The organism is Paenibacillus sp. FSL E2-0190 (assembly GCF_037992965.1).
Lineage (GTDB): Bacteria > Bacillota > Bacilli > Paenibacillales > Paenibacillaceae > Paenibacillus_AQ > Paenibacillus_AQ odorifer.
This window is the reverse complement of record NZ_CP150306.1, coordinates 519,044-576,714: the sequence shown is the minus strand read 5'-3', so window position 1 is coordinate 576,714 and position 57,671 is coordinate 519,044. Positions and strand designations below refer to the sequence as shown.

Sequence of the window (57,671 nt, the reverse complement as noted above, 5' to 3'; positions counted from 1 at the left end):
CCCAGTCTGAATTCCTCACGATGACCCAGCAGCAAGGATGGCCGAAACAAATGCAGCCCTTGAAAACCGATTTTGCTTAACGCTTCCTCTGCTCTCCCCTTAGTCCGACTGTAGAAATTGCGCGATTTGGCATCTGCCCCCATGGATGAAACAACCAAGAACTGTTTAACACCGTGATCTCTCGCAATAGCAGCAGCTGCAAGCGGATAATCCAGATCGACACGTTCGAACTGCTCTTGTGAACCTGCCTTCTTGATCGTAGTCCCGAGGCAACAGAAGATGGAATGAACGCCTTCGAACGAATCGCTATACTCCGCCAGGCTCTCCCAATCCACAACGATTTGCTTAAGCTTAGGATGTTCTAAAGCTAATGGAGTCCGTACAAGCACTCTCACCTCACCCCATCCTTCACGATTCAGCAATTCCTCCGTAACCGCTTTCCCTACTAATCCAGTAGCCCCTAATACCAACGCAATCCTTAACATGGAATAGTCCCCTTTACTTCTATTCGTCCTTTAGAATACGACGGCCCAGCAGGAAGGCAAGAGCGATCATAAGCGTTCCCACTACCAACTGCATACCGTATACTTGGGTCCATTGCGGCCAGTGGGCAATTTTTTCATACAGCTGTCCCCCAATAAGCGGACCAAAAAAGGATGATAAACCCGTAAGCGCCGCATAGGTCGCCATATACATAGGCCGTTCTTTTTTCGGCGTGTCTCCAATAATAAAATTAAAGGCCAGCTGGTTGAAACCGCCTACACCTACACCAAAAACAATATGAGCGGCAAACAACACCAACAGCATCGGCAACACAGACAAGAGTCCCCACATCAACGAGGACAAGGCAATAATCGGCAACGTAAAGAACAACAGACGTTTATTGCTATATTTTGCATTTAGATTACCCCAAACGTAGAAACTAGCCATCATAAAAAGAGTCTGGGACACATTAAGCAGTGATAACGTTTCATAATTTATATGAAGTAACTGCAACATGACATACGAGTATAGCGGAACAGTTAAATTCTGCAGCAGCAACCAGGCGGCCAGAAACAAAGTAGACTTCATAAATAAAGTATCTTTAAGCGGTTTCTTAAACATCGGTAAAAATTTATGTTCTTCCGATTTCTCGAAAGGCACGTCGGGATAAAAAAAGAATACAACGACGTTAGAGATCGCGAAGATCCACACAACAATATAAAGAATCAAAAAGCCATGGCTCCCGGGATAACGATCCAAAACGATACCCCCACCATACATTACCAGACTACCGAGTGCATTCAGGAACGTATTACGAATCCCAAAATAGCGTCCACGCACACGTGCCGGAACAAGATCGCTGATCACAGAGCTCCACAGCACACCACCCGCCGTATTGGCAATAAAAGCAGTAGTATATAAGGCTATAAAAGCCATGACCCAATACTCTTTAGGAAAAATAAACGGAATTAGCCCCGTAGAACTCCAAAGTATCCTATGCAGGCCGATAAAAGTAACCATAGCCCATTTGCGGCTTGGCAGCTTCTGAATCAAAAAAGCTACCCCGATCTGCATCACGTTAACCAAAGTGGTAAGCGCTAGCACAAATCCAATTTGACTTGAAGTGGCTCCTAAATATAGCAGGAATCCTGTTAGAAACTGCCCTTGCAGCAGGACCTGGAAAATGGTCGATGGCACACCTTCCCAGGTAGCAATGCGCAAATTCCTGCGATGTACTGAGGTTTTACGGACACGCTTTGAACTAGTAACTGTGTGCTTAGTTTCCATGTTGTTCATAGAAAGGGGTAACACTCCTTTGATGCGGCATTTGCTTCATTCTACTCCGCATCAATCTACTGTCAATACGCCAAATTAACAAATAATATTGGAGCTTACTCTTCTATGAATTCGAGGGGTAAATAAAGCGAAAAACGACTCCCTTTACCCTCCTCACTTTCTAAAGTAATGAACCCTCCGAGCAGTCTGGCCAAATCATTACTAATAGAAAGTCCTAATCCTGTTCCGCCATATTTTCGACTAATTGTTCTATCCGCCTGTTGGAAGGCTTCAAAGATCATGGCATGCTTCTCTGGTGCAATACCTATCCCACTATCTTCTACCTCAAATACAATCCAATGCTTCACAATAGCTCTTTCCCCACGTTCCTCTTGACGAATACGGAGTGCGACATGGCCAGACTTTGTAAATTTAAAAGCATTAGAGAGCAAATTACGCAGGATCTGCTGAATCCGCTGTGGATCGGAATGAATCATTTGCGGGATATTTTCTTCCATAGCAATAGTAAATTCCAGTTCCTTTTGTTTAGCCGTGACAGCGAATTGCATAGCCAGGATCTCTGGGATCTCAATAACACTTAAATCTTCATTTATAATATCTAATCGACCTGCTTCCACTTTGGAGAGATCTAATATATCGCCAATTATCATCAATAATTCTTCACCAGAACGGCGGATAATGGCTGCATACTCACTCATTTCTGCTTCCGTAAGAGAATTATCATTGTCTTCAATTAATTGCGATAAATTAATGATGCTATTCAGTGGTGTTCGAAGCTCATGAGACATATTGGCCAGAAATTCGGATTTAAATTGCGAAGCCATCATTAACTGATCGGCACGTTCTTCAAGCGCTATCTTATTCTTATGCAGCTCCTCCGTCTGGGCAGACAGTTGTTCATTAGCACGCTGAATCTGCACATTCCGTAAGAGTCCTAATTGAAAGTCACGAATAATTAAGGAGAATAGAACACTTAGAATCAACCCTGCAGGGAAAGTAATCGGCATAATCTCTCTTATGTACTCTGGGGCGGGAATCACACCAAACACCATAATGTTGATTGCATTCATTACATTTACGACTAGAATCACGATCAAACCTTTGTTCACTATGCATAAGCTAGATCGTCTGACCCAGTAGCTAAGCGCAGCACAAACAAATCCTAGAATGGACAAATTAATTGTACCAGCCATTGCTGCCTCATTTACTCCAAAAGTTAACCGTGTAAGACCTGTTCCTATACCAATCAAAACAAGAATGAAAGGATGCGGATAAGCCAGCGTTGAAATAATAAGTGGCACAAAACGTAAATCAAAAATCACATGCTCATCCAGCCTATATCCAAAAAGAGTACTAATCCACCCGGCAAAGATGGCCAGTAATACCCAGCTTACTTTCTTTATTCTTACACTTGCATTTGAAATGGTGCTTTTATATATAAGATTAGCCAAATAGGCTACAGCTATTAGCATCGCGGTGTTTCCAAAAAATATTTTAAGATAACCCATAGATTCACTCCCACCTTGGCAAAATAAATTACAACTTTCATCTCATAATACTACCATACTAAAGCCCTATTCGATAACTAACCGCCCACGGACGCAGAAGAAGAGCGCAAATCAGATGCGATTTGCGCTCTTCTTCTGGAATTTTATTATAGACGTCATTAGTAACGAATTAATCGCGGTAGGAACGTCCCCAAGTTTGGTACTCTTTTTCCGCGTCTTCTTTCGTGTGTCCATAACGTTCTTGTAGTTTACCTACTAATTTATCCTTTTCACCATCAATTACGTCAAGATCATCATCTGTAAGCTTGCCCCATTGCTTCTTGGCCTCGCCTTTGAGCTGTTTCCATTTCCCTTTAAATACATTGTTGTCCATTATAAGCTCATCTCCTTAGCTGAATTAATTAGGGTAGGATCGTTATCCCGTGTTACCTTTACTTACCCTTCCCCATTCGCTATGAATCTTTCCGCCATTCATGGCATTAGCAAATTAAGTCGTATTCTGTCACATATATTTTTTAATTTATGTATTCAAATCTTTTAAAATTTGATATAATCCAGATATAAATTAAATATTTAATTTTTTAAGTGATTTATTTCACAAATGTTTTCCTACTCCATATGCTAGAATGCCATCGGAGATAAAACAACATCATTAAATTTTTTTCTAATCTATGCCGATATAAGTCATGATACTGTTACAAAAGGGTAATAAGGTATGAGATTAAAGTGACAAATATCATTTATAAAGTGATTTTTATCACTTCGCTCGAATATTAAAATGTTTTACATTTTAATATATATATTTTAAACTATATTTTTGGAGGTCATTTGAAATGAAAAAAGCTTCTGTTATCTTGTCGAGCGCACTTATCCTTGGATTGCTCGCAGGTTGTGGTAACAACACAGACAACGCCGCAGCCCCTACTAACGCACCAGCTGAAACAACTGCTCCTGCAACAAATTCCGGTAACGCTGGAACTGAAGCTGGACAGTACAAAGACGGAGTTTACTACGGTACTGCTGACGTTGATGCTAAAACTGGCTGGCAATATTTTGCACTCTTAACTGTAGAAGGTGGAAAGATCACTAAAGCTGACTGGGATGCCTTTAACGTTAACACTGCAGGCGACCTGAAGAAAAAGGTTTCTGAAGATGGTAAATATGGCATGAAAGCTGGCGGTGCTTCTTCTGAATGGCACGAGCAAGCAGCTAAAGCTGAAGAATTCCTGATCGAAAAACAAGATCCAGCAGCTATAACTTTTGATGCTGAGGGGAAAACTGATGCCATCTCTGGTGTATCCGTACACGTATCTGACTTTGTAAAAGCTGCTCAAGCTGCTCTTGCTGCTGGTCCAGTAGAAGCTGGTCAATATAAAGACGGAGGCTACCATGCTGAAGGCGAAATGGACGCTGAATCCGGTTGGAAATCCACTGTTGACCTGACTGTTGCTAACGGTAATGTTGTAGCTGTTAAATTCAGTGGTTTGAATGCTGCTGGCGATGACAAGAAGCAATTCTCCGTTGATGGTAAATATGGTATGAAAGCTGGCGGCGCTTCTGCTGAATGGCATGAAGAAATCGCTTTGGCTGAAAAATACTTCCTTGAAAACAAAGGTACTGCTCCAACGCTTGATGCTGAAGGCAAAACTGATGCAATTTCCGGCGTGAGTATTCATGTTGGTGAATATTTTACACTTGCAGAAAAAGCACTCGAAGGCGCGAAATAATTTCGCAGGACCTTCTGCAGCTAATCAGACGAATGAGGTGAATTTCTCTTGAAGAAAATAGTCATTTTGGGCGGCGGCTACGGCGGCGTACTCACGGCTAAGAAACTGGCAAAGAAATTTAAGAAAAACAAAGATGTTGAAATTACACTGATCGACCGGAATCCATATCACACTCTATTGACTGAGCTGCATGAGGTTGCCGCGAACCGTGCTCCAGAGGATTCAATCAAGATCGATCTTAAGAAAATTTTTGCGGGCCTTAAAGTAGATGTTGTTCTTGATGAGATCAGCAATATCGATTTCAAAAGCAGAAAACTTAAGTCCGATAAAGCTACCTACGCTTACGATTACCTTGTAATCGGCACAGGTAGCAAACCAACCTTCTTCGGCATTCCAGGCGCAGAAGAAAACACCTTCTCCTTCTGGTCTTACGATGATGCGGTAGCATTGAAACGCCAAATCCGCGATATGTATACCAAAGCGGCTATGGAGAAAAATCCAGCTGTACGCCGTGCTATGCTGACCTTCGTTATTATCGGTGCCGGCTTTACTGGTGTCGAGCTGGTTGGTGAAATGGCTGAACAACGCGAGGAATTATGCAAGGAGTTCTTTATCGACCCATCCGAAGTAAGATTGATTGTGGCTGATATGGCTCCGAAGATTCTGCCTATCCTTCCAGATAAGCTGATTCAAAAAGCTGAAGCTCGCCTTCGTAAGCTGAACGTGGAAATCGTTACTGGCGCTAAAATCACCGAAGTAGGCAATGGTAGTGTTGCCCTTGGTGAGAAAAACGTCGTCGATTCCCAAACAATTGTTTGGACTGCTGGTGTTGAAGGCTCCGAAATCGTTGGTGGACTTGAAGTTCAACAACAAGGCCGCAAACGGATTGTTACGAATGAGAACCTGGAAAGTGTAGATCATAAGAACGTCTACGTAGTAGGGGACAACATTTTCTACATTCCTGAAGGTGAAACTCGTCCTGTACCACAAATGGTTGAGAACGCTGAACAAGCCGCTCCGATTGTTGCTGGCAACATTGCCGCCGACATTCAGAACACTGCTAAAAAAGCTTACAAACCAGGTTTCCACGGTACAATGGTCTCCATTGGTAGCCGCTACGGCGTAGCTAACGTTGGTCTGCCAGGTAAGTTCTTTATGCTTACTGGATTCATGGCAATGCTATCCAAACACTTTATTAATATGTTCTACCTGTCTCAGGTTGTCGGATTCAATAAAGTATGGACATATATGATGCATGAATTCTTCCATGTTGAGAACCGCAAGAGCTTCTTGGGTGGTCACTTCTCCAAACGTTCACCTAATTTCTGGCTCGTTCCACTTCGTGTTCTACTTGGGGGTATGTGGTTATACGAAGGTATTGAGAAGATCCAAAAGATTTGGAAAGATCCAGATAAGATTTTCTTGATTCCAGCTGCTCCTTTTGCAACGGATGCTTCATCAGCAGCCAGTGTTGCAGTAGATGCAGTTAAAGACACCGTAGATGCACAATCTGCAGCTTCAGCAGTATCCACTGCAAAAGAAGCAGTTGAAGCGTTGCCTGTACCTAACTTCGTATACAACATTACAAACTGGTTCATGGATTTGATGTTCTACAACAACGACGGAAGTTATACTTTCCTCGCGAAATGGTTCCAAATCGGTATGGTATGTGCAGAAATCGTCTTCGGTATTATGCTCATCGTTGGTCTCTTCACAGCACTTGCTTCTATAGCGACCGTAGGCATGTCGGTCATGATTTGGTCAACCAAAATGGCCTCGACAGAAATGTTATGGTACGTTGCTGCTGGTATTGCCTGCATCGGCGGATCGGGAAGCACACTTGGTCTAGACTACTATGTACTTCCTTGGCTTAAGAAACAGTGGAAGAGAATTCCGCTCGTCAGACGATGGTATCTATACACCGACTGATAATAAAACCCTGAATTTGTGTAATTTATCATATAGAACATATGTGCAAATTGTATTTTATTAGGGTTAAATATGGATATACTTCAGAGTAATGTGTCCCTAGGACACATTACTCTCCTTATTTACAAGAAGAAAATAACCTTCCTAATCCTAGGAAATGGTGGTTTTTTCTTGAATGAATGGTTTTGTAGGGATGATCGGGGTATGGTTTCTTCCGGCAAAACCGACAAGAAGGAGAGAATCTTGTGAACAAACAACTCATAGAAGATACCCTCCGGTTGTTGCATACTGAAATGTCACCTATTGCCGGAATTGAGCTTCAGCCCTCTCCGGCTGCATGTGAACAGCTAATCTCGGTACTGGAACGCCATGATCTGGAATACAGCCGCAAAGTCAATTTGCTGGGTATTTACACTATTCTCACTTTGGCAGCAGAGCGCCATATGGAATGTATCCCACATCATCCCGACCTTACACGCAACATTTTGGATGGAGATTATTTGTATAGCTTTTACCTGCAGTTTGCGGTGAAATGCCGTGAGCTCGACTTAGTTGCTTATCTAGCTCCTTCGATCAAAAAAATGCAGATTAGACGGTCAAATGGAGACTTCGCGGAACATGATCCAGCTACTGGAATCGAAGAGTTCTTGATTCAAGAGTGCAGACAGCGTAGTCGCACAAGCAAAGCCATTTGACAGGTGGGATCCATAAATGAAGCTGCATGAGGCCTTAAATATAGACATAAATGAAATCAACCGCGAAATCGTAAACCTTGTGACGCGTGATAAAGATGTACCTAAGAAATCTCAGCTCGCGCAAAGTGTTCTAGAGCTTATAAATTCCGGTGGTAAACGCCTTCGTCCCCTCATGGTCATTGTTGGCAGTCGGTTTGGCCGTAAGGATACCGGTCGCAGAGCGCTTCAATTAGCTGCTGCTGCTGAATTTATTCATGCCGCCTCATTAATTCATGATGATATCATTGACCGTTCTGAGTTACGGCGGGGCGTACCCGCCTTACATATTAAGACGGGTACATTGTCAGCAGTACATGTTGGTAATTACATGTCCGCTCGGGTCATCGAGCTGCTGAGCAAATATACAGGAGATAAAAACAGATACGTTCATGACTTATCCTCTGTAGCCACCGCTCAGCTGTGTCTGGGTGAATATCAGCAAATGGAACATGCTTTTGATTATGAAATTACAATGGATCAGTATTTGGAGAAATCCTTAAACAAAACCGCTCTTCTTATGGCAACCTGCTTACGGGTTGGTGCACTGTCCACTGAAAGCACCGAAGAAGTTGCCAATCTCCTTTATAATTTTGGAGAAGCCTTAGGGATGTCCTTTCAGATACAAGATGACTTGCTAGATTTCACACAGTCCGCCGATGTCCTAGGCAAACCTGCCGGTAGCGACCTGCGACATGGTCAGGTCACCCTGCCAGTGCTGTACGCCTTGCAGGACCCTAAGCTCTCGCCTGTGATCCGTGCAATCGGCCCGGATTCTTCCGACGCTGAAGTAGCACATGTGCTCACCCTAATTAACAATAGCGATGCCCTCGCTCGCGCTGAACGGGTCAGCCAGAACTATCTGGATAAAGCTGCAGCTATTGTGCAGCAGCTCTCCTCCTACCCTGCGCATGCTGATCTGGAAACGTTGCTGCAATATTTTGCGGACCGTGATCGCTAAAGCGTACGATCTAATACAAATAAAAACGGATACCTCCCATTCACTTGGGGGTATCCGTTTTTTTGATTTAGACACATCATTTTATTGATCTTGTCGCAATTCAACTGCTATTTTTCCGCTTCAACAGGACAAGCTAAACACGCAAACGCAGCGTAGCGCACATGAGCTAATTCAGTCATTCTACTCCATCGGATATAATTAGGGAAAACCTCCCTAAAATTAGCTAATAATCGTTCGAAAACCACGATATTAGGGAATTCCTCCCTAATAAAGTCCACTTTAGCATGCTTTTAAGAGTAACCAGCTGTATTTCAGGGAGAAATTCCCTAAAACAGAGTCAAAGGATAAAAAACTCAATAAGATTAGGGAGGTTTTCCCTAATCTTTGCATTCAACTCGTAGCTTCCCCCTTGCAGAGCGGGGAACCGAGTCAACACAAAAAAAGAAAGCTAGCGTAGCCAGCTTTCCGATCCCCTTGCCTCCCCCTTTTGGGTAGGCTATTGTCTTCTGTTGTTAGTTTGAGGGCAATGCGCCAATGCTCAGCCAGCCGGCTCCCCAAAGCCAGCTCCCTAACTAACATAGAAAAAATCAATCAGCGTACACAATAATATCACTATGCTGATTACCTGATTTAGATTATAAGAAGCCACCTTCATCAGCTTACGATTCGAAGGTTTTATAATCTTATGCTCGGTCATCAGGAGCAATGTAGCGATACCAATCCCAACTAAATACATCCATCCGAGATCCTGCCATACGTATAGAAATAATAGCAGCATAATCATAATGAAGTGTAGACCTTTGGCGATACGCAGCGCATTCTCTAATCCAAAGAAGCTCGGAATAGACCATAACCCATGCCGCCGGTCAAATTCAATGTCCTGAGTGCCGTAGATAATATCAAATCCGGCAATCCAGAGCATAACTACCGTCCCGATCACAAACGGGGTAAATGCGATATTTCCGGTTACGGCAAACCATGCACCAATCGGTGCGGAAGCAATAACAAAGCCTAAATATAAATGGCTTAGAAAGGTAAAACGTTTTGTATAAGAATAAGTCGATATTAACACGATTGCTACCGGCGATAAGAGCAGGCAGAGCAAGTTCAGCATGCCTGAAGCCACAATAAAGATGGCATAATTGACAATAACAAAGACAACCACTTCTTTTTCTGCCAATAACCGTTGTGGCAAATGCCGATGTGCCGTACGAGGATTCTGTTCATCAAACGTACGGTCTGCCAGCCGATTGAATGCATTAGCGCCATTACGGGCACCGATCAATGCAATCAGACCCCAGATCATCACATGCCCTGATGGCCAGCCCCCAGCAGCCCACACCATCGAGATAATGGCAAACGGCAGCGAAAAAAGCGTATGAGAGAACATCACCAGTTCACTGAACATTTTAAGCTTTAGGCCTGCAGTTTTAAAAATGTTTAGAATAGCCATTCGTTTTCCTCTTTCTTCGCTACTTGAAATTCATTATATTAGTCATTAAGCTCCGCAAGGACTTCATTCAGGTTGTAAAGCAGCCCGTCGATATCCTCTTCCGTAATAATCATCGGCGGTTGAAAGGCTAGTACGTTGCGTCCTATGCCATTTTTGCCGATCAGGTATCCTCTGTCTTTCATCGCTTCCAGTACTTGATCTGTAAGCGCCGCAGAGCCTTCTGCATCCTCACCAGCAAGCTCCGCTCCCAACATAAGCCCAATTCCCCGTACATCCACAATAAGCGAAGGATAACGGTCTTGAAGGGTCTTTAGCCCTGCTTTCAATCGTTCTCCGAGCAGCACTGAGCGTTCAGGAAGCCGTTCATCGCGAATATAATCAAGCACAGCCAGCGCCGTTGCAGCAGATACCGGATTTCCTCCAAAGGTGGAAGCCGACGGACGGTTCAGCGCGAGGGCAATCTCATCCGTTGTCGCAAAGGCTGCCACCGGAATTCCATTCCCCAGTGCCTTGGCCATACTTATAATATCGGGCACTACGTCAAAATGCTCCATAGCAAATATTTTGCCTGTACGACCAAATCCAGTTTGAATTTCATCAGCGATCAGAAGTACGCCGTATCTCTCCAGCAACATTTTGACCTCACTGAAATAGGTTGGCGTTGGCATAATCATACCACCATTGCCTTGGATTGGCTCTACGATCATTGCGGCGATAGTATTCCCCTTCTCCTCAAGCACTCGCTCCAGAGATTCCAGGGATAGTGCAGCGGCTTCCTCCAGAGATAGTTCTGGATGATATGGGCGAGGAATAAACTCAACGTCATGATCCAAGTATTTATCGGTACGCCACATCGGCAGACCTGTCACACTCATAGTTAGATTGGTACGGCCGTGTAAACCACTTTCCAGTGCAATGAACCCTTTGCGTCCTGTATACATCCGGGCAAGCAGCAGTGCGCCTTCATTTGCCTCTGAGCCGCTGTTCACGAAAAAGGTTCGGCGTAGACCGCCTGGCATAACCTCTTCCAGACGTTCAGCCAAATCCACATTTGGCTGAGTTAAATAGATCGTAGACGTATGCTGCAGCTGCTGCAGTTGCTCAATCGTACGTTCAGTTATGGCTGGATTGCAGTGCCCACAGGCAACTACAGATACACCTGCGAAGAAATCTGTATATTGTTTGCCATGTTCATCATACACAAACTGCATCGAACCTCGCACAAGCTGAGGCGCATCGCGGTAAAAATGCTGTGTACACGGATAGAAATATTGCTTACGTTTTGCCGCTACGGCTTCTCTTCCGATGAATTCTTGTTGTTCCATGATTGATTCCCTCTCTTCTTGTGAAAATAGTAACTTATTCATAGAGTACTGTGCATTCTTCTTACTAGCAGACGGTATTTTGCCCCAAAAAATAGAATTAGTTAAATTGCAGCGAACCTAGAGTATAACCCGCATAAATGGGCTCAAGACCACCTAGCATATCATCTTTCACTTCAGTACGATTCATAGCTTGTTGATAAGAAATTATAATTTCACGCAACTGCTTAGCGCTATATGTCGCTCCTTCAATACGGAAACTAGATATGCCTAGATCAATCATCTCACCAAGCAACGGCAAATAGCAGAGCTCCTTCGCGAACAAAAGATGGCAACGGCCGTGCTGATCACGATATACCGGATTTTCACCTTTGTCTGTTTTTAGAACCAATACATTATTGTGCACATATTGATTATCCTCTTCAGCAATAGGCTCCATTACTTCAGTATTCTCATAAAGATCATGTTCCATATACATTAGTGCAGGTGTACCATGTACAACAACTTCCAAAGGCGTGTCACAACGCGAGGCAAAGGTAGCAAAGTGCTCCAGCGTCATTTCCGGTGAAACCGAAAGCTGAGTTAAACCTAATTTTGCATATAATTGGGCTGAAAGATGATTGTAGACATTTAAACTACCATCTCCAATTAACGGATAACCTGTAGAACTGTATCTGCGAATCGCTCCCAAATTAGTAACGATTAGACCGTCGATCGGCAAGCGTTCTCCACCAAGCAATTGATCATATTGATCAAAATGCAGCTCGGTCATCATGCGTGGCAACCCTAAATAGATTTTGCTATCGCCTTTTAGCTCACCAAGTTCCTTAATATCACGTTTTGTAAAAGGTCTGTCCGGTTCAAATACATCCCCCGGCAAGTATAAACTATCCACACCCAGCTCCAATACTACGCGCGCCTGTTCCATATTATTCACACGTACAGCCAACTTAGCTTTTGTTGTCTTTGGTTTCTTTTCTTGTGCCAAACGTTCCCGCAATTCCTCTACACGTTTTTCAGATAGCTCACGTTCTGCGGTTGGTGTGCTAAATACTTTTCCAGTGCTATAGAATTTGCCCGTACCTTCATAACGACGGTTAATGTTAGCTAACCCTGGTTTACCAAAAGCATAAGCTGTCGAAAAGTCGCGCTTGCGGTTGTTGTACAGCTCTTTAGTATCAACCGTACGATCAAAGCCAATCGGATCATCGATATATCGGTCAATGGCTTCGCCGTAGCTATTCGCCAGCATCACCATAAAATCCTTATCACGCATACGGCCTTCTATTTTGAAGGAAGTAATGCCTGATTCAATCAATTCCGGAAGATGCTCATACATAAACATATCTTTGACAGCCAGTGGATATTCAGCAGGATATACATATCCGTCTTTTTTAACCCGATAATCCCAGCGGCAAGGCTTCATACATTTTCCCCGGTTGCTGCTCATGCCAAAAACATGGGAACTGAAGTAACAATTTGCACCATGCACAGAGCACATATCCCCGTGAATAAAATATTCCAGCTCCATACCACTCCGCTGACCAAGCAGCTTAGCTGTCTGCAGGTCCATTTCCCGCGAGGTAACTACACGAGTTACACCCAGATCACGCAGCGCATAGATCATCTCCAGGTTGTGAACATTCATCATTACAGAAGAGTGAATAGGAAGGTTAAGCTCCATCTCCCGAATAAGCTCCAACACTGCCATATCCTGAACAATCAAGGCATCTGGCCGAGCACCATCAAGGAAACGCAAGTATTCTCTAGCTTCCTCCACATCTTCCTCACTAAAAAGATTATTCACAGTGATATACACTTTTTTGTCTAGACGGTGTGCGATATCAAGTGCCTCTACGATCTCTTCATGAGTAAGATTATAACCTTTACGCATCATTCTCATATTCAATACAGGTCCACCAAAATAAACTGCATCACACCGTGATTGGATCACTTCCTTGAAAATCTCAAACGTTCCTGCGGGTGCGAGTAATTCGACTTCTCTACCGTTAAAATAACGTGCCATTCAAGTTCCCTCCCAAGTTGATACTACTAATAGGGAATGAGTATTATAACAAAGCTACTGCAATTCCCATGACCACAAACATCCCAATAAAAACAGTATCGAATTTGCCCCACCTTAGGCGGTGATACCGACTGCGGGGAGCATCCATGCGAAAACCGCGGGCTTCCATGGAATACACCAGATCCTGAGCACGCCTAAAGGCACTGGCGATAATCGGGACCAGCAGGGAGACTAACATCCGTCCCTTTTCCTTCAAAGGCAGCTCTTTCAGATCGGCTCCCCTTGAGGCCTGCGCTTTCATTATGATCTGCGATTCATCTAGAATCGTAGGAATGAAACGAAGTGAAATGCTGATCATCAGCGTGATACGGTCAGGGGATAAGCCAAGCTTTTTGAAGGGTGTCAAGATCCCCTCCAGCCCTTGATTCAGCTTCCCCGGCGTTGTTGTGAAGGTCAGAAGCGCTGTAAAGGTGATAAGAAAGAACATGCGGATGACCGAAAATGCCCCTAATCTTAGCCCTCCCTCATAGATAGACCAGGAACCAAGAGTCAGCACTACCTCCCCTGTCTTTACAGACACCACCTGCACAATAAAGATAAACAACATTAAATAACGTAAAGGCTTAGCTGCTTTCAGGAAGTATTTAAGCGGAATCTTCGTTGAAGCCATAACGGCTATCGAAAAAATAGCCAGCACAGCCATGGCCATCCACGAACGTGAGAGCAGGATAACAGCTACGTATAATAGCATGCCAGTGATTTTGGCACGAGCATCCAGTTTGTGCACCCACGAACCGGTCTCAATACTCCTACCTAAGATCAGTTTCTCATTCATGGTCATCCCTCTTTCCATCGGGCTTACCAGTGCTTATTGATTCCGCTGGCAGCGAAGCTATAAGCTCTGCCAGACTCTCAGCCGTCAAGCGGGGGGCTTCATCCACAAGACCTAAATGATCAGCAACTGCACGCCAGTAACGAAGGGACTGTGGAACCGTCAAACCACACTGTTCCAGAATTGAAGGATCATCTGCAAGCACCTTTACACTGCCCTGAAACGCCGTGCTGCCCTCTTTAAGTACAACCCAGCTGTCCGCATAGGGCAATAGCTCATCCATCCGATGCGTGACGATAATGATCGTTCTGCCCTGCTCACGACATAATCTCTCCAGCAAGCTGATTAGCTCTGCACGGCTAATGGGATCAAGCGTTGCCGTGGGCTCATCCAGAACGATGACCTCAGGGTCCATAGCTAGCACGGAAGCGATAGCCGCCTTACGCATTTGTCCACCGCTCAATTGGAAAGGATTCCGCTCTAGCAGTGCGAGATCCAGCCCCATATCTGACATGGCCTGACGTGCACGTGACTTTGCCTCTTCGAGACTCATGCCGAAATTAAGGGGACCGAAAATGAGATCCTTCTCGACCGTATCTTCGAACATCTGTTGCTCCGGAAATTGAAATACCAATCCGACTCGGCGGCGCAGTGGCATTAGCTTAGGTGACTTCTCACCAGCCTGAATAGTTACATCAAGCACTTTTACCGTACCCTCGGTTGGTTTCAGTATCCCGTTAAACAATTGCAGCAGCGTCGATTTACCTGAGCCCGTCGCCCCCGCAATACCAACCATCGAGCCAATGGGTACACTGAGGTTAATGTCCCGGAGCGCCGTCAGCTTCCAGAGGCTTCGGTCAGCGTAGGTGTAACTTACTTGCTGTAATTCTATGGCCATAACGTGTCTATAAGCTCCTTTTCACTGGTCGGAACATCCACATGAATACCCTGGTTCTGCAGCTCGCGTGCAAGGCGCCAAGGATAAGGTTCACGCAGATGGCATTTTTCCAGAAGCTCCTCGTTCCGGAACAACTCCGCCGGTGTAACATCTGCAGCCAAACCACCTCCATGCAGCGCAAGCACCCGATCCGATGCCAAAATCTCATCTGCATCATGCGTAATCATGAGGATCGTGTACTTCCCTTCTGCCCGCATATCCTGCAGAATACCGAGAAGGTCATTTCTGCTTCCTTCATCCAACATAGAAGAGGCCTCGTCAAAAATGACGATGCCTGGTTCCATAGCAAGAATGGAAGCGATAGCAACACGCTGCTTTTGACCTCCCGACAGCTCACCCGGATGCTTGGACAACAGATGATTTATTCCTAGTCTCGTCGTATAGGAGTGCAAACGTTCAGCCATCTCTTCGTACGGCAAACAAAGCCCTTCCAGGCCGAATAGGATATCTTCCTCTACAGTGGCTCCAATAAACTGATTATCCGGATTTTGGAACACCATTCCGATACATTGCCGAATGCTTCCGATCGTTTCCTCACTAAGCAGCATGCCACTAACCACAATCTCACCAGCCCCCTTAGGCAGCAGAGCATTGAGCAGCTTGACCAACGTAGACTTCCCGCAGCCATTAGGACCAACCAAGCTGACCCATTGTCCTTGAGAGATAGATAACGTTATATTGTGAAGAATCGGATGCTCGGGATCATAGCCAAACGATACCCCATCCAGAGAGATGACTGCTTGTCCCTCTCCCTCTAAGTCTTGACCTTCGTATGATTCATTCATGTTAGTCATCCTTCCGCTGATGTGACTAATCAGTCCAAAAATTCTTCAAACAGCGATATTTTTGACAATGACGCCACCAAATAACGGACTGCATAGCCCACGGCAATTCCTGTTACTACCCCAGTGATCAGCAGCATGGGAAGATAATAAAAAATACTAAGTGATGCAAATACCATAGAAGCTGCCAGCAGCTGACCGATATTATGCGCAATCCCACCGGCTATACTAATTCCGATCAAGCTTATACTCTTACCTTTGCCACTAATCAGCATCAGCACAAACATAACAACAAAGCTAAAAAGTGAACCAAATAAACTAAACAGCAAGCTTGAGAAGGTACCTAGCAGAAATGCAGTAAGCAGTGTTTTGAGGATGACAAGCAGCAAAGCATCCCGTCCACGTAAAAAGTAAATACAAGTCAAAATCATAATGTTGGCCAGTCCGAGCTTAGCACCCGGCACCAGTCCCATTCCGGATAACGGAATCTGTGCCTCTATTAAACTTAACACTACTGCCACTGCGGCGAAAATCGCAATAATCACTGTTCTTTTTAAAGCTGTTGCAGATTCACTACTGGACATAGGCATCTATATCATCCTCCCCCGACGCACTGGTGATTTCGACTAATACTCTATGCGGTAGACAGACAATCGTCTGTTTGGGCAGGGTAATAAAACCAAAACCTAGGCAAACTTTATCAGCGCAATCGGCATCGTACATTTCAATCCCGTAATCATGCACCTTCAAAATGTTATAGCCGCGTTCCGTGCGGACCTCAATGGTTTGTTCTTCTTTTGTAAGCTTTACCGTTTTAAATAACTCACCGTCCACCGTTACATTGGCTATGAGATTTTTACCGGCCCCACCTTTGTCATCATTGTCCGAAAACCATCTCGGTACGAGAAAAGCGAGCGCAGCAATCAATACGATGGAAATCAGCCACACATCTGCGCGTTTCATAAAAATCTCCCTTATTTTTTAATTAAAATCCAGACTTATTAATTATAACGGTCTACCCTCAATCCTTCAATCAATGTTGGAGTTTATTGTCAGTTTTAGAGAGCTGTTCACAAAATAGGCACGCAAAATAACCCCAGCAGACACAACCCATTCGTCTCTGGCATTTTCAGTTGAAGTTTGTAGCGTTTGCAAAAATATCCAACTTACATTTTAGCCCATTTGCACCGAGATCGCCCATCTCCTCTGGTTTACTAGCTTTTCCGGAATAATTCACAATTAACCCAATTTAAGTTACTTTCAAAATCTAAGCGCCCCTTATCGAGGTTTGTTCCTCTCTAGAATCAAATAAACCTTATCTTGGAATTCATTATTATATTTGCCTTTTAAACAATAGTGTGTTATATTTATATGGTATTTGTTTTTCGATATATTGAATATCCCCACCAAGAAGATGTCAGGCCGACTATTATACACATCGGCATTTTGGACAAAGAGGCTTTATGTTTTCTTGCAGTACTCTTCCTTTTTATGAGATTAAATTCGAAATATAGCATTCCGATTCACACTGGCGCGGTCAATGGAGCCGCAAGGGCAAAAGAGAGGTAGGGCTTTTGTCGTATTGGAAGGATTATTCTCGCCACACGGCTGCTGGAAATAACAAGGAATTAAGACACCCGTTACTCACGAACGGCGGGGGATGAATATAACGAGAAAGCATGACGGTACGATCCTTATTCAAGGACTACGTCATGTGTGGAAAAATATAGGCGCCCGATAATCGCTACCTAGCGGATATCGGGCGCTGTCTACGTTCAGGACTTATTTTACATATCGACTTACAAAAGCTGTTACTACATCTATATACCCTCCTTATCCGTATCATAAGACAATCCATGCCCCGCTTGCGGTACTATGAGCCTCTCTTTTGGACTCTGGCATGCCTCATACAATTCATTCATCATAGCAAAAGGTACAAAGTTATCCGCATCCCCATGAATAAAAAGAATCGGAGCCTTCGCTTTCCGCACTTGTTTTAATGCAGAGGCTTCACCAAAGCCATACCCCGCCTTCAAGCGGGTGATTAGACTTGCACTTTGAACGAAAGGGAAACTTGGCAAGCGATACATTCGTCGTAGTTGGTAAGATAATTGTGCTTTTACTGAGGTATAAGCGCAGTCCGCAACAATAGCTTTTACCTGCGGCGGAAGATCTTCCCCTGAGGTCATTAGCACTGTAGCACCACCCATAGAGACACCGTGAAGCACAATTTGAGCACTAGGCCCAGTCTTTTTAATCATGTATTCAATCCATTGCAAATAATCTTTTCGTTCCGGCCAACCAAAACCAATGTAATCCCCTGCGCTATCTCCATGCCCTCTTGCATCGGGAATTAGGATGTTAAAGCCTAAGTTCTCGTAGTAGATTTTGGCGTACGCCCCCATATCCTTTGCTTTACCTGAATAACCGTGGGCTAGAATGGCTGTGCGTCCCGCAGCACGATTAGATTGGAGTAAGTAACCTCTTAGTTTAAGTCCATCTGCAGATACGATCTCAATATTCTCGAAGCTCTGGCGAGAGACCCAATCCTTCCCCTCCCCCCAAGAAGCTCCGGCAACCGGAGGATCAGCCTTCAGATTAGGATTATTACTTAGAAATACCTTTGGCGCTCGTTTAATAGCAATACCATAGAAGAAAAATCCCACATAGATTAGAATCCCTATGATGATTACAGCGCTAATAATAAACCATATCAATTCGCCTTCGCCATCCCCTCTTCATTTCTTTTCCAACAAGAGTATACCATCTACTTAGAATGCACCAAACTATCGCAATCATGACATACAAATAGAGCCGCCATCGGAACACTCCCGAAAGCGACTCTATGTTGATCTAACCTTTATTATTTATTCTTTTTGGAGAACTTGGTTCTCATTAATAATCCGATAAGTGCAAAACCTAAACCTGCTACATAGTAAGGTGCAGGACTTGATTCACCCGTTTTTGGCAATTCCTTCACTGGTGGCTTTCCTAATGGGATCGTATCGTCCACTACGATGATTTCATCAGGTGTTGGTGTTGGCGTTGGTGTCACTGCCGGTACCGGACCTAATGGGATCTCATCATCATCAACAAGTACTTCTGTGCTATTCGACGGTGTTGGTACTGGCGCTGGTGTCGGCGAAGCTACAGGCCCAAGCGGCACGGGATCTTCTGCAAGAACTATAGTGCCAATTACGGATGATGGCGTTGGTGTCGGGAACACAGAAGTCTCTGGTGTCGACGTTGGTGTTACCTCTGGCGTTACCGTCGGTGTTGGTGTTGCTTCAGGCGTTACCGTCGGTGTCGGTGTTGCCTCTGGTGTTACCGTCGGTGTTGGTGTTGCCTCAGGCGTTACCGTCGGTGTTGGTGTTGCCTCAGGCGTTACCGTCGGTGTTGGTGTTGCTTCAGGCGTTACCGTCGGTGTCGGTGTTGCCTCTGGTGTTACCGTCGGTGTCGGTGTTGCCTCTGGTGTTACCGTTGGTGTTGGTGTTACCTCTGGTGTTACCGTCGGTGTTGGTGTTACCTCTGGCGTTACCGTCGGTGTTGGTGTTACCTCTGGCGTTACCGTCGGTGTCGGTGTTGCTTCAGGCGTCGGCGTTGGTGTCGGCGTCACTGTCGGCGTTGGCGTTGGTGTCGGCGTCGGCGTTACCGTCGGCGATGGCGTTGGCGTCGGCGTTGCCTCAGGTGTTACCGTCGGCGTTGGCGTCGGCGTTGGCGTCGGTGTTGGCGTCACTGTCGGCGTTGGTGTCGGTGTTGGCGTCACTGTCGGCGTTGGTGTCACTGTCGGCGTCGGCGTTGGTGTCGGCGTCGGCGTCGGCGTTGGCGTTGGTGTCGGTGTTGGCGTCACTGTCGGCGTTGGTGTCACTGTCGGCGTCGGCGTTGGTGTCGGTGTCACTGTCGGCGTTGGTGTCGGTGTTGGTGTCGGTGTTGGCGTCACTGTCGGCGTTGGTGTCGGTGTTGGCGTCACTGTCGGCGTTGGTGTCACTGTTGGCGTCGGTGTCACTGTCGGCGTTGACGTCGGCGTTGGCGTCGGTGTTGGTGTTGGTGTCGGTGTCGGTGTTGGCGTCACTGTCGGCGTTGGTGTCGGTGTTGGCGTCACTGTCGGCGTTGGTGTCGGTGTTGGCGTCACTGTCGGCGTTGGTGTCGGCGTCGGCGTTGGTGTCACTGTCGGCGTCGGACATGGTGTTGGCGTCGGTGTCGGCGTTGGTGTCACTGTCGGCGTCGGCGTTGGTGTCACTGTTGGTGTCGGCGTCACTGTCGGCGTTGGTGTCGGCGTCGGCGTTGGCGTTGGTGTCGGCGTTGGTGTCGGTGTTGGTGTCGGTGTTGGCGTCACTGTCGGCGTTGGTGTCGGTGTTGGCGTCACTGTCGGCGTTGGTGTCACTGTCGGCGTCGGCGTTGGTGTCACTGTCGGCGTCGGCGTTGGTGTCACTGTCGGCGTCGGCGTTGGTGTCACTGTCGGCGTCGGCGTTGGTGTCACTGTCGGCGTCGGCGTTGGTGTTGGTGTCACTGTCGGCGTTGGTGTCGGTGTTGGCGTCACTGTCGGCGTTGGTGTCGGTGTTGGTGTCACTGTTGGCGTTGGCGTCGGTGTCACTGTCGGCGTCGGCGTTGGCGTCGGTGTTGGTGTCGGTGTTGGCGTTGGTGTTGGTGTCACTGTCGGCGTTGGTGTCGGTGTTGGCGTCACTGTCGGCGTTGGTGTCGGTGTTGGCGTCACTGTCGGCGTTGGTGTCACTGTTGGTGTTGGCGTCGGTGTCACTGTCGGCGTTGGCGTCACTGTCGGCGTTGGTGTCACTGTTGGTGTCGGCGTCACTGTCGGCGTTGGTGTCGGCGTTGGTCCGGGTTCATCACCATCGTATGGATAGTGGTGAAATTCACCACCACCAGTACCTTTGAGTGAAGCCGCCACTAAAGTACCGTTAATCTGACCATTAATAAAATCAACATGAGCATAGGGGGCAAGTATGCTTCCCATTACACCTATGCCTGCCATATCAAGATACGCAGCTTGGCTAAAGTTAAGCAAAATTTTCTTGCTGTTCAACACGTTATTAGGTAGAAATCCGAAGTTTTTCATTTTTACGTTAGAACCATCAATATTAATAATTGCAGTAGATCCTGAAGGAACATTTATTGTAATTCCGTAGGTATTAGAGACGTTATCTCCTGAAACATTAAAAACATTGACCGCAGGATCTGTACCTGTCAGGGTAAGGCTGCCATATTGGTACACTGTTGTTCCATTCGCCGGCAATGCTGCAAGTTCTGCTGATTTGTCCTTCAAAGACTGACCTACGGCTGAAAAGTCAATCGTACTCCCCTGTCTTTTTGTACCACCCTTGAGGAGCGTTACATTCCCTGAAAAATCTCCCCCGTGCACGATATTCCCATAAACAGTACCTCCGTTGAAAGTAAGATTCCCTCCAACAACAAGTGTGTCAGTCAGGGAAACCTCTGCAGCGGTCAACCTATCTCCAACACTATAGTTGGTTAAGTTAACGTTACCTCCAGCAGCAAACCTTCCTTCCGTATCCGAAACTGTTGTTATATCCCCTAGAATAAACACGTTGTAGACCGCTGCAATTCCCAATGTAGAAGAACTACTAGCTCCAGCAACTCCAGCTCCCAATGAGGAAAGCCCACTACCTACCGTCAAAATCCCAGCTAATACAAGCGAGAGTAACGGTTTTATTCTTCTTTTCAAATGGCACACCTCCTAAAACTATGATTTATATTAATCAGAATAATTACCAGAAACTCTAAAGGACCTAACAACAAAAAAGACCGCCAAAAAGAAGTGAAATTCCCTTCTCATGGCAGTCGGACGGTCATTGTGCCTTTAAGACACTTTAGACTCCTGGACTTTGCGTCCCGCCCTTTCAGACGGTTTGCTATTATCATGACTATATATATGTATTACACTGCAAGTCCAGAACTGGTAGCTGAAGCATTCTATCCAATAACAGTCTATGACTTTTAATACTTTTGAATTAATAACAGTTTAGCTCCCGACACCCACAATTGTCAATCAATTCCTTTCGATAATTCCCCGCATTAGTACCACACAAAAAAAGCGCCTAAAGGCGCTTCGCATAAGGTTTTTCATTAAATTTTAAAGTAACTGTATATAGCCCAATATGGATATCCATAAGGGAACACTCAGAATTAAACCAAAAAACAATCCACGCTGGAGGCTGCCCTCTTTTTCCATCATAATTCTCCTTTATGTGTGTCCGATACATTAATTTTTATTATTACAATTTTTAATATAATTTATTCTTCGTTATTTAGTTGTGAATTTAATCACATTGGATAAGCTGTTTAGAAATACCATTGATTATTTTTGGAATATCGGGGTAGAATACGAATATACGTTCCTATTAGAGGTGATGAGATTCATGCATAGAGCAGAAAGCAGGGACAACATGCTGGTGAAATCTTATTTATTGCTTCCGATGATTTTATCAGCTTTCGAACGGGACTCCGCCATTTTATCTACACACTTACGAACACCCGCCCCTTATCTGGAGGTTCTTGGAACAGCTGCTGCAGTAGCTACAACAGATCTAAGGGATGTCCGTGCAGAAATGAGAAGACGGGGAATCAAGGTGTATGAGCAAAACAGACTTAATACGGGAATTGAAGCCAAGTATATATGTCGTGGCTATCATGAACGAATGCTGCTGTTGAATGACATTGTTGCGGCTCAGGCTGCCATCCATATGCGCAGATACCTAGGGCTGGATATTTCATCTTTTAAGAGTTACGAAGAACAGTACCAGATTAAGTAAAGCTGTATAGAAGCCGCTGCGCTCTCTCCCCCCAATCAATTAGTGAACAAAAAAATAGGCCTTACCATGGGAGTTGGCAAGACCTGAGAGAGATATACCACAAAACACTGGGGGGTGTTTGGTGTCTCTAATATATACCTCGAACCTGAAAAAAAGCTGATAGGCACATAAAAATTACATTAAAAATATTGTTCGCCGTTCAGAAGTGATTGGAGTGCTCCCACAAGCTTAGCCGACCTTTAGCTGGAATTGGATGACTTAATGGATGAACCCCTTCAAGCTTCCAGGCAAACCGTCCTTCGCTATAGTCGCCAAAATCATATTCGTTCCCATTGATCCATTCCCTTAAATCCACCTCTGGAGTAACCACATAACATCCCGCGAGCTGACCTGTAGCAATAATAGCTCCTGTCGGCAAATTATTCGCTGTATAGCCATGTTTCGCCAATACTGATTTGTACGGTTCCTGTTCACAAATCTTTTTGTCGATCCGCATCCCGGCATGAATGCCTAACTCGCCGCGGTAGGCTGTTCTCCATGAACGAGTTTCAAACTCTTTTTCACCAAGAGCAATTAAGGTCGCCCAAGGCTGCCGTATTGTTATACACCGCATGATATTTATCCCCTTCGTTTATGTTGGACGTTTGTCACGGATGCACGGATCTCGATCTCGCGTTGTGTAATCTTGCTCACCTTGACCTGATAAATTAAATAATCCCAACCGTTTGGTCGATACTCATTTCCATCATTGATCGCCTCTAAAATAAGAACATTTATTTTTATTATATACAAACAAAAGTTCTTATGAAAATATCAATACTACAGACATTCACCTGTAACTCCCCAGAATCAATAAAGGTCGTCATAATGGAAAGGCTGCTGTTTATTCTTATATTGGTAATGTACTAACTGCTATGCCTGTGCAACCGATTTTAAACTAATGTCGTAACCACTGGAGGGGAAGGTCCATGATTCAAAAACCACGTACTACTATTAAATGGACTCTTATTTTTGTTTTTTTGTTATTAGTCACCGCCTGTAGTAAGAATGATGAAGTTTTGAAAGGAATTGTACACACAATAGATGTAGAAAATAAAAGAATTTTAGTAATTTCTGAATTAAAAGAAGAAGACTTGAACAAGGAATACAAGGAAATTCTCGAATCTAATGAGTACTCTCAAGCCATTTGGGTAAATAAAGTTGCACCTTCTAAATATAAAAAAGGCGATGAGATTAAAGTGTTTTTTGAAGTAAGTGATGATTCATTCCCTGCACAAGTTACCGCCAAAAAGATCACCAAAATCAAGAATTGAGCAAAAAGAATAGAATCTACTATAAAGAAGCGGCGTCTCCAAAAGGGATGGCGCTTCTTTGTGTAGATTTAAGGAGAAATCAGAGTATATAATATGGAACATTATATACTCTCAACATCTCTGTTACGGGAATTCCTGAAGCAGAAATACCCTTCCGAACATATACTATGAATAATCTCTTCCGGACGAAACATTTACATAATCTGAATATAATAATTCTGGAACATTCTGTAAACAAAAAAAGCTCACCTACCGAAGCCAGTGGGCATAATCCCAAGCATTTGGGAATTTACTCTTTGTTGGAATTACTGAAACCTTACCATGTAACAACTATAGGAGCTTATAAAGTCCCTACAGTTGTTGGCAATGTACCTAATAACACGAAGGATCTACTTGAAGATACAGGATCAGCACAAACCCGCGAGACATGCATCGGCGGGTTTCGTATTTTTAAAATTCATCACAATTAATTAGTCCTAGGTCATCTACACCAATAAAACTCTCTTATTATAATATTCGACGTTTATTTATAAAAACTTACAAAACATCTCATTTTTCAAATCGATCTTATAGCTCATATACATCATTAACCATTAAATTTACTATTATCCATGTAAGTAAACACTTCATATGTGAGGATTATCAAAGTATGAAAAAACTAATCGTAGTTTTATCAATCGCTTTATTGACTACCGCAATTGCTCCTTTCGCATCAGCAAATCAATCAAATTCAAGTGTACTATCTCCACAACAAGTAAGCCTTCAACAAGATGCAACAGACAACTATACTCATAATGGTTTCCCAATTAATTCTCCCTGTTCAAAAAGCATCTCAATCTGGTGAAATACTAATAACATTCAGTAGATTGGAGGTTTACCATGACAGAAATTGATGAGAGAAAATGGGGGCAGCAGGATCCTATCAAAGAACCACAAGATCGTTATGAACAGTTTTTAAAAGTTGTATCACTAACCTTTGTGAGTGTCACATTCACTATTATTTTCACTGAGATAAAAATGGGCAACTTTCCCCTTAAGCTCATTTTCTTTGTTATTGGACAATTCCTCATTTATGGATATGTGATGAAGAATCTGTCCAAGACCTCAGAAAAATTCAAAAATTCCTGCAAGAAATTAAAAATAAAGCTACCCATTCTCTACATTTTATATTTCTTGTTTCTCTTCTATATTGGGCAACCATATTTATAAAATTACTCTGTGCAAAAAAGTGACCCCACCAACTTCCGGCAGGGTCTAGATCTATATTATAAGGGGGTTATGTAATTACTATAATCCTCTTAGCTTAAATAAGTATGAAGCCCGTCTAAAGATTTGCTGAATTTTTATTATTTTTATCGAAACCGATCAAACAAGGTAACGTATCAATCTTAATTTCCAAATTACTATATATACAAAATGAAGGTGTGTATAAAGATGAAAATATTCAGTCTATTGCTTGTAGCATTGTCTTCCATTGGAGTAGTTGCCACATTCGGATTTTCAACATTCAGCTTAATCACAGGAATTATAGGAGGGCTTATTGCAGCATTTGCAATTTCAGGCTACTTGCAGTCTGTCAGACGTGATTACCCAAATGAGAGCTATGAGAACAAACATGTTAAGTATCAGTCGAACTATAATACTTGGTAAGCAAAATCCCCACCTTAAACTGGTGGGGATTTTCATATTCCCAAACACTTGTATAATCACTTTGTGATATTAATGGTAGAAGAAACAAACGAGGGATAATGGCTAGCTGTAGAAGTGCTTACACCGAAAATTCATTCCTTAGTTCATAGACTACTTGAGCTTTGTCTTGTTTGGTGATTTCCCCTTGTTTTAACCTCTAGTTAAATCTGTGCAGGATATGATGTATAGCCTTTTTAAAAGCTTCTTTCCCATGATGTTCATATTGACTAATCCAATTACTGTATGACAATTAAATAGAAGAGAGCTGCTAAAACAAACCGGTATAGAGCAAACCACTCCAATCGAAGTCTCTTAATCAGTTTGATGAACGTCACTACTGCAATCATTGCCACAAGAAAGGATGTCGCAAAGCCAATTAACATTAGAAGCAAATCGTCAGAACTCAGCAAATCACGACTATCGTACAAATCCAACAAGCTTGCACCAAACATAACAGGCACAGAAATAAGGAATGTAAAATCTGCAGCGGCTTTTTGGCTAGTGCCAAGCAACAGGCCACCTGAAATCGTCGAACCTGATCTCGAAAATCCCGGCCATAACGCCAAGCATTGAAACAGACCAATTCCGAAAGCCTGTTTATAATTAATCCCATCGATAGTATCAGCGGTTTCAGTCCGCCTATTCCGCGCTGCAATGATCATCAACACGCCACCAACAACTAGACCTATCAAAACAGGGGTTGGGCCAAATAATTGGCTTTTTATTGTGTCCTTGAAGAGAAGATATAGGGTTAATGCTGGTAACATAGCCAAAATCATATGAATGACATTTAATCCTTTGCTTTTGGAAAAATCCATTCTAATCATATTAACCCCAATCTCCAAATACCTTTTCCAATAAAGAATTAAAACTGCCATCACTGCACCCAACTGAATAACAATTTTAAAAGTTATTGCAGCATCTCCCTCAAAGCTAAGCAAATCGCCTGCTAGAATAAGATGTCCAGTAGATGATACTGGTAAAAATTCAGTTAAGCCCTCTATTATGCCAAGTATTATTGCTTTAATTACATCAGTCATCAGTGCATTGTCCCCTTTCGGAAATAAAATCATTTAATTTCCAGTATAAGGGAGACAAGTAAACTTCCCCATCGATTAACCTAACAATATTCAATTCAGAATGACATAATTGTCACATTGCTCATTATTCCAGTCTTAAGTAACTCCTTTATTAAACTATCCTTTCCCGTTAGCATAACAACAGTATCAAACATTAAATTCAACCTGTATCAATAAAAAATCCGTTAACCTTCTGAACTTGCTGCCCGTTATTTGGATAATCAATTTCAGAGCATGCAGCAGATATGAACACCGAAACGTAACTTCCATTTGATCATTCTGCAGCCGCGTGCGTGGAGCCTCAATGACCATCATGATTCCAAAGCGCTGAGAAACCACACAGAACCGCCACCCCGACCAAGAATTGGGGGTCCTTTTTTTGGCAAAACACAAAATATTAAGTATAATGTTATTGTCGAAACGCTAAGGCGTCTGTACAGGATGGCTACCTGGCACTGATGATGGCAGGCCAAGCGCTTTATAAAGTTTTCTTTATGTGTATTTATACTTTAGGAGCGTGGTTATCTATGAAAATTAATATTACCGCACATTTTAACATTGATATTACTTTATCTCTTCATCTGTTAGCCGTAGCCAGTCTTGCTTATGAACTCAGTTCACTGACGAGCTCGTGAAATTCGAGCGAAAAGTATCTGTACTAAGACACCTTGTGGTGTCTTTTTTATTTTTATAGTAATTACCATCTAACCGATCTGCCCCCGCAAGAGAAAGGCAGCTTATGCTGCTCCTCCTCCACCATTCTTCATTCTGATTGCTGTCAGCTTGCGCCACACCTTCCATCTGCTCGACAGTGACCACTAGTCATACCGTTTTCATTAGCGATTTCGCGCCATGTCTTATCTTCCTTGATACGTTTCTCCAGAAGAACAGGGAACGGCAGGGGCTGTCCATCATATTCGACTTCAGGAAAGATTAGGCCATTCATCAATAAATATCACCCTGGATACTTATTCACATGTTCTCCCCAACTTGCAGGAAGCTGTGCCCCGATGTATCGGAGATTCTATTCTAGGAACCCGAAAAGAAGTGGAGAAAATTGACGAGACACCCACTTTACTCGACTAAAGGTTAGAAGAATGTTAGAAGTTGATGCTTGTACAAAAAAAGGCGCAGTTCCAAAAACCCGGGAACACGCGCCACTATCGACTTTGTAAGGATGCTGGTGAAGGGAATTGAACCCCCGGCCTACGCATTACGAGTGCGTTGCTCTACCCCTGAGCTACACCAGCTTAACGCTGTTTTTCTGCCAAACAAAAAATATTATACAACTTTCAGCCAGAAACGCAAGCCTATTCTCCCTGTTTTCCGCCCTTCTAAACTGCTAATCCACCTGTAGCTTACGCTCCACAGACTCTAACTTTCCACGGCTAGTAGAGGGTTTATCGCGGCGGTCGTCTATTTTAAGTGAGGTAGAGACACGTTCTGCACCTGCGGAAAAAGGAGACTCATGCAAAGCTTCTACCGCGGCAAAAATGCGTTGCAGAGGCCCTTCGATGATCGTCCCCATGGACGTAAGTTCATAAGTAATCCCTTCTACTGTCTTCAGCACCCGCTGCATATCCGCAACATAGCTGCTAAGACTGGTACTGCCTGTTCCAATTGGAATAACTGTAACTTCAGCAATAGGCATGAGAATACCTCCTCGAAATTTTATAGTAGCTGTCTCCTTCCATTGTAACAATTCCACCGCTCTGTCACAAACTAAGCAAGATTATCCTCCCTTATCTCTTCTATTTCTTCTGATTACTCCAAAATATGACTTTGGGCTAAGGGTATTTTCTCATGAGCAAATTCTAGGGTCATCTGCACTATATTTATGGACTCTTTGTGGCATCTTTTCGGACAATTTATGAATCATTTCGCATCTCCCTGTGGATCAATTGTGGATTACTTATGGACAGCCTGTGGATCATTTGTGGAGTACTTTTAAAGAACCCGCTCCCCGCGCGGGTTTTCTAAAAAACTGTTTACAAACACAACATCTTGGGTTATTTTTATCTAACGACAACAAAATATAGTGGAGACAGGCGCTTTGATCCTTAACCGGATTTAGAGCTTAATAGGGAAGCGCGGTGAGAATCCGCTGCGGTCCCGCCACTGTAACCGGATGGCCTTCTTAAGCTTCTGGGAAGCTTGAGAATCCACATCTCCCGGCAAATGCCACTGAGGGTTAGGAACACCCTTGGGAAGGCGCCGAGAGATCCCACGGAAGCCAGGAGACCTACCTGTTTCGACGACACCAACTATTGATGCCTGCGAGGAACAGGGATGGTGTCCGCATGCGGTCATCTACGTAGAGACCTCTGCAAATATCCGTGTGGATATTTACATAACGCATCGGGCATTTTCTGCCATCCTCGGGTAGGGGATGCTTTTTTTATGTAATCTGAACAAATATACGACTGCTTATAGCAGTCCAACTTCTTATGGATATATGGATTTGATGATAGATGTTTTTCTTTTATACTGAGAGGAGAGCTGTACAATGACGTTGTTGGAGAGACAATTTAATGGAGTAGAAAATGCACGGGAAGTTCTTTTAGAAGAGCTCATTGATTTAGGCCGGGATATTATCGACAGTCGGGATATGGACCTATTGCGCGAGAATGCCAATTTGAATGGAGAGAGTTTCTCCGGTAAAATGAGCAAGTTCGGCAGTGAATATTCAAAATGGTACGCCCGCAATTTTACGATGCCGCCACAGCTAGTGCAGGCTATTGATGACAATGTCGTCTATGTGCATGATCTGGATCAATACGCGATTGGAACGACGAACTGTATTTTTATCCCGTTTGATAAACTTCTCCGTGAAGGTTTCAATACCGGCAACGGCAGCGTTCGTCCTCCGAACTCAATAATGACAGCTATGTCTCTGGTAGCGATTATTTTCCAATCCCAGCAAAATGCTCAATATGGTGGTGTATCCGCCAATAAACTCGATTACGATCTGGCACCTTATGTAACCAAATCCTTCGCCAAGCTGTTCCGCAAGGGTCTGGATTATTTTGAAGAAGGACAAGCTGACGAATCTTTGGGCGAGATTACGATGAGCCGGACCGATCTGGCGGAGTCATATCCAAGAGCGTTCCGTTTTGCACTAAAGGAAACCGAAATCGAAACCCTGCAAGCGGCTGAAAGTATGGTACATAATCTGAATACCATGTCCAGCCGATCCGGTGGACAAATACCGTTTACCAGCATCAACTACGGTACTTGTACTTCACCAGAAGGTCAGCTTGTGATCAGTTCTCTGCTAACCGCAACTATGAACGGACTTGGCAGCGGAGAAACACCAGTGTTCCCGATTCAAATCTTCAAATGCAAGCAAGGAATCAATCAACAGCAAGGCGATCCTAACTATGAACTGTTCCTAAAAGCAGCTGAATGTTCTGCGCGCAGACTATATCCAAACTTCGCTAATCTGGACGCTCCGCTCAACTTGCAGTATTATGATTCAAGTGATCCTGATACGGAGTTCGCTACAATGGGCTGCCGAACCCGAGTGCTCGGTGACCGTTTTGGGCGTAATCATTGCTCTGGGAAGGGCAACCTTTCCTTTAATACACTAAATCTGGTTCGGCTAGGTCTGGCACACGGCACAGTAACAGGCAGACGTACCGTCGCAGATGAAGCTGGCTTCTATGAAGATCTAAATCATTATATGGATATTGCGCTGGAAGGACTTCTCCATCGCTTCCACATCCAAACCGCACAAAAAGCTAAAGCTTCCGATTTCATGATGCGAGAAGGCGTTTGGGAAGGCGGCGAACATCTTGCACCCGATGACACTGTAGGCGATCTGCTGAAGCATGGCAGTCTGTCTCTTGGCTTCATCGGTATGGCGGAATGTATGAAAGCTATGTACGGCAAACACCATGGCGAGGATATGGAAGTTCATGCCAAGGCGCTGGCTATCGTGCGTCATATGCGGGACTATTGCGATCGGAAAAGTGAGGAACTGGATCTTAACATCACCCTGTTCGCAACTCCAGCAGAAGGTTTGTCCGGTAAATTCACCAAAGTTGACCGCAAGGTACTGGGTTCCATTCCGGGCGTAACCGACCGTGAATATTATACGAACTCTTTTCACATCCCTGTATACTTCGATCTGGGTGCTGCTCAGAAGATCAGCTTGGAAGCTCCTTTCCATGAATACTGCAATGCCGGGGCTATTTCTTATGTCGAATTAAACGGCAATGCCCGCAACAACCCATCGGCTTTTATCAAAATCATTAAATATGCGCTCGAACAACAGGTCAGTTATTTCAGCATTAACCATCCGATTGACCGCTGCTCCAGCTGTGGATACGAAGGCGTAATTGGGACAAACTGTCCTTCCTGCAACGCAAATGAGAATGACGTGCACATCCGCCGTTTGCGCAGAGTTACAGGTTATTTAACCGGCGACTATCAGACCCGCTTTAATGCCGCCAAACAAGCTGAAGTTCGGGATCGCGTTAAGCATCTATGAATATTTGCGGTTACTATCCGGAGTCGATTAACGAGGGAGAGGGCATGCGGGCCGTCCTCTTTCTCAGCGGCTGCCGCCATCGTTGCCCGGGATGTTTTAATCCCGAGACATGGAACTTTAAATATGGAGAAGTCTTCACCTTAGAACGACAACATGAAATCATTGCAGAAATCGCCGCTAACCCTTTGCTGGATGGTCTGACACTGGCAGGCGGCGATCCTTTTTTCTCAGCAGAAGAGTTGCTGGGGTTCATTCATGAGCTTCGCACTGTACTGCCAGGGTTCTCAATCTGGATTTACAGTGGTTATACGTACGAAGAACTTACAGCCCTTCCCGGTACGCCGGAGTGGAATCTACTTAAACAGTGTCAGGTGTTAATAGATGGAAGATTTGTAGAAGAACTGAAAGATACTACGCTTCTCTACCGGGGAAGCTCCAACCAACGCATTATCGACATTCCGGCCAGCATGAACGGCTCGGAGGTCTTTCTGTGGCAGCCTGCTGCGCTATAATATATCAATTTTTGATATTGAAAATTAATTTGAAATAAGAAGGGATGAACTAACCATGCCGCAATTCGTAGTAAAACCGGATAATCGCCAACTGGCTTTTGATGAGAACCGTCTTTCCGTCTACGCTGACCGTATTCTGGAAGGTCTCGATCAACTAAATAAAGAAACTTTGCTGCGTGGAGTGAATTCCAAACTGCGTCGTGACTCGGTAAGCGGAGAAGAAATCAGCAACGCCTTCACCATGAGCGCTCTAGAGCTTGTAACAAAAGAAGAGCCTAACTGGAAGTTCGCAGCTGCCCGCGCCCTTCTGACTACCCTTTATAAAAAAGCTGCCGTCCATCGCCGCTACAAAGCTTATCCAGAAGAGCCTTACGGTGAATTGTATCCACTAATTACGGATCTCGTGAAAAAAGGAATCTATCGCGAAGAACTTCTAAGTCATTACACCAAAGAACAAATTATCGAACTAGGCGGGTGTATCGATTATACACGCGACCTTTTGTTTGACTATATCGGTCTGCTTACGCTATCCGACCGTTATTTGGCGCATGATTTTGACGGCCGTGTAATGGAGCTTCCACAAGAACGTTATATGATTATTGCTATGTACCTGATGCACCGTGAGCCAGCTGAGAAACGTCTTGAGCTTGTAAAAGAAGCTTATTGGGCTATGAGCAACATCTATATGACTGCTGCTACACCTACAATGTCCAATGCCGGCAAAAAGGTCGCTGGACAGCTATCCAGCTGCTTTATTGATACTGTAGACGATTCCCTAGAGGGTATCTTTGACTCCAATACAGACGTAGCACGTCTAAGCAAAATGGGTGGCGGCATCGGCGTTTACCTTGGAAAAGTACGAGCACGTGGTTCGGATATCCGTGGCCACAAGAACACAAGCTCCGGCGTAATCCCTTGGATTCGCCAGTTGAACAATACAGCAGTCAGTGTAGACCAGTTGGGCACACGTAAAGGTGCTGTAGCTGTTTATCTTGATGTATTCCATAAAGATATTCTCGCTTTCCTCGATCTTAAGCTGAACAACGGTGACGAGCGCATGCGTGCACATGACGTGTTCCATGGCGTCTCCCTGCCTGACCTGTTCATGGAAGCTGTAGAATCGCGCAGCCATTGGAACCTCTTCTGCCCTCATGAGGTGAAAAAGGTCATGGGCTGGACAGATAAAAATGGCCGTCCACTAGGATTGGAAGATTTCTACGATGAAGAGCTTGGCAAAGGTACTTTCCGTGAAAAATATGCTGAGGCTACAGCGAACCTGGAATTATCCCGGATCACTGTTCCTGCGATCGACATCATGAAACGGATTATGAAATCACAGCTAGAGACGGGTACACCGTACATGTTCTACCGCGATACCGTGAACCGGACCAACCCAAACCGTCATCAAGGTATGGTTTTCTCCTCCAACCTGTGTACAGAAATTATGCAGAATCAGTCTGCAACAGTTATTGAGCAAGAAGAATTAGTAACTAAAGATGGCCAGACCCGGATCGTTATTTCCAAAATCCCTGGCGACTTCGTAGTCTGCAATCTGAATTCGATTCACTTAGCACGGGCGATTCCAGCTGGCGTATTAGAAAGACTTGTTCCGATCCAAGTTCGTATGCTTGATAACGTAATCGACATTAATAATATTGAAGTTCTGCAGGCACAATACACGAACAGCCAGTACCGCGCAGTAGGTCTCGGCACATTCGGCCTGCATCACCTATTGGCACTCAAGGGCATTCGTTGGGAATCCGATGAAGCCGTAGAATATAACAATCATTTATATGAACATATCAACTACCTGTTGGTTCGTTCGAGCATGGAGCTTGCCCGTGAAAAAGGCCGTTATCCGAAATTTGCTGGATCCGATTGGGAGACTGGCGCATACTTCACTTCCCGCGGTTATGTTAGCGGTGAGCAAGAAGGTAAATATGTAACGACTGAGCAATGGCGCGAGCTGCAAGAAGAAGTAGCTAAGGACGGCGTACGTAACGCTTGGATGTTCGCCATTGCGCCGAATGGATCTACATCGATTATTGCCGGCTCCACCGCCAGCATTGATCCACTGTATGAACTGCTTTCCTATGAAGAAAAAACAACTTATAAGATTGCTAACCCAGCACCGGATCTGTCCGACAAAACGATCTGGTACTATAAGACAGCATTTACGATTGACCAAAACTGGTCGATCCGTATGGCTTCTGCTCGCCAGCGTCACGTCGATCAAGGCCAAAGCTTCAACCTGTATGTCCGTCCTGACATCAAGGCTACCGAGTTCCTGGAACTGCATCTGAATGCCTGGAAGGGCGGCTTGAAATCAACTTATTATGTGCGTAGCCGTGCTTTGACTATAGAAGAGTGTGAATCTTGCGCTAGCTAATTATCTTAGTGCCCTAAATAGAAAAACGATGATGAATTTCGTAACTGCGAGGAATGTTTGGGCTTCCGGCCGCTGTTGTCATCAGAGGTCTAGATCTTTACCGCTATTAGCGGATGACATCCGATGACAGCATATGCTTTCGATGCGAGCTTTCCTACGGAAAGCTTTCGGGCGAACGCTGACGCTCCTACAGCTCCAAACTTCCTCTCCGTTACTCCATCACCTTCTTTCTATGAACAAGACACCAAGAAAGATTACCCGCGCAAAAAATGGAGGGATAAGAAATGCAATTACAAAAGATTTTTAATACTGAAGCACCTAACCAATCCACACGCATTATCGACGGTGAATGCTCAGGTATTCTGAACTGGAACGATATTCGCATGCCTCATATGTACAAGCTGTATAAGGTACTGCTGCTTAATCACTGGATCGCGGATGAAATTCCAATGTCCAAGGATGCGCAACAATTCCCGATGCTGGATGCCGAGGAACAACGCGTATTTAAGATTAATATCTCCCTACTCGCTGTGCTGGATTCGATGCAGACGATGTTCGTGAGCGACGTGAAGCGTTATTTCACCGATTCCTCTTTGGAAGCTATCTCCGCTATTATCGGGCAGCAAGAAGTGGTGCATAACCAATCCTATTCCTATGTTCTATCCTCTATCGTGTCGGAGAGTGAGCAGAAGGAAATTTTTGAATATTGGAAAAAAGACCCTGTCCTGCTGGAACGTAATCAGTTTATCTCTGATATTTATCAAGAGTTCCGTGATAACCCTACGAGACAGACCTTTTTCCATGCGCTGGTAGCAGATCTCATCTTGGAAGGAATTTTCTTCTACAGCACTTTCGCCTTCTTCTACAATCTGGCCCGTGACCAGAAGATGATGGCGACTAGCCAAATGATCTCTTATATTCAACGTGACGAGAATCAGCACTGCTACTTCTTCGCAGAAGTATTTAAGCAGCTGCTTGTAGACTTCCCTGAGCTGAACACCAAAGAAAACATGGATTACGTATACCGTACCATCGACCGCGCGGTAGAGCTCGAAACCAACTGGGCTTATTACACACTTACTAACGTGCGTGGTATTGATCTTAACGAGCTTAGCGACTACATCAAATATACAGCGAACAAGCGTCTGACTTTGATGGGTATGGAAAAAGCTTATCAAGGTGTTGACGTTAACTGTATGCCTTGGATCAAACCCTTCTCCGATGATGCGCTTAATGCTACCAAAACTGACTTCTTCGAAGCTAAGTCCCGCAACTATGGTAAGGTTGGCGACGATAACGGATTCGACGATTTGTAAGACCGGATATATAACGATCCCTATATAAAAAAGAGGCCATTCTCTACTTTCTTAGTGAGATGGCCTTTTTGCTATAGCTTATATAATGCAAAAAGCGCCCTCTCCCCTGGTATCAGGGATGAAAGAGACGCTTATACGTTTGTTATTAGCACTAAGCACAGAAGGCATGCTACTTAGTCTTATGCCTTGCGTTCCACACGATGTGTAGTTTCTTCTGCAAGCTCATCTAATGCATCGTTCAGGCGCAGCTTCAGCTCCTCAGCAAGCTCTACCACTCCGTGATCATTACGAACCACTTGAGAATCCACGGCATAGACGCCGCCAAGAATGTAACGCGCGCCCAGTACAGACAACACAGGTTTCAATGCGTAATCAATTGTGAGCAGATGTGCAAGACTGCCGCCCATGAACAGCGGGAGTACAACTTTTCCGGCCAATCCCTTTTGTGGAACCAGATCTAAAAAGGTCTTCAACACGCCTGTATAAGAAGCTTTATAAACCGGGCTAACCACAATTACCGCATCAGCTTCCGCTACAAGGCCATTGGCTTTGACGATAGACTCACTTTCAAACTTAGTGTGAATCAAATCCTCCGCTGGTAGTTCTGCTACGTTAATACGCTCAACCTCGAAGCCCTGATTGGTTAAGCTGGCCTCCGCATATTCTATAGCTGCATTGATACGCGATACCAGGGAAGGCGTTCCGTTAATCACAACAATTTTAGCCACTTTTCCACCTCTTCCATCCCACTAAAGCAGCTCACACTGCTTTATTTATTATCCCGACAAAATTACTTTAAATTAATACTAATCCTAACGTAGAATTGATATTTTTGTCAAACCATAACCACTTGCGCTCCTCCTACTCTTACGTTATACTAAGCAACAATATTAAATCCAACAATCAGGCCAATGATCGGCATCCAACCGTGAGGCGTCTGCGACCGGAGTCTACAACAACTCCCTAAGTTCACCGGGTTTCGCCCGTTATCGCGAAGACCAAAGAGGGTCGGATTGTTCCTGCAGTTAAGGAGATTCGATCAACCTGGGTGGCACCGCGAGCTGACGCTCCTCGTCCCATGGATGAGGGCGTTTTTTGCGTTTTTTTAACCAAAAAGGAGCGAAACGGTATGCTGGATATGAACTGGATCAAAGACAATCAGGAACTTGTAAGAAACATTACGGCTTGGAAAAGAGTCGACTTCCCACTGGATGAACTGCTGGAATGGGATGAGAAACGGCGCGAATTGCGCCAAGATACGGAACAGTTGAGAGCCCAGCGTAACGGGCTGACCAAAGAGGTTGAACGACTTTTACGACAGGGTGACAGCGTGGCAGGAGAAGCAGTTAAAGAACAAGTAAGAGAACTGAACAACCGCCTGAATCTCTATGAGGCAGAACTAACTGAGGCAGACCGGCGCTGTGGAGAACTCATGCTGCTCGCACCAAACCCTGTATCGCAGGATACACCGATTGGCCATGATGATAAAGATAATGTAGAACTGCGACGAACCGGAACGTTGCCGGAATTCGGCTTTAAACCGCGTGATCATGTAGAGCTAGGCGAGCTCCACAATATCATCGATATCCCCCGTGGCGTCAAAGCAGGCGGCCCACGCAGCTATGTGCTGAAGGGTGCAGGGTTGTTGTTACATCTCGCTGTACAGCGGCTGGCCATTGATGTACTAACTGCCCGCGGGTTCACGGTGATGGATGTTCCCGTGATTGTCCGTCCGGAAGCGCTGGAACGTACGGGCTTCTTCCCCGGCGGGATGGATCAGACCTATGAGCTAAACGGAGACAATCGCTGGCTGGTAGGCACATCGGAGGTGTCGCTTGTCTCGCTGTATAGCGATGAGATTGTCGAACTGGATTCGCCAATGCGACTCGCCGGAATGTCGGCCTGCTTCCGCCGTGAGGTAGGATCGGCGGGACGAGACGTGCGTGGCCTGTACCGTGTTCATCAATTCTCAAAAATTGAACAAGTTATCTTATGTCGGAATGATGAGGGCGTCTCAGAGGGCATGCTGCAGGAGATTCTTGCGAATGCAGAGCATATTCTACAGCTCTTGGAACTTCCCTATCGGATCATGTCTGTCTGCACAGGAGATATGTCCCTGAAGACACATAAGCAGTATGACATCGAGACTTGGATGCCAAGCAGAGAGGCATACGGAGAGACACACTCGGCTTCCAACCTGCTCGATTTCCAAGCTCGTCGTTCGGGCATTCGTTACCGGGATGCCGACGGTAAGCTGCAATACTGCCACACCCTAAACAACACCGCAGTGGCTACACCAAGGATCCTAATTCCGCTGCTGGAGAATCATCAACTGGAGGATGGATCCATTTACATTCCGCAGGCACTGCGTAAATATATGGATGGAATTGAACGGCTTGAGCTTCCGCACCAGCAGTGATGTGTTGTCCAAGTAGATTTAAAATTAATAATGCCCTTCCACTTCTCGATAAGAAGTTGGAGGGGCATTATTTTTGTTCCGATACATTCTATATAATTCTAATCACTATTGTTTTCCCTATGTAAAAATTAACAAAACTCTAGAATAAATTTGTCGCAATCCATAATAAATTCAACAATATATATAACATAAAATTAAAATATCGGTGATCTATTAACCATAAAAATACTAAATTTATAATTAATATTGTATTTATGCACTGTTTTTATACTAAAATCACAACATTTCAATTTTTAGATTTAATTGATGCAAACTTTAATTTATATTCATGAAAGACAACCTTTCATTTTACATTTGAATGCTAAGATTTAATAGGTTGTAAATAAAAGATTCGAGGGGAGAATGACTTATCCAAATGATTATTTCTTCAAGAGTAAGGAAATGGTTCGCTACTGGACTGGCAATGTTAATGGTTGCCGGCAGTGTGTTACCAGCTGTCCAGACCGCCGAGGCAGCACCGGATAATAGCAATATTGTTATCTCGCAGGTCTATGGTGGTGGTGGAAACGGCGGAGCGGAATTTAAAAATGATTTTATTGAATTATACAATCCTACAAATCATCCAGTAGATTTGACTGGATGGAAAGTTCGCTATACCTCAGCGGCCGGAACCTTTAGTAGCGGAACAGACTTAAATGGAACCATCCCGGCAAATGGATACTTCCTTATTGAGGAGGCCGCTGGAACGGGAGGAACTACCGACTTGCCTACTCCTGATGTTAGCAAGGGAATCCTTGCTATGAGTGGTACAAACGGCAAAGTCGACCTCGTTGATAAATCAGGTACAACAATTGATTTAGTTGGCTACGGAACAGCTACAAATGTCGAGGGAAGTGCGACCGCTGCTCTCTCCAATACGACAGCCGCTATCCGTAAAGCTGCGGCTGGTGCACCAGCAGACAGCCGCGGTCTAGATACGGATAACAACTCTACGGATTTTGTTGTCCAAGCACCAAGTCCACGGAACAGCACCTACGGTACGTTACCTGAATTACCGGAAACTGCTAGTTCCGCAGTAGCTTTACCAGCCCCTAATGCCTGGCCGGCTGGTACAGAAATATCTTTGAATTCTCCAACGGTTGGAGCATCCGTCTATGCAGCTGTTTATGGATCAGGTGGTTCAACTAATTTCCAACCTTACACAGGGCCTATTACCTTAACTGAGGACACTACGATTAAAGCGTATGCTTCAGAACCAAATATGCCAGACAGCCCTATATCGACTTTTGATTACACTATTCTGGCCAAAACAGATGTTGCAACAGCACGCCTTGCTAGTAAAGGTCAGAATATTTTAACAGAAGGTATCGTAACTCACATTAATGCAGCAAAAATGTATATTCAGGATGAATCCGGCGGGATCGTACTTTATGGTTTCCCAGAGTTCGCAAACGTTGGAGATCGTGTTGAAGTAAGCGGCACAATGGATATCTACAGCAACCTGCAAGAAATCAAATTCCAAAGTGGACTTCAATACAATGTAGCTGCACAAAATGTTGGGGTGCCTGCACCAAAATTGATTACAGCAACCGACTTGTCTGCCGCGAACGGCGAAAGCCACGAAGCTCAGCTGGTAACTATGAATAATGTGACCATAGACAATGTAAATGGCAGCACGGTGACTGCTAGCCAAGGTGGACAACAATTCACAATTTTTTCAACCCTGCCTAAACTAGTTAAGAGTAAAACCTTTGACAATATCACTGGGGTTATCGAGCAATATAGTACGACTTATCAATTCATTCCACTTAATGAAAATGCTTTGGTGGAAGAAACTTTTTCCGTTATGGCCAGCCCTGGCGCAGGTCGCATCATCAAAGGAAGTTCTGTGACCCTATCCAGCCCTACTCTTGGAGCACAGATTTACTACACGACCAACGGAACTGAACCAACAACAGCAAGTAAGCTTTATTCAGATCCGATTACAGTTAATCAAGATCTTACCATCCATGCAATTGTCGTAGCAGATGGCAAGACAAGTAAGGTTTATACCTTTGCATATAAAGCATCTGAACTCCCTCGTATACATGATATTCAAGGAGAATCTCATACTTCTGAGTATGCAGGTCAGAACGTTTCCGATGTAGAAGGCATCGTTACCCAATATGGGTACACCTTCGCCACTGGCGCTTATAGAGGTTTCTTTATGCAAGACCCTCAGCCAGACGATAATGTAAACACTTCGGAAGGTATTTTTGTATACAGCACTAATTCATCCCTTAAGCCTCAAATTGGAGATTTAGTCCAAGTTAGTGGAGCTGTTTCCGAATACAACGAAGGTAACGCAAGTAATTTAACCTCTACTCAAATTACTATGACTTCAATAAAAGTAGACTCCTCTTCAAGTTATACTGTGCCAGAGCCTGTCGTACTTGGTAAAGGCGGGAGAGCCATTCCGTCTTCCATAATTGACAATGACGGCATGGCTAATTTTGAGCCTAATGAAGATGCAATTGATTTCTACGAATCGTTAGAAGGTATGCTCGTCAAGCTCCCTACCCCTACGATTATCAGTCCTTACTGGACAAGTGGTAGCGGAAATTCCATGCTGTATAACATCCCTACAAGAGTAGAAAATGAAACACCTGATGTCATCACACCAGCTGGTGGATTAGTTCTCAAAGAATACAACCAATACAATCCTCAGCGCCTCATCATTGCTTACGGAAATCCGGGTCAAGAAGTCATCACCGGAGATAAGTTCGCGGGAGATGTAACTGGCGTCATCGGATACAACAACGGTAACTTCAAAGTGATTCCGGAAAACGGTAAGCTTCCAGCCATCACTCCAAGTACCTTTAAGCAAGAAACAACTAATCTTGAAGTCAATGATAGTAAGTTGTTGATCGCATCGTACAACATTGAAAACTTCTACCCGGGTGTCGGAGCAACAAAAATCCAGAAACTAGCCGACTCCATCACAAACAATATGAAAAAACCTGACATTATCGGCGTTGTCGAAATGCAGGACAGCAATGGTGAAGCCAATAATGGTATCACTGAAGCAAGTGCAGCCGAACTGATTAAAGCCATTAAAACCGCTGGCGGTCCTGTATATAAATACACAGACATCGCTCCGGAGAACAATATGGATGGCGGTGCCCCAGGCGGAAACATTCGCGTAGGATTCCTGTACAATCCAGCAAGAGTACAGCTTGCAGACAGTGTGAGCGGACAAAAAGGTACAGCTACACAATCCGTTGGATATAACGCAGCGGCAGATCAATTGACCTACAATCCAGGACGAATTGATCCAACAAACTCTGCCTTTGCAAGTTCACGTAAACCCCTTGCTGCACAGTTCGTATTCGGTGGCGAAACAGTAATTGTGATCGCTAACCATTTCAATTCAAAAGGCGGCGATACCGGTCCTTTCGGAAATGTTCAGCCCCCTGTATTGTCCAGTGAAACACAACGCCATAAAATCGCGGCGGTCGTAAACGGATTTGTCAAAGAGGTTCTGACTGCAAATCCTAAAGCCAACATCGTAGCTCTTGGCGATTTGAATGATTTCCAATTTACTAAAACTGCAACCCTCTTAAAAGGTACAGAACTAGATAATTTGATCGATACATTGCCTTTAAATGAGCAGTATACGTACACCTATGACGGAAACTCTCAAGTGCTAGATCATATTCTTGTCAGTAAAAATCTAACGGCTTCTTCTAAAGTAGATGTCGTTCATCTAAATGCCGACTTCTCACCATCGAACGGTCGGGTATCCGATCATGATGCGGTTTTGGCACAGATTGATTTTAATACTGCTGAAGACTTCCCACTAACCATTCTGCACACCAATGATACACATGCAGGATTAGATACTGTCAGCTCACCAAACAACATCTTGCGCCGTGTAACAGCAATCAAAGATGCCAAGGCGACTACAGAGAATCCTATTCTTGTAGACGCAGGTGATGTGTTCTCCGGAACGCTTTACTTCAATAAGTATCTGGGTCAAGCAGATCTGGCCTTTATGAATCTGGTTAAATATGATGCTATGACTTTCGGTAATCATGAGTTTGATAAAGATTCAGATGTACTGTCCAAATTCATCGGCAACGCAAAGTTCCCATTTGTCTCCTCCAATGTGAACTTCTCAGCGGATGATATTCTTAGTAAAATGTTCACCAATGAAATCGGCCGGTCAGGTAATGCTGGAACCATCTACCCTGCGCTGATCAAAGAAGTAGACGGCCAACAGGTCGGTATCATGGGTCTGACGACAGAAGATACGGCGAACATTGCTTCACCAGGTAAAGTGACCTTTGAGAATGCCTTCGCTAAAGCGGAAGCAACGGTCGCTATGCTTGAAAAAGAGAAAGTTAACAAGATCATTGTTCTCTCTCACCTTGGCTATGAAGAAGATCTCAAGCTAGCCAAAGCCGTTAACGGCATTGATATTATCGTTGGGGGTCACAGCCACACGCAACTGAATCAAGCCGTTGTTGATAACACCGATCCAAAAGCACCGAAGCTAATTGTACAAACTGGTGAAAAAGGTCTTTTCCTTGGCCAACTTGAAGTTAAATTTAACAAAGATGGCGTACTGACCGATTGGAAAGACCAATTAATCTCCATCGATGCTAAAAACGGTACTAACTACGTTATCGCAGAGGATCCTGAAGCTAAAAAGATCCTGGATACCGAGTATAAGCCGGGTATTCAAGAACTAACCAATGAGGTAGTAGGAAATTCAGAGGTTGTTCTAAACGGAGTTCGTGATAATGTGCGCACAAAGGAAACTAATCTTGGTAACCTGATTGCCGATGGCATGCTTTATGCAGCTCAAAAAGCGGGCACTAATGCCGTAATCGCCTTGCAAAACGGCGGCGGTATTCGCGAATCCATCAACGAAGGACCGATCACACAAGGCGAAGTACTCGGTGTACTTCCATTCAACAACGATCTGGTTACGATCACTTTGACTGGACAAGAAATTAAGGATGCTATGGAGAACGGGGTTTCCAAAACGCCGGCAGCAGACGGACGTTTCCCACACGTTGCAGGGTTGAAATTCTATTACGACTCTACGAAACCTGTGAACGAACGTGTATTGCGTATTGAAGTGAAAAACGGGGATAAATACGTTCCTCTAGATCTAAAAGCATCTTATGAAGTAGCTACTAATGCTTTCACAGCTAAGGGTGGAGATTTCTATACTTCACTTGAAAAGGCCTATAAAGAAGGCCGCGTGAATCTGCTGTACCTACCGGACTTTGATGTATTTACGAAGTATCTGCAGAAGGTTGGAACGGTCACTGCGAACACTTCCGCCGTTGAAGGCCGGATTGTTGATCTAAAAGGTGCACCACTGCCGGAGACAAATCCAACTCCGACACCAGACCCAACACCAGTACCAACACCAGATCCAACTTCAGTACCAACTTCAGTACCAACATCAGTACCAACATCGGCTCCAACAGTACCAACAGCTACACCATCACCAACTGTTGCTCCAACTGTGGCTCCAATTGCTTCAGCACAAGTAACAACAATTGATGCTGCTGATCTAACCAAACAACTTGCTGAACTGCCAACGGGTAGCCAAGAGCTGGTTATTCCGGTTAAAGCCACTACAGGCGGCGCTCAAGTAGTGCTTCCAGGCAGTGTGCTTGTAAAACAAGCAGCAGCACAACCTAACACAGTTCTTACCTTTACTACGGATGGTGCTTCTTATTCCTTGCCACTCCGTGTTGTAAACAGCGCAGCACTTGCCGCTCAATTAGGCACCAGCGACTTTACAATTACGGTATCCATTCTAGTAGCGAATTCGGGAACACTAAGCAGCACAAACCAAGCTATAGCCTCACAGCTAGGTAATGCTACTTTAGCTGCTCCAGTAATCGAATTCAGCGTTTCAGCACAAGCCGGAACTAAGAGTGTGCAGTTGAACAATTTCGGCAGCACTTACGTGAAGCGCACGATCAATGTACCTGCCGTCTTAAATTCAAATAACGCAACGGCAGTGGTCTTCGATCCTGCTTCAGGTAAGATCTCCTTCGTGCCTGCTATCTTTGTTCCTAAAGCAGATGGAACAACGGACGTTACGATTAAACGGAACAGCAACAGCTACTACACCGTTGTTAAGTCTTCCAAAACGTTCGCAGATACTAACGGACACTGGGCTAAATCATCCATTGATCTCTTAGCTACCAAACTAATCGTCAGCGGAACAAGCAACGATACGTTCTCTCCTTCACAGTCGATCACACGTGCTGAGTTCGCGGCAATAATTACGCGTTCTCTGGGACTTGCGATAGCTAATGGTGAGACCACATTTAAAGATGTAAACCCAAGTGCTTGGTATGCTGATGCTATTCGCACCGCAGCAGAAGCCGGATTGATTTCCGGTTATACCGATGGTAGCTTTAAGCCGGGTAGCCCAATCACTCGTCAGGAAATGGCCTCGGTATTAGCGAAAGCTATTAAGTACACAGGGAAAACCTTAAATGCCGACCCTGCAGCACTGGCTAAATTCAGTGACGCAGCAAGCATTCCAGCTTGGTCCCAAGCAGCAGTAGCAGAAATCGCTGCTGAGGGAATTATCCAAGGAGCAACAGATGGATCCTTTGCTCCACAGAAGCTGGCAACTCGTGCCGAAGCGGTTACGATGCTGGAGAAGACATTGAAATCTCTCCAGTTTATCAACTAGCAAAAGCTGATCTCCAGCTCTGAAGTCAAAAAGGCGGTTCTTCGAGTGCGTAATGCACCCGAGGAACCGCCTTTTTTTATAAACCCAATCTGATCTGTAGGAAGTGTTATGATTCCATCCCAGCTTCACTCTCTTCGTAATGGCTCGTATCCCCATGCAGCAGGATTTCCGGCACACCATCCGTAAAATCAACCCTGCATAAGCAGGTCGGATAAATGTAAGGCAGATCCCAGAGCTTAGGCAACGCTCTGCCCTCAAAATAGGCCATTAACAGCTTAATCACTACTGTATGTGTGACGATAAGAATGGTCTCACCCTGATGGGCAATGAGAATTTCCTGAAGCTTGCCCAGCGCCCGTGCCTGCACCTCTGCAAAGGTCTCACTACCCTCCACTTTAAACTGCTCAGGGTCTTGCCAGAAATTGCGATGCTGCTCCGAATACTCGCTCTCCAGCTCAGTAGAATCACGGCCTTCCCATACCCCCATGCCAATCTCTTTGAACGCCTCAGAGGTCTTAAGCGGAGTACTCCGCTCTCCTCGAATAATTTCAGCTGTGCGCAGCGCCCTTGGGCTGGGGCTTGCATAGATGACATCCAGCTGTTCAGTGCGCATTCCCCGGCTCAGCCATTCTGCCTGTTGCACACCAAGAGCCGTCAGTTCAGAATCCATATGTCCCTGCATCCGATGCTGCACGTTCCATTCCGTTTGACCATGCCGGGTTAAAAATATCGTTGTTGTACTCATGCCAGCTTCTCCTTCCGTTTCCCCTATCCAATGAGGTTTTACTTCCTGTTCTGTTCCATCCAGTTCACTGCATAATCTACGATTTCCCGTTGCGGAATCAATTGAGCGGTTGCGGAAGCAACCTGTCCATATGTAATAAGTCCCGTCTCTTGTCCAAACTGATCTGCCAGCTGAACGAAATCGTCAGAATCCCAATCCAGCTCCTTAAATTCCACCCACTGCCTAACTCCATCCACCATAATGGGCGCCCCGCCAAGGGTTTCCTTCTTGCCAGCATAAGATGCGCGGCATTCGGCAAGATGCAGAGAAGTATTATTAAGATTGCCAACACCCAGCAACAGTACATGTCCGCCCAAATCGTAAATCCGAGCCAGCGGAGAATCTTCCCCCAGACCCATTTCAAGCGAATGACCATACATAATTTCGTCTCTATGCTTGCCCCAAGCGGCAAACGAATGAATCGGATGGTCACTGCGTTTTACTCCTTTTTGTTTACGGAAGCAGTCCGGAATAACCCCCATTCCTCTAAGCTGGGTCAGGTCTGGATCATAAGCCGGCATCTGCTCGCGGATACTCTGCCACCACGCCTCCGGCACCGGTGGGTTGCTCCAGCCTGCGGGATCAGTCAGGTCACTGGAATGAGTGGGCATTACCAGCGTGCCAGATTCTCCGAGGACCTCCTCCAATGCCAAAATAACAGCGACCGGGCCCCCGGCTACCCATTGGCCTAACGATTTAAAAGAAGAATGCAATAAAATCGTCATGCCCGCCTTAACGCCCAGTCGACGAAAATCCGCTGCTAATGTCTGAACCGTAATCAAATTGCCTTGTATTTCTTCCACCCTTCATTCCTCCAATGAATCTTCTCAAATCCATTATATAGGAGGGCCGCTTCTAAATGCACCTTCAATAGCCTCAACACTCTTCGGATACTATTTTCGCTCTATAATCACCTGGAGAAATTCCCTCCAGCTCTTTAAAAACACGGGCAAATTGTTTACTGTTCTCGAAGCCTACCTCTTCTGAGACTGTTGCGAGCTTACTGCAGCCTTTTGCCAATAGCTCTTTAGCGTGACGGATACGGACCTTTTTTAAATAAATAACAAAATTCTCACCGGTATATGCCTTAAAGGCTTCGCTAAAATAAGAATAATTCAAGGATACATGATTGCTGACCATAGCCATATTCAGTGGACGGGCGTAGTTGGCTTCAATATAGCTCAGTGCCTCTTCCATATCCGCATGCTCGGTATGCGCGGACCTTACGCCTACAATGTATTCATTCACACTCAAGAGTAAGTTCTCCAGCGCACGATAATATTCGTGGAAATGACGATAGTTGTACATATTGCCTACCGTGCGATACAGCTTCAATACCTCTACCGAGGCTTCGCCATGTACCCGAAATACTTCATCCAACACCAGTTCGTTTACATTCTGTCCCACGGACTCCAGATAAGCTAGGTCCAGTTCCTTCAAATGCTCAGTTTGAAAAATCACAGATAGAAGATGCTTCATCTCCTTCTCGCGTTCTGTTCCCAGCATATTGAGCAGCTTGCGAAGCTCTTCCTTAGGTAACGGAAAGTTAGACCGTCCCTGACCAACATCCCCATAATCCAACAAACTCACTTGCGGATATAAAAAAGTATATTGCAGTGCCCGGCATGCTTCCTTATAACAGGAACGGAGGTCCTCAAGACTTTCTCCTTCGCTGCTAATCCCAATCGATAATCCCTTTATTTCCTTAGCTTCAGCTTGTCTGGACAGCTCTATAAAATCCTGTTTTCTGCTCCCGATCAAGACTAATTTGCCATCCCAATCCGTTGTGATTTCCGAGAAAAACTTTTCAAGCGGTCCGATCAATCGTTCCGCCAGTCCCTGAACATCCCCCGACTTCATTCTTGTTCCGTCATTGTAATAGTAATTCAACACACCAACTGTAAAAGGTGCTTGCAGATCACTTAGCCACTCTTGCTGCTCACGCTCCAGCGGAACCTCCTGCTGCATTAGCAGTCCCCGTAAACGACTGGACCGCAGTTCCCTGCGGAAGTGTTCCGTTTCCTGTTCCAGCTGCCTTGCGCTGAGATCCTGTTCTTCCTGTTCCTTATCGATATTCTTCAAAATTTCGAACAACTCATCTCGGCGAATCGGCTTCAGCAAGTAATCCTTCACGCGATAACGAATCGCGCTTTTGGCATATTCGAAATCATCATACCCGCTTAAGATCAGCACTGCTGGGCTTTTCTCACCACTTGTTAGCTTAGATATCTGCTCCAACAGTGTAATTCCATCCATCACTGGCATACGTATATCTGTAATAATAATATCTGCACCTTCGGTCTTAAATATCTCGAAACCCTCTGCGCCATTACTCGCCATTGTGATGGTATACACGGACGGAAATTCTCTTTCTATCATAGTCTTGAGACCGTAACGGATATTCTTTTCATCATCAATGATCAGTAGCTTCTTCATAGTTGTTTTTCTCCTGTCAAAAGAACTTTCGGCAAGGTCAGACGTACCATCGTCCAACTCCCTGCTTCACTCTGTACTACAAGCCCATATTCATCACCATAAAAGATTTGCAGTCGCTGATGTACATTTCTCAGTCCAATACCACCTGTTCGGCGGTCAACATCCCTCTGTTCTGAAGCACTCTCACAGCGCTCATCTTTCGCATAAATCGCCTCGTTCAAAGCAACCAAACGCTCTGGAGTTAAGCCGATGCCATTATCACGAAGCTCTATGCAAATATCACCTTCCGTTTCCGAAATATGAATATGAATGTTCGGGTCCTGTAAATTCTCTTTCTCGTCGCACCAAGCATGCTTAACACTGTTCTCTACAATAGGCTGCAGTGACATTTTCAGCACCTCCAGCTCCAAATATCGAGGTTCAATATGAAGCACTAACTTAACCGGATATTCAAAACGAATATTCATCACTTCAATGTAATTTTCAATGTGGCGGACTTCATCCCGCAGCTTCACATACTCTCCGGACCATTTAAAATTATAGCGCATCATCCCACCCAGCGAGGTCAGTGCGTCCGAGATCGTTCGCTGGTTCTCAATTTCAGCCAGCATTTTTATATTTTCCAGCGTATTATACAAAAAATGTGCGTCAATCTGGTTATGCAGCGTACGCAGCTCAGCCTCTTTAGACAACGCCTGCTTGCTCACTGCCTGAGCCACCAACGTATTGATGGTGTTCATCAGCTTGGAGAAATGATGGGCAAGCTCCCCGACTTCCCCTCCACCACGAATCATTATTCCAGTGTACGCTTCACCTCTACGCACTTTTTTCATCGTTTCGGTCAATCTACGCAGATTTTTTAGAATAAAGGCATTTGTCACATAAGCGATCAGCGTTAGTAAAGTAATAAAACCAACATTGGCTCCAATGATTAAGTTGCGCGTGCGGGAGATATCCTTCATCACTCCTTCCATTGACACTACATTTAACAAATAAGCATCAATTCGTTCTAGCGGAGTGTTAATTAACAAAAACGATTTACCATTCTCCGAGTAATTACTGTCCCATTCGCTAGTTTCCCGGAACTGCTTATACCGTTCTGCAATCATATCAGCCATCTCTAGATTATCCTGCAAAAAAGAATTGTCCGGCCTGGTGAAAAGCTGCAGCTCACTATCCACAAGAAACATCTGGGTCTGATTATCCCGTACATCTGTATACGTCTTGGGTGTAAATCGACTAAGCAGCATATCCACCTGCACCATGCCGATATGATTGTCTGCTGGCCGACTCTTCTCACGCAGCAAAGAAACCTTTGGCAGACTCTCCGTCGGTGCTCCCAAGTATCTCTGCATCAAATCCGGATCATTTTTCTGAAAAGACCAGTATTCCTGCCCCTTCAATTGAAGCGCTTTCTGAAACCATGGGGTGGAAGAAACCCGCTCTTCGCGAAAGATAATCGGCCAAATTTCATGCACCTTATTACTTCTCGAATACAGTCTTAAATGCTCAATATTCGGATTATTAAATTGAATACGAGTCATATTCACATAAGCATTTGTATTAAAATCAACCAAATCTACTAGCTGCGGTTCGGTTTCATTCGCTAAGAATTTTTCTACTTCGGCATCAGAATAAGCCATTTGCGCCGCCCGTTCCATCGCTTCGATCTGATTATGAATATGCAGCTTCTCCATTTGCGACAAATAATCATTTTTCTCGACGGCATCGCGGAGATAGGTATTATTAATGGCTTTATAGGAGTAGACAGAAACCAGCATACACGGGCCTAAAACAATAAAAACATAAGCTGCAATTAAACGGCTCTGAAGTGATCTTCGCCCCCACCAATAACTAAAAGAATGCCATAATGCTCTGGTTCGATCTCGCCTATTCACTTTATACACTTCTGTCCTGTCCACCTCGCTAAAATAGTGAATATTCAAATACTTAATATCTATTCCTTATTATAATTCGAAAATAACCCAAAAGCCCGCAGTTAGCGGGCATTTTGGGTCATACTTTTTATTTTATGGACAGCTTCACTTTATTCTCTTCATATTTCTTTTGTTGGTAGGCATCAAATACATCTTCGCCTTCCTTCTTTCTCTTCTCTAAATACTCATTCCAAATCTTATCGAATTCCGCATCGGAGGAAGCCATGAGCAATTTCGGCATAGTTTTACCGCGCAGCTGTTTCAGCTTCGAAGCGATGATGCCTTCAGGAGAGTTTCCTGTTGGTTCGATTTGTTGGAACTCGGAGGAGCCTATGGATTTACCTCTAGTCCAATCTTCCAATTGCTTAAATGGTTCTACCGATTTAGGAGCCCATTGGTCTGTGATATTCGTATTTTGCAGCATCCAGAATGTAAAGGAAGATCCGATTTGCTTATCAAACGTCGAACGGTCTTTATTCATCAAATCAAACACTTCTGGTTTAAATTGATCTTTTCCATCAATCGTATCGTAGCTGACACCTTTTTCGCCTAAGAACAAGTCTTTGTTGCCTTCTTCACTGTTCAAGTAGCTGAGGAAGCGGATAGCACGTGCTTTATCCTTAACATCTTTGGAGATCAGTGTTACCGTCCAACCGGAGATACCAGGGCCATCAAGGGTTGGTTTATCCAAGTTCGTATTGGAAGGTCCGTCAACAGCGATATACGTTTTAGTTGGATCCTGTTGGTAAATCGTTCCTAGTTGTGCTGCAAAGTCTGTACGTTGATACAGCATTGCGAAATAACGGCCTTGGGCAATTTTTTCTTCCATTTGTGGGCGTTTGTCGATAAAGATATCTTTAGCCAGCAGACCGTCTTGATTCGCTTGACGAAGTGCCTTCATCCAGCGGATATATTCAGGATCGGTTTCACGAGCATATACCTTGCCATCTTTTTCTCTTGGGATTGCCAAGAAGTTCTGCAGGTAACCTTCCAAAGAATCGTTACCGTTCTCGGTAAATTCATGCAAACCAAGTGGAATAAGCGGCTGTCCATTTACGTCAGGGAATTTCTCTTTCGCTAATTTAAGCGCATTCAAGAAACCTTCTGGTGTGCGCATATCTGGACTTCCAATAGCTTCATACATATCCTTGCGGACAGCGAATACTTGGTTGGATACGTAATTTTCTCCATATTTCTCATAGTCGGCAGGAGAGGAAGAAGAGTTAGGATAGCCATACACATTGCCGTCTTCTTGTGTATACCAGCCCAGCTTATCAGCATCGGATACTTTAAAGAAGTACGGATCATATTCATCAGCAAGTTTGTTCAATGGAAGAACAAGTTCACCTTCGACCATTTTCTTAATCGCATCTTCCCAGAAGCCCAAAGTGATGAAATCAGGCAATTTACCGGATGCAATCAGCGTGTTAAGCTTCTCATTCTCGTTACCAGCCGGAACGATGAAATTAATATCAACTCCGGTCTTCTTAGTTACATATTGGGAGGTTGGGTCCACGCCCCATTTATTAGGGAACCATGAGAAGTTCAGGTACCAGTCAAATGTAATGGGTGAAGTATCAATCTTCCATCCCGGTTCATCTGCTGATAATGCAGCAGCAGTCGGTTCAGCACTTGCCTCCGTATTAGTAGCTTTAGCGCTGTTAGCATTACCTTCGGCATTCTTGCCAGCATTATTCCCGCTGGAGCAGCCTGCGGCTGACAATGACATCATTATTGCGAGAAGCAGAACTCCCATTGCTTTTGGCTTACGTTTCATGCCCATGCTTGTTTACCCCTTTTCTATGAATGTTAATTATAAGCTCAACCCCAGTGCCTACAGCTGTAGGCAACCGGAGGAGTTATCACTGCTAGACATCAGCCCTTAATGGAGCCGATCATCATCCCTTTAACGAAATAACGCTGCAGGAACGGATACACGAATACTATCGGCAGTGTGGTCACTACCATCGTCGCCAGCTTAATGGACTGTGACGTTACGCTTCTCGTAACGCTGCTGCCTTGTACAGCGACCATCATTTGACTAGAGCTCGATTGTGCGACGACCCGGAACAAATACGTCTGAATCGGCTGCAGATCAGTATTATTGATATAGATCATACCCGTGAAGTAATCATTCCACTGATACACGCCATGGAACAGCGCAATGGTAGCAATTACAGGCATGGATACTGGAAGTACGATTCTTAGAAAGATGGACCAATCATTAGCACCGTCAATCCGTGCCGCTTCTTCCAGCCCATCGGGAATCTCCCGGAAGAAGGTCATGAAGATAATAAGATCAAAGAAGCTAAACATAACCGGAATAATATAGACTAGGAAATTCTCCAATAGGTGAAGGTCCTTCATCAGCAGGAAGGTAGGAATGAGTCCCCCGCCAAAAAAGAGAGTCACTGTACCCATCAGCATGTAGAACTTACCGCCAATGAGGTTTTTTCTGGAGAATGCATAAGCTACCATCGCTGTGAAAAATACATGCAGTACAGTACCCAAAAGTGTTTTGGCGACAGTAACCCACATCGCCTGCATGATGCCGGGGCTGGCAAACACGGCCTCGAAATTCTCAAAGCTGAACATCCGCGGCCACCAGTAGATTCCTCCCCGCATGGCGTCATTACCGTTATTGAAGGCGTTAACCAATACGTACCAGATCGGGTAAAGCGTTATGAAGCAGATACATAACATGATGAGGTTATTGATGATATCGAACAGGGCCTCGCCCTTGGTTTTACGCTTAAGTGCAAACATATATGGTCCTCCTTATCCTAGAACAACGATGTATCGTTGATTTTTTTAGATACTTGGTTGGCAATCAGCAGCAATATTAGAGCGATAACCGATTTTAACAATCCAACTGCAGTTGAGTAAGAGAAGCGGCCTGAGAGAATCCCTGTATAGTACACATAGTAATCAATTACATTACTTGCACTATCATTCAGTGAGTTGCGCAGGACCAGAATCTGATCAAAGTTGGAGTTCAGCACTCCGCTGACCGCGAGAATGAAGAGAATGCTGATTGTCGATTTAATCGCCGGCAAGGTAACATACCACATCTTCTGAAATCTGCCCGCGCCGTCGATTGTCGCCGCCTCGTACATTTCAGGAGATACACCGGAAATTGCTGCTAAATAGATAATCGCTGACCATCCAAGTTCTTTCCAGATATCAGAGGAGATAATAATTGTCCAGAAGTAACCAGGCTCAGCCAAGTATGTAATTGGCTGATCAATCAGATGAAGCGCTAGCAAAATGTTATTGATAATTCCTACATCAGCAAGCCATGTAGCCAAAATCCCTCCGAGTACCACCCATGAGAGAAAGTGGGGCAAATACGAAATCGTCTGTATGGTCTTCTTGAATTTCATTGAACGAACTTCATTCAGAAATAGAGCAAATATTATTGGCAATGGAAATCCGATAATTAGCTTAAACAAGCTGATGCCGAGCGTATTTTTAATTACATTCGAGAGATTGTCATCATCCATGAACTCTTTGAAATGTGTAAGTCCCACCCATGGGGCTTCTGCAATCGTTTTAACGATGTTGTAATCTTTAAAAGCAATGATAATTCCATACATGGGAATGTAGTTAAAGATTATCATCCACGCAATGCCGAGTAGAGCCATTGTCTGCAAATGACGCTGGGCAATGAACCTTTTCCAAAGCGGGCTCCGATTTACTTTACCGGTTTCGAAATTGCCAGGAATTAACGGCTTCATCGCTGAGCTTACTTCCATGCTTTTTTTGTTCTCCATCCTTTGGACCTCCAGGCTCTATATCTGTATTTAATCTAAAGCGCTTACAATGTTTATGTATCCATTGTATTTGCTTTTGCCTGTCTCCGTAAGGCTTTGAATTTCGGATTATAGGTACCATTTTTCGGATTGAGTGAAAATTTAAGGGCGAGCCGCAGCTCGCCCCTCTATTTTTATGCTAATACTGCTTGAATTTGTGCAATTTCTCCACGCCGCAGAGCCTCTGCCTCTTCACCGCGCACGAACGCTCCAGATATTTTAGTCACAGTTCCATTACGGTATACAAGCATCAAAGATTGAATGCTGACCTTCTTCTCGCCAAAGGTATTTTCACGTTTTGGGTTAGAATAGATTACCTCCGTATTCCCTAGGAAAGTGAAAGACAGTTTGCCCTCTTCATCAAACAGCCATCCTGGCAATACCGGATCGAGAGACAGCGTAAGCGCTCCATCCTCCATTCTGAAAACATGGCTTCCAGCCATCATTGTTCTCCACATGCTTAAGAATTCCGCGGTCGATCCACTAAGTCTCGCTACGAACCCTCTACCATGGTTATTGGGATCAGGATTGCCTCCAGTTGCGATAAATGATGAATTCTCTAGTGTACTGCGTCCATAAACAGCAGGATCAAGGAATGGCACCAGCGACGTCTTCAGCTCGCCGTAGAATTCCTCATACAGCCCGCCCTTCAGCAGCTCAAGCAAATACTTATAGGACATGTGCAGGAAGTTAGACTCCCGTTCTAGCCAGCCTGGTGTGAAGGCTCTCATCCGTCCGATTTCATGCGATTCACCTTCTAGACTAACAGAGGTCTGATACATAGATGTTGCCTGATCATACAGCTCTGTTTGCTTAATCAGATTATAGATTTTTTTTGCCTGCACCGGGTTCTTCATCGTCTTCAACCAGCGGGTAGGTCCTTCAAGGAAATAAGGCAAGGCATAAGCCTTAAACTCCTCTACCACAGCCTTTGGCAATCCGTATCCGCTAATGACTGGCTGACCCTCAGCATCTGTTACCTGATGGAATTTCTCCGCTTCAAAACGGAAATAGGTTGGGGTAAGTCCATTGCCCATTTCTACCGCCTTGTTGATCCCCTCATCAATTTTAACCAGGAACTTGGAAAGGGCTTCGCGGATGTGTTCCAAGGTTACTTCAGTTTCAGCACCCGTAATGCCAAACCGGATACTTGCTCTATAAGCTTCACGGGCTGAAGCTACTGTATCCCAATAGTTGAATTGTTCCACTTCTCCTGCTAGGACAGCAGTTACCGCGTGATATACCGCTTCAAGCAGCTCCGCGATTTCTTCTGGCAGCTTTACAGCTCCCTGTACATTCTCAGCACCGTTCAGCACATCCAGCAAAAAGACTACAGTACGCTTCAGCTCAAAAGTCTCACTCATTCCGGAGCCAAACAATCCCGGCAGACCGTTCATAGCATCGTTCCAGCCCGGCTTGTTGCCTTCCATCTCCACACCCATGCCGTAAGGGTCAAGCGTAGCAAATTTATTCAAAGCAAGAGACAACATCTTCACGAACAGATTGGTGTGGTAAATAGCACCTTGCCCACCTTTGGTACGCAGCCAATGGGTATCTCCAGCTTTCCATTTCAGCTTATGCAGCTTCTCCTCATCCTCAAGGAGGGCGCCATATTGCCGGGCTTTTCCGTCACTAATTACATACTTCTCACTACGGGGCAGCACATATGCTGGGCTGTCATAGAACGCATAAGTACTATCCCCAAATAAAAGCTCCTGCTTCTTGTCAGGGAAAATGTCCAAATAACCTACTACGAGATCCAAATTATATGTCCAGTGATCAGACCAGAAGCCTTCGCCAAAAGCAGCCTCAATGTTTTGCTGTGAAAGAGCCAGCAGACCCGACAGAAACTCCTGCTCACTAACCTTCAGCGTAACGTTTTGATCCGCAATGTAATTGATCAGGCTGCCTGGGGTGAACCGGCTGTTGCATAGCTTAACAAGCTCAGCTTGATGATCCGCAGCCGCTTCTCCGATCCATTCCGCAGCCTTCGCTTTGCTGTCTGGCTTCACTTCAAAGGTTGTTCCTTGAACACTTAGTGGATTGTAGCCATCTGCTTGAATCAAGCTATAGAACATTTTGATGTTGAAGCTGCCCACCTTCGGATTAAAAAACACATCGTTCCGGCGGTTCTGATTCATGTCACGGAAGTTACCGTTCCCCTGTGAATAATATTCTGGGGCAAGTGAGAAGAAGTTATAGTCGCGCTCCAAATCGCCATGCTTGCGGGAATATAAATGAACTACAAAGCCATCTCCGCCATTGTCAAAAATAAAAGGATAGCCTCCGCGCAGGAAGTTATCGAGATAGGACTGACGGCAATAAGCATCAAACACAGCCGATGAAGTGTGCGTGGCAATGTCTTCTGTTAATTCCTCTGTCAGACCTGCGGCTTCCTTGGATTTGGACAGGATATATTCATCCCGGCATAACTGCTCCGCCTTTTTATTGATTTTGTCGATGTCATTTACATGCCCAACCAAAGTATTCAGGGTCAAGCTGCTGCCGGGTGCCAAACGTCTAGCCACACCACTGAAGCCGCAAGGAACCTTATTGACTGGATATTGTGGAAGCTCACTCAGCTCTGAAAGCGTTAATCCCGCAAAGCGGTCTGGGTAAGTAAGAGAGGTATTGCCGCCGAAAATAAGTTCGAAATCAACGATTGGTGCGACTTTTTCTCCATCTCCAGTAAACGACAGATAGAAATGTCCATTTGTGATTTCGCTAACCTGTGCACTATCATTGGTGCTGGAACGCAGCTTATAGAACGGAATACCGTTCTCCAGATTGTATACGTCCATCCAGCTGCGCAGCAGGTTACCAATCTCCTTGTAGCCGCTGTTTTCTACTCCGTAAGGCAAAATCTCAGGCAGACCATCCATCAGCTCCAGCTCAATCTCTTTGCCACCGATATTCTCAATTTCCACCCGACGTACCAACGCGGCATAATCGTCATTAGGCAGATTGAAATAGTGTACAGTCGTCTTCAGCCCATGCCCGGCATGGCTTTCTTCAAGGGTCAGTCCGTTAGGCAAAATGGTCATGATCCGCTTGGCGGCAGGATCTGGACGTGCCGATTGAAATGGCTCATAAATCTCTTGCTCGCCTTTTATTTTAATAAAGGTTCGGAATCCGGTGGTTCCTACGTCTTTATAAGAGATATTTGCTGGAGAGAATTCCATGATTGGCGAGTTCTTGTCGCGTACCCCAAAGCTGCAAATCGCTTGCCCCCGGTTTACATAAAAAGTCCACATTGGAATTCCCTTAAGACCTGCAAGACCTGGCAGGAAACTAGAGAAAGGCTTTCCTGTATCAAACTGCTCCATTACAAAGTTACCTGATTGGAAATAATAATTACTCACGTTAATGTCCTCCTAAACTGTTACTTATTTATGAAATCAGATGCGTTACGATAGAATGAGGGGATAGCTCGCAGTTGGCAATCTCTTCGCCAAGCCCCAGGGTTACTGTGCGAACTTCTTCGCTCTCATTCATCAATATGACAGCAATGCTGCCGTCCGGATTACGGAATGCTGTGGATAGGATTCCTTCCGCTTCAGAAGTAAAGCCAATCCGTACCGCACCTGGCGCGATAAATTTACTGAAATGCCCGATATAATAATAAGAGCTGTTATAGTGCAATTCGTCTGTTGTTGTATCTGCAATAATTGGGGCATCACAGAGATTCCCTACATGATTGGGCCCGCCGGTCTCATCCAGTACCAGGTTCCAGTCCAGGTACCCTTCTGTCCATGCATTGAGATCCCCAATCATATTTCTGCCGTAACGTTCACCTGTAAACCATTCGCCAAGCTTGACGCCGCCCTCTTGACAGCCCTCAGTGAACAATAGATGTTTGTCAGGAAATAGATCATGTACCTTTTCTACCTTGTCGAACTCCTCACCACCATACCAGTGGATGCCTGTACCCCACACATATTGTGCAGCTTCAGGATCAGACAACACGACCGAAGCACGTTCGACC

Annotated in this window: 42 protein-coding genes, 1 tRNA gene and 2 riboswitches (2 of these 45 running past the window's edge); of the genes, 14 read left to right on the top strand and 29 right to left on the bottom strand. The window is 44.8% G+C overall.

From position 1 onward, the window contains the following. The 4 genes from NST25_RS02515 to NST25_RS02500 all read right to left on the bottom strand — a co-directional run. Positions 1-485: the 5' portion of an oxidoreductase gene (locus NST25_RS02515; RefSeq protein WP_076124502.1), read on the bottom strand. The gene continues 181 nt to the left of window position 1, outside the view; the window shows 485 of its 666 coding nt (coding positions 1-485); its start codon is at positions 483-485; its stop codon lies off the left edge, out of view. A gap of 19 nt (positions 486-504) precedes the next feature. Next, positions 505-1,770 (bottom strand): MFS transporter, encoded by a 1,266-nt coding sequence (locus NST25_RS02510; protein WP_036682545.1) that lies wholly within the window; start codon positions 1,768-1,770, stop codon positions 505-507. Between the two features lie 104 nt (positions 1,771-1,874). After that, entirely contained in the window at positions 1,875-3,287 is a 1,413-nt protein-coding gene (locus NST25_RS02505) for an ATP-binding protein (RefSeq protein WP_076179738.1), read from the bottom strand. 169 nt (positions 3,288-3,456) lie between these two features. Then, positions 3,457-3,660 carry a CsbD family protein gene (locus NST25_RS02500; RefSeq protein WP_036682530.1) on the bottom strand — a complete coding sequence of 68 codons (204 nt, stop codon included), beginning with the start codon at positions 3,658-3,660 and terminating at the stop codon, positions 3,457-3,459. A gap of 460 nt (positions 3,661-4,120) precedes the next feature. Between NST25_RS02500 and NST25_RS02495 the strand changes: the two genes are divergently transcribed. From NST25_RS02495 to NST25_RS02480, 4 genes are all read left to right on the top strand, one after another. Continuing rightward, positions 4,121-5,014, top strand: coding sequence for an FMN-binding protein (locus NST25_RS02495; RefSeq protein WP_076124505.1), 894 nt, complete (start codon positions 4,121-4,123; stop codon positions 5,012-5,014). A 48-nt stretch (positions 5,015-5,062) separates the two neighbouring features. Beyond that, the gene (locus NST25_RS02490; RefSeq protein ID WP_076124507.1) at positions 5,063-6,943 is read left to right on the top strand and encodes an FAD-dependent oxidoreductase; all 1,881 of its coding nucleotides are present in this window, start codon (positions 5,063-5,065) and stop codon (positions 6,941-6,943) included. A 245-nt stretch (positions 6,944-7,188) separates the two neighbouring features. Continuing rightward, the gene (locus tag NST25_RS02485) at positions 7,189-7,638 is read left to right on the top strand and encodes a hypothetical protein (protein ID WP_076124508.1); all 450 of its coding nucleotides are present in this window, start codon (positions 7,189-7,191) and stop codon (positions 7,636-7,638) included. Between the two features lie 16 nt (positions 7,639-7,654). Next, positions 7,655-8,635 (top strand): polyprenyl synthetase family protein, encoded by a 981-nt coding sequence (locus NST25_RS02480; protein WP_076124510.1) that lies wholly within the window; start codon positions 7,655-7,657, stop codon positions 8,633-8,635. Positions 8,636-9,203: 568 nt separating this feature from the next. On the opposite strand, the gene NST25_RS02475 is transcribed toward NST25_RS02480, so the two are convergent. The 10 genes from NST25_RS02475 to NST25_RS02430 all read right to left on the bottom strand — a co-directional run bounded on the left by NST25_RS02475 (position 9,204) and on the right by NST25_RS02430 (position 21,709). Continuing rightward, a complete protein-coding gene (locus NST25_RS02475) occupies positions 9,204-10,088 on the bottom strand; it encodes a UbiA-like polyprenyltransferase (RefSeq protein WP_036681005.1) in 885 nt (294 codons plus the stop codon). A 38-nt stretch (positions 10,089-10,126) separates the two neighbouring features. Next, complete coding sequence (locus NST25_RS02470) at positions 10,127-11,413, bottom strand: aspartate aminotransferase family protein (RefSeq protein ID WP_076307930.1); 1,287 nt, start codon at positions 11,411-11,413, stop codon at positions 10,127-10,129. Positions 11,414-11,510: 97 nt separating this feature from the next. Next, positions 11,511-13,436 carry a U32 family peptidase gene (locus NST25_RS02465; protein ID WP_076304343.1) on the bottom strand — a complete coding sequence of 642 codons (1,926 nt, stop codon included), beginning with the start codon at positions 13,434-13,436 and terminating at the stop codon, positions 11,511-11,513. Positions 13,437-13,479: 43 nt separating this feature from the next. After that, complete coding sequence (locus NST25_RS02460; RefSeq protein WP_076304342.1) at positions 13,480-14,271, bottom strand: energy-coupling factor transporter transmembrane component T; 792 nt, start codon at positions 14,269-14,271, stop codon at positions 13,480-13,482. Beyond that, complete coding sequence (locus NST25_RS02455) at positions 14,264-15,166, bottom strand: ATP-binding cassette domain-containing protein (RefSeq protein WP_076302342.1); 903 nt, start codon at positions 15,164-15,166, stop codon at positions 14,264-14,266. The genes NST25_RS02460 and NST25_RS02455 overlap by 8 nt, the downstream gene beginning before the upstream one ends. After that, positions 15,157-16,011, bottom strand: coding sequence for an ATP-binding cassette domain-containing protein (locus NST25_RS02450; protein WP_076185195.1), 855 nt, complete (start codon positions 16,009-16,011; stop codon positions 15,157-15,159). Before NST25_RS02450 ends, NST25_RS02455 begins: the two co-directional genes overlap by 10 nt. 29 nt (positions 16,012-16,040) lie before the next feature. Continuing rightward, on the bottom strand, positions 16,041-16,598 hold the full coding sequence (locus NST25_RS02445; protein WP_076124520.1) for a Gx transporter family protein: 558 nt from the start codon (positions 16,596-16,598) through the stop codon (positions 16,041-16,043). Further along, the gene (locus NST25_RS02440; RefSeq protein WP_036681022.1) at positions 16,582-16,971 is read right to left on the bottom strand and encodes a NusG domain II-containing protein; all 390 of its coding nucleotides are present in this window, start codon (positions 16,969-16,971) and stop codon (positions 16,582-16,584) included. Before NST25_RS02440 ends, NST25_RS02445 begins: the two co-directional genes overlap by 17 nt. An 857-nt stretch (positions 16,972-17,828) precedes the next feature. Continuing rightward, entirely contained in the window at positions 17,829-18,725 is an 897-nt protein-coding gene (locus tag NST25_RS02435) for an alpha/beta hydrolase (RefSeq protein ID WP_340393262.1), read from the bottom strand. Positions 18,726-18,871: 146 nt separating this feature from the next. After that, entirely contained in the window at positions 18,872-21,709 is a 2,838-nt protein-coding gene (locus tag NST25_RS02430) for a choice-of-anchor A family protein (RefSeq protein ID WP_340393261.1), read from the bottom strand. A gap of 108 nt (positions 21,710-21,817) precedes the next feature. Then, positions 21,818-21,908: riboswitch (cyclic di-GMP riboswitch) on the bottom strand. A gap of 495 nt (positions 21,909-22,403) precedes the next feature. Here NST25_RS02430 and NST25_RS02425 point away from each other — a divergent pair. Further along, the gene (locus NST25_RS02425; protein WP_051491249.1) at positions 22,404-22,796 is read left to right on the top strand and encodes a hypothetical protein; all 393 of its coding nucleotides are present in this window, start codon (positions 22,404-22,406) and stop codon (positions 22,794-22,796) included. Between the two features lie 199 nt (positions 22,797-22,995). Here the strand turns inward: NST25_RS02425 and NST25_RS02420 are convergent, their stop codons facing one another. After that, complete coding sequence (locus NST25_RS02420; RefSeq protein ID WP_076179467.1) at positions 22,996-23,409, bottom strand: ASCH domain-containing protein; 414 nt, start codon at positions 23,407-23,409, stop codon at positions 22,996-22,998. Positions 23,410-23,764: 355 nt separating this feature from the next. Here NST25_RS02420 and NST25_RS02415 point away from each other — a divergent pair, with 355 nt between their 5' ends. The 3 genes from NST25_RS02415 (at position 23,765) to NST25_RS02405 (ending at position 25,759) form a co-directional block, all read left to right on the top strand. Continuing rightward, a complete protein-coding gene (locus NST25_RS02415; RefSeq protein ID WP_076124523.1) occupies positions 23,765-24,109 on the top strand; it encodes a DUF3221 domain-containing protein in 345 nt (114 codons plus the stop codon). An 879-nt stretch (positions 24,110-24,988) separates the two neighbouring features. Continuing rightward, positions 24,989-25,318 (top strand): hypothetical protein, encoded by a 330-nt coding sequence (locus NST25_RS02410; protein ID WP_076124526.1) that lies wholly within the window; start codon positions 24,989-24,991, stop codon positions 25,316-25,318. 225 nt (positions 25,319-25,543) lie between these two features. Continuing rightward, positions 25,544-25,759 (top strand): hypothetical protein, encoded by a 216-nt coding sequence (locus NST25_RS02405; protein WP_076124528.1) that lies wholly within the window; start codon positions 25,544-25,546, stop codon positions 25,757-25,759. A gap of 275 nt (positions 25,760-26,034) precedes the next feature. Here NST25_RS02405 and NST25_RS02400 read toward each other — a convergent pair whose 3' ends face one another. The 4 genes from NST25_RS02400 to NST25_RS02385 form a co-directional block, all read right to left on the bottom strand. After that, positions 26,035-26,838 carry an undecaprenyl-diphosphate phosphatase gene (locus tag NST25_RS02400; protein ID WP_076220559.1) on the bottom strand — a complete coding sequence of 268 codons (804 nt, stop codon included), beginning with the start codon at positions 26,836-26,838 and terminating at the stop codon, positions 26,035-26,037. 817 nt (positions 26,839-27,655) lie between these two features. Continuing rightward, the gene (locus NST25_RS02395; protein ID WP_179088741.1) at positions 27,656-27,823 is read right to left on the bottom strand and encodes a hypothetical protein; all 168 of its coding nucleotides are present in this window, start codon (positions 27,821-27,823) and stop codon (positions 27,656-27,658) included. A gap of 232 nt (positions 27,824-28,055) precedes the next feature. Further along, positions 28,056-28,127 (bottom strand) — tRNA-Thr (locus NST25_RS02390). Positions 28,128-28,219: 92 nt separating this feature from the next. Further along, complete coding sequence (locus NST25_RS02385; protein WP_076124533.1) at positions 28,220-28,528, bottom strand: MTH1187 family thiamine-binding protein; 309 nt, start codon at positions 28,526-28,528, stop codon at positions 28,220-28,222. Positions 28,529-28,906: 378 nt separating this feature from the next. Then, positions 28,907-29,142, top strand: a riboswitch (cobalamin riboswitch). Positions 29,143-29,383: 241 nt separating this feature from the next. Between NST25_RS02385 and NST25_RS02380 the strand changes: the two genes are divergently transcribed. The 4 genes from NST25_RS02380 to NST25_RS02365 all read left to right on the top strand — a co-directional run bounded on the left by NST25_RS02380 (position 29,384) and on the right by NST25_RS02365 (position 35,586). Further along, positions 29,384-31,369 carry an anaerobic ribonucleoside triphosphate reductase gene (locus NST25_RS02380; RefSeq protein ID WP_076124534.1) on the top strand — a complete coding sequence of 662 codons (1,986 nt, stop codon included), beginning with the start codon at positions 29,384-29,386 and terminating at the stop codon, positions 31,367-31,369. Continuing rightward, the gene (gene nrdG, locus NST25_RS02375) at positions 31,366-31,881 is read left to right on the top strand and encodes an anaerobic ribonucleoside-triphosphate reductase activating protein (RefSeq protein ID WP_076124537.1); all 516 of its coding nucleotides are present in this window, start codon (positions 31,366-31,368) and stop codon (positions 31,879-31,881) included. Before NST25_RS02380 ends, nrdG begins: the two co-directional genes overlap by 4 nt. A gap of 55 nt (positions 31,882-31,936) precedes the next feature. Beyond that, positions 31,937-34,270, top strand: a complete 2,334-nt coding sequence (locus NST25_RS02370; protein WP_076142084.1) for a ribonucleoside-diphosphate reductase subunit alpha — start codon at positions 31,937-31,939, stop codon at positions 34,268-34,270. A 284-nt stretch (positions 34,271-34,554) separates the two neighbouring features. Continuing rightward, positions 34,555-35,586 carry a ribonucleotide-diphosphate reductase subunit beta gene (locus NST25_RS02365; protein WP_036682584.1) on the top strand — a complete coding sequence of 344 codons (1,032 nt, stop codon included), beginning with the start codon at positions 34,555-34,557 and terminating at the stop codon, positions 35,584-35,586. A 179-nt stretch (positions 35,587-35,765) separates the two neighbouring features. Here NST25_RS02365 and ssuE read toward each other — a convergent pair whose 3' ends face one another. Next, entirely contained in the window at positions 35,766-36,314 is a 549-nt protein-coding gene (gene ssuE, locus NST25_RS02360) for an NADPH-dependent FMN reductase (protein WP_036682586.1), read from the bottom strand. 401 nt (positions 36,315-36,715) lie between these two features. On the opposite strand from ssuE, the gene serS reads away from it, so the two are divergent. Beyond that, positions 36,716-38,005 (top strand): serine--tRNA ligase, encoded by a 1,290-nt coding sequence (gene serS, locus NST25_RS02355; RefSeq protein ID WP_076124541.1) that lies wholly within the window; start codon positions 36,716-36,718, stop codon positions 38,003-38,005. Positions 38,006-38,420: 415 nt separating this feature from the next. After that, positions 38,421-44,717, top strand: a complete 6,297-nt coding sequence (locus NST25_RS02350) for a 5'-nucleotidase C-terminal domain-containing protein (RefSeq protein WP_340393260.1) — start codon at positions 38,421-38,423, stop codon at positions 44,715-44,717. 106 nt (positions 44,718-44,823) lie between these two features. On the opposite strand, the gene NST25_RS02345 is transcribed toward NST25_RS02350, so the two are convergent. From NST25_RS02345 to NST25_RS02305, 9 genes are all read right to left on the bottom strand, one after another. Continuing rightward, positions 44,824-45,462, bottom strand: a complete 639-nt coding sequence (locus NST25_RS02345; protein ID WP_076124544.1) for a histidine phosphatase family protein — start codon at positions 45,460-45,462, stop codon at positions 44,824-44,826. Between the two features lie 38 nt (positions 45,463-45,500). Further along, positions 45,501-46,304: an AAC(3) family N-acetyltransferase gene (locus NST25_RS02340; RefSeq protein ID WP_036682594.1), complete on the bottom strand. Its 804-nt coding sequence runs from the start codon at positions 46,302-46,304 to the stop codon at positions 45,501-45,503. A 73-nt stretch (positions 46,305-46,377) separates the two neighbouring features. After that, a complete protein-coding gene (locus NST25_RS02335) occupies positions 46,378-47,937 on the bottom strand; it encodes a response regulator (protein WP_076124545.1) in 1,560 nt (519 codons plus the stop codon). Continuing rightward, a complete protein-coding gene (locus NST25_RS02330; RefSeq protein ID WP_340393258.1) occupies positions 47,934-49,844 on the bottom strand; it encodes a histidine kinase in 1,911 nt (636 codons plus the stop codon). Before NST25_RS02330 ends, NST25_RS02335 begins: the two co-directional genes overlap by 4 nt. 118 nt (positions 49,845-49,962) lie before the next feature. After that, positions 49,963-51,657, bottom strand: a complete 1,695-nt coding sequence (locus tag NST25_RS02325) for an extracellular solute-binding protein (protein WP_036682600.1) — start codon at positions 51,655-51,657, stop codon at positions 49,963-49,965. Between the two features lie 92 nt (positions 51,658-51,749). Continuing rightward, positions 51,750-52,640, bottom strand: a complete 891-nt coding sequence (locus tag NST25_RS02320) for a carbohydrate ABC transporter permease (RefSeq protein ID WP_036682603.1) — start codon at positions 52,638-52,640, stop codon at positions 51,750-51,752. Positions 52,641-52,657: 17 nt separating this feature from the next. Further along, positions 52,658-53,611 carry an ABC transporter permease subunit gene (locus NST25_RS02315; protein WP_051491255.1) on the bottom strand — a complete coding sequence of 318 codons (954 nt, stop codon included), beginning with the start codon at positions 53,609-53,611 and terminating at the stop codon, positions 52,658-52,660. A 209-nt stretch (positions 53,612-53,820) separates the two neighbouring features. Beyond that, positions 53,821-57,048, bottom strand: a complete 3,228-nt coding sequence (locus tag NST25_RS02310) for a cellobiose phosphorylase (protein WP_340393257.1) — start codon at positions 57,046-57,048, stop codon at positions 53,821-53,823. 28 nt (positions 57,049-57,076) lie between these two features. Then, a protein-coding gene (locus NST25_RS02305; protein WP_340011849.1) for a glycoside hydrolase family 30 protein crosses the window boundary here: on the bottom strand, positions 57,077-57,671 show its final stretch. It continues 743 nt past the right edge of the window; the window shows 595 of its 1,338 coding nt (coding positions 744-1,338); its start codon lies beyond the right edge, outside the window — the gene reads right to left on this strand; its stop codon occupies positions 57,077-57,079.

Bases quoted from the DNA above. Each gene is read 5' to 3' on its own strand.
- NST25_RS02510 (WP_036682545.1), bottom strand. From the start codon at position 1,770: ATGGAAACTAAGCACACAGTTACTAGTTCAAAGCGTGTCCGTAAAACC.
- NST25_RS02505 (WP_076179738.1), bottom strand. From the start codon at position 3,287: ATGGGTTATCTTAAAATATTTTTTGGAAACACCGCGATGCTAATAGCT.
- NST25_RS02500 (WP_036682530.1), bottom strand. From the start codon at position 3,660: ATGGACAACAATGTATTTAAAGGGAAATGGAAACAGCTCAAAGGCGAG.
- NST25_RS02495 (WP_076124505.1), top strand. From the start codon at position 4,121: ATGAAAAAAGCTTCTGTTATCTTGTCGAGCGCACTTATCCTTGGATTG.
- NST25_RS02480 (WP_076124510.1), top strand. From the start codon at position 7,655: ATGAAGCTGCATGAGGCCTTAAATATAGACATAAATGAAATCAACCGC.
- NST25_RS02475 (WP_036681005.1), bottom strand. From the start codon at position 10,088: ATGGCTATTCTAAACATTTTTAAAACTGCAGGCCTAAAGCTTAAAATG.
- NST25_RS02470 (WP_076307930.1), bottom strand. From the start codon at position 11,413: ATGGAACAACAAGAATTCATCGGAAGAGAAGCCGTAGCGGCAAAACGT.
- NST25_RS02465 (WP_076304343.1), bottom strand. From the start codon at position 13,436: ATGGCACGTTATTTTAACGGTAGAGAAGTCGAATTACTCGCACCCGCA.
- NST25_RS02460 (WP_076304342.1), bottom strand. From the start codon at position 14,271: ATGAATGAGAAACTGATCTTAGGTAGGAGTATTGAGACCGGTTCGTGG.
- NST25_RS02455 (WP_076302342.1), bottom strand. From the start codon at position 15,166: ATGGCCATAGAATTACAGCAAGTAAGTTACACCTACGCTGACCGAAGC.
- NST25_RS02450 (WP_076185195.1), bottom strand. From the start codon at position 16,011: ATGAATGAATCATACGAAGGTCAAGACTTAGAGGGAGAGGGACAAGCA.
- NST25_RS02445 (WP_076124520.1), bottom strand. From the start codon at position 16,598: ATGCCTATGTCCAGTAGTGAATCTGCAACAGCTTTAAAAAGAACAGTG.
- NST25_RS02440 (WP_036681022.1), bottom strand. From the start codon at position 16,971: ATGAAACGCGCAGATGTGTGGCTGATTTCCATCGTATTGATTGCTGCG.
- NST25_RS02425 (WP_051491249.1), top strand. From the start codon at position 22,404: ATGCATAGAGCAGAAAGCAGGGACAACATGCTGGTGAAATCTTATTTA.
- NST25_RS02420 (WP_076179467.1), bottom strand. From the start codon at position 23,409: ATGCGGTGTATAACAATACGGCAGCCTTGGGCGACCTTAATTGCTCTT.
- NST25_RS02415 (WP_076124523.1), top strand. From the start codon at position 23,765: ATGATTCAAAAACCACGTACTACTATTAAATGGACTCTTATTTTTGTT.
- NST25_RS02410 (WP_076124526.1), top strand. From the start codon at position 24,989: ATGACAGAAATTGATGAGAGAAAATGGGGGCAGCAGGATCCTATCAAA.
- NST25_RS02405 (WP_076124528.1), top strand. From the start codon at position 25,544: ATGAAAATATTCAGTCTATTGCTTGTAGCATTGTCTTCCATTGGAGTA.
- NST25_RS02400 (WP_076220559.1), bottom strand. From the start codon at position 26,838: ATGACTGATGTAATTAAAGCAATAATACTTGGCATAATAGAGGGCTTA.
- NST25_RS02395 (WP_179088741.1), bottom strand. From the start codon at position 27,823: ATGAATGGCCTAATCTTTCCTGAAGTCGAATATGATGGACAGCCCCTG.
- NST25_RS02385 (WP_076124533.1), bottom strand. From the start codon at position 28,528: ATGCCTATTGCTGAAGTTACAGTTATTCCAATTGGAACAGGCAGTACC.
- NST25_RS02380 (WP_076124534.1), top strand. From the start codon at position 29,384: ATGACGTTGTTGGAGAGACAATTTAATGGAGTAGAAAATGCACGGGAA.
- nrdG (WP_076124537.1), top strand. From the start codon at position 31,366: ATGAATATTTGCGGTTACTATCCGGAGTCGATTAACGAGGGAGAGGGC.
- NST25_RS02370 (WP_076142084.1), top strand. From the start codon at position 31,937: ATGCCGCAATTCGTAGTAAAACCGGATAATCGCCAACTGGCTTTTGAT.
- NST25_RS02365 (WP_036682584.1), top strand. From the start codon at position 34,555: ATGCAATTACAAAAGATTTTTAATACTGAAGCACCTAACCAATCCACA.
- serS (WP_076124541.1), top strand. From the start codon at position 36,716: ATGCTGGATATGAACTGGATCAAAGACAATCAGGAACTTGTAAGAAAC.
- NST25_RS02350 (WP_340393260.1), top strand. From the start codon at position 38,421: ATGATTATTTCTTCAAGAGTAAGGAAATGGTTCGCTACTGGACTGGCA.
- NST25_RS02345 (WP_076124544.1), bottom strand. From the start codon at position 45,462: ATGAGTACAACAACGATATTTTTAACCCGGCATGGTCAAACGGAATGG.
- NST25_RS02335 (WP_076124545.1), bottom strand. From the start codon at position 47,937: ATGAAGAAGCTACTGATCATTGATGATGAAAAGAATATCCGTTACGGT.
- NST25_RS02325 (WP_036682600.1), bottom strand. From the start codon at position 51,657: ATGGGCATGAAACGTAAGCCAAAAGCAATGGGAGTTCTGCTTCTCGCA.
- NST25_RS02320 (WP_036682603.1), bottom strand. From the start codon at position 52,640: ATGTTTGCACTTAAGCGTAAAACCAAGGGCGAGGCCCTGTTCGATATC.
- NST25_RS02315 (WP_051491255.1), bottom strand. From the start codon at position 53,611: ATGAAGCCGTTAATTCCTGGCAATTTCGAAACCGGTAAAGTAAATCGG.